This is a genomic window from Bradyrhizobium sp. Arg237L, from assembly GCF_029990105.1.
Taxonomy (GTDB): domain Bacteria; phylum Pseudomonadota; class Alphaproteobacteria; order Rhizobiales; family Xanthobacteraceae; genus Bradyrhizobium.
This window is the reverse complement of record NZ_JAQMIL010000012.1, coordinates 1-57,671: the sequence shown is the minus strand read 5'-3', so window position 1 is coordinate 57,671 and position 57,671 is coordinate 1. Positions and strand designations below refer to the sequence as shown.

The window sequence follows — 57,671 nt, the reverse complement described above, 5'->3', positions numbered from 1 at the left end:
TGCAGGTTGAGGGTCCAGTCGAGCGCTGAATCGCCGCCGCCGACGATCAGGATGTTCCGGTCGCGGAACTGCTCCATTTTGCGCACGGCGTAAAACACCGAGCTGCCTTCATAGGCCTCGATGCCCGGCACCGGCGGCCGCTTCGGCTGGAACGATCCGCCGCCGGCGGCGATCACCACCACCTTGCATTCGAACACCTTGCCCGCATCGGTCTTCACGCGGAAGGCGGGATCGCCGACCTTCTCGATCGTCTCCACCATCTCGTTCAGATGGAAGGTCGGGTGGAACGGCTTGATCTGCTCCAACAGCGACTCCGTCAGCCCCTGGCCGGTGACGAACGGGATGCCGGGAACGTCGTAGATCGGCTTCTCCGGATAGAGCTCGGCGCATTGGCCGCCGATCTTGTCGAGGATGTCGACCACATGGGTCTTCATGTCGAGGAGGCCCAGTTCGAACACGGCAAACAGTCCGCAAGGACCCGCGCCGATAATCAACACGTCGGTTTTGATCGCTTCGCTCATATCCGCTTCTTTGTCAGTTGAGTACGAAATGGGAAGGCTGCCGGCCGAGCCAGGACGACCTGATCGGGGACGACCTGATCGGGGACGGCCTGATCGGGAACGCCATAATAGGGGCGGCAAGCGCCGCGGCAACCCCTTGCCGCATCTCGACAACTAGGCTGTAACGGGCTGAACCACCTTGGAGATTGTGCAAGTGAATGCCCCGATCCGTTCCGACGCCACGCCGCGCCTGGAAGACTATCCCTATCGGCTGTCAGACAATGTGCGCTTCGCCGACCTCGATCCCAATGGGCACGTCAACAATGCGGTCTATGCGAGCTATTTCGAGACCGGCCGCGTCACGCTGATGAAGGATCCCAGCAAGGGATTGGTGCCGGACGGGCTCGCCTGGATCATGGTGCGGCTCGACACCCATTTCCGCGCTGAGCTGCACTGGCCCGGCACGATCGAGCTCGGACTCGGCGTCGTGAAGTTCGGACGAACCTCGGTGACGTTCGATCAGGTCGTGTTCTCGCAAGGTCGATGCGTGGCCTCGGCGCAGGCGGTGACGGTGCTGATCGACGAAACCACGCGAAAGCCGGTTCCGCTGACGGATGAAGTGAAGGCTAACCTAAAGCGCTGGATCCGCCGCGGCCTTGATATGGATCAATTGGATTAGGCCTGCCGTTCCGGCGTCGTCACCACGAGCCCGTCAAGGTCGTCGGTGACCTTGATCTGGCAGGACAGACGCGAATTCGGCCGCACGTCGAAACCGAAATCCAGCATGTCCTCTTCCATCGGCGTGGGCGCGCCGACCTTCTCGCGCCAGGCTTCGTCGATATAGACATGGCAGGTCGCACAAGCGCAGGCGCCGCCGCATTCGGCCTCGATGCCCGGAACGCCATTGCGGATTGCGCCTTCCATCACGGTCGCGCCGTTCTCCACCTCGATGGTGCGTCTTTCCCCGGAATGGTCGACATAAGTTATCTTGGCCATGATCGCTCGTGCTGCCGGAATACGGATCTGGATGAGGTCCCCGGCAGTCCCTATAACGGGTCGATCCCGCGAGCGCCAGCGGCCGGGCCCCCTCACGCAAAACCTTTTGACGCGAATTTGTTGCCGGTCAATTCGGGTTTTAAGGGTCGCCGAGGATGGCCTCGATCGCGTTCCGCGCCCGCGCGACCGCGTCAGTGAGCGCCGCCAGCGGCCCCTCCGGCTCGGCGCCACTCGTCAGGACGTGTTCCAGCCCGGCGGCGGCATCCGCGACAGCGAAAGCGCCGATCGCGCGTGCCGATCCCTTCAGCTTGTGCGCCAGTTCGCGCGCATCCTGTGGGAGGGTGGCCAGGGCCGCGATCAGCTTGGCCGATTGCGCCACGAATAACGAAAGCACCTCGCGCTCGAGAGCGGCGTCGCCGAGCGACATGCGCGCAAGATGTGCGAGATCGATCGGGCCGTCACCGGGGGCGAGCGGCGGCGAAGCTATCCATTGGGTCCGTTCGAGGTGACGCGGCATGGCCTGATCCAGGGACCGGCCACTACCTCCTTTTCGGTAGGGCCGTTTGGGCGTCACCCAATCACGGAAATAGTTAACGGATCGTTGGCCAAATTTGCCTCAACTTTGCCCTTTTTCAGACAAAGTAGAACCTCAATGGGCGTCAGCTCGGGGGATTTATGTGGAAGCATAAGGCCTTATGGCACAAACCTGTTAACGATGATTAAGAATGTCTTAATCGCGGCCATTTCATTCGCATCGCTCAACCAATAGGATGTTTCCGGATGTAGCGGACAAGCGGCCGACGGGCGTGCTTGCGTACCGTTTTACGGGGACGGGACGGCTTGAGCTTGCGGGGGACAATGTTCGCAAGATCGCCGACGCGTATTAGTTGAGAGGGCTCAGACTTAACATGGCGAACAATCCCAAGAAGGTGAAAGATCCCACCGAAGTCGCACTGTCTGCCATTCAGGAAGCTCTGAACATCGGTGAGAACAGTGCCGAGCCCAACCGCGATGTGATCAGTACCAGTAGCGGCGAAGCCGCGCCGCCGGCGATGCCTGCTGCGACCACGCCCTTCCCCGAAACTCCGTTCGAGCCGCGTCCGAGCGGCGAGCGATCGGTGTTCGAACCGATCGAGGAGCAGCGCGGCCCCCGGCGCGCCGCCAATGACGACCGCGAGGCGATCGGACAGCTCCTGCAGGCGCTGCAGAAGGGCAGCCCTACCCGTAACGTCTACACCTTTGCGTCGATCTTCACCGGCGTCTGGCTGGTCGGCTGCGGCCTGCTGACCGTGAGCTTCCTGTCCTCGCTGCAGGCCGCGATCGGCCAGAGCGGCGGCGTCCTGGTGCTGGCGGGCCTCGCCTGCCTGTTCCTCGCGCCCGTGCTGCTGTTCTACTTCCTCGCGAGCCTTGCCTGGCGCGGGCAGGAGATGCGGATGATCGCGCAATCGATGGCGCAGGTCGCGATCCGCTTCTCTGAGCCCGAAGGGGCGGCGAGCGATTCCATGGTCACGGTCGGACAGGCGATCCGCCGCGAGGTCGCGGCGATGGGTGACGGCATCGAGCGCGCGATCGCACGCGCCGGCGAACTCGAGACGCTGGTCGCCAACGAGGTCTCGGCGCTGGAGCGCGCCTATTCCGACAACGAGGTGCGCATCCGCGCGCTGTTGCAGGACATCGCCCACCAGCGCGACAATCTGGTCGGACAGGCCGAGCAGGTGCGCAGCGCCATTTCCGGCGTGCAGATCGACCTGCGCCACGACATCGCGCTGATCTCGGATGCGATCGCCTCACGCGTCGACGAAGTCGCAAAGAGCATCACCGGCGCGCTGGAAGAGCGCGGCCAGCACATCACCCAGGCGTTGAGCCACGCCGGCGACAACATGATCCTTGCGCTCGGCGAGCGCGGCGGCGACCTGCTCGACCGGCTCGAGGAAGCCAGCTCCGAGACCACGCGCGCGGTGCTCGATGCCTCCGAGCGGCTGACGAGCAGCCTCAACTTCAAGACCGGCCACGTCCACGACGAATTCGTCGACCTCGCCGACCGCGTCCATGAGATGCTGAACGAGCGCATCGACCGCATCACCGGCGAATTCGAGCAGCGCGCCGTGAGCGTTGTCGAGGGCATCTCCGAGCGCACCGAACTGGCGCACGATTCCCTGAAGAATTCCTCCGACTCGCTCCTGCTCGAGCTCGAGCTGCGCAGCGGCGACCTCGTCACCAAGATCGACGAGGCCGGCAATCGGCTGGCCAGCCACATCCTCACCTCCGGCGACAAGGCGGGCGAAGTGCTCGACGTCACCGTCAATTCGCTGGTTGCCAGGGTGGTGAGCCAGACCGAGACCGCGCACGACTCGCTCTCGCTGCAGATGAGCGCCTTCGACGAACTGGTGAAAAACCAGGGCTCGGACCTGGCGGAGAAGTTCGCCCGCGACTCCGGCACACTCGGCGCGCTGATCACCCGCCACATCGCGGAATTCGACCGCACCGTGAAGATGTTCGGCGGCGAGATCGTCGAGCGCATGGGCCAGCGCACCGAGGACATCGCTAACACGCTGAAGGACTATGTCGACAATTTCGACACCCGCCTCACCTCCAACAGCGGCGAGATCACGGCGACCCTCGACCAGCGCCTCTTGCAGTTCGAGACCACGCTCGGCGACCGCGTCACCAGCCTTGACTCGTCGCTCGACAGCAAGCTCGCCATGTTCGACAACGCGCTCAGCGGCCGCGTCAACACGCTCGACAGCTCGCTGGAGAACCGGCTCGGCACGCTCAACGCCTCGCTCGAGACCCGGCTTGGCTTCCTCGACAACTCGCTCGACGGCCGCCTCAAATGGCTCGACGAGTCGATCGATGGCCGCCTGAAGTCGCTGGAACAGACCTTCGACACTCGCACCAGCTCGGTCACCCAAACGATCGATGGCCGGCTCGGCATGCTCTCGACCTCGCTCACCGAAGGCGCGGCGCAGGCGATCCAGTCGATCGACTCCCGCCTCGGCCTGCTCACCTCCTCGCTCACCGACGGCGCCGCGCAGGCGATCGAGGCGCTCGATCGCCGCATCGCCAGCGTCACCGAAACCGTGGACGGCCGCAGCGCGCATCTGACCGACACCATCTCGGCCCGGTTCCTGGAAATCCACCAGGGCATCGAGACCCGCGTTGGCGCCATCGCCGGCGACATCGACACCCGCGTGGCGCAGTTCGAGGACCTCCTGGGCTCGCGCGTCGAGGCGGTCGCGGGCCGCATCGAAAGCAGCGGACGCCAGGCCAGCGACGAGCTGATGGCGCGCGCTGAACTGCTCTCCTCCGGCATCAAGTCGCATGTCGAGGACGCCGAGCGCTCGCTCACCAACCTGGTAGTCAACACCAGCGAGACCATCCAGACCGGCGCGCGCACCGCGCAGCAGTCGCTGCTGACGGTCTCCTCCGACGTCGGCGCGCAGCTCAAGCTCACTGCCGGCGAAGTGGAGGCCGCGCTGACCGCAGTCGGCGCCGGCGCCGCAAGCTCGATCCTGTCCAGCGCCCGCGATGCCCAGGCCTCGCTGATGGCGGCCACGGGCGAGGTCGCCTCCCAGGTCAAGGCGCTGTCGACCGATGTCGAGCGCACCCTGCAGACCGTCGGCAGCGCGACCGCTGCCTCGATCCTGTCGGGAGCACGCGAGGCCCAGACTGCGCTGGTCAGCGCCTCCACCGACGCGGCAAGCCAGGTCAAGTTGCTGGCCGTCGACGTCGAGCGCTCGCTGACGCTCGCCGGCACCGCCACCGCCGAAGCCGTCACGACCGGTGCGCGCGAAGCGCAGAACACGCTGATCGCGGCATCGACCGACATCACGAACCAGATCAAATCGCTGGCGGGCGATGTCGAACGCTCGCTCACGCTTGCGGGCGGCTCGACGGCGGAAGCAGTCGTTGCCAGCGCACGCGAGGCCCAGAGCACGCTGACGACAACCTCGACCGACATCACCACCCAGGTGAAGGCACTCTCGGTCGATGTGGAGCGCTCGCTGTCTGCCGCAGGCACATCGACGGCCGAGGCAGTCCTGAGCAGCGCCCGTGAGGCGCAGAACAGGCTCACGTCGGCCTCGACCGAGGCGGCAAACCTAGTCCGAACGCTAACCGCCGACGTGCAGAGCTCGCTGGTTGCGGCCTCAACCGACGCTGCAAACACGGTCACGACGCTGACTGCCGACATGCAGCGCTCGCTATCCATGGCCGGCACGGCCACCGCAGAGTCGATCACCTCAGGCGCACGCGAGGCGCAGACCACGCTGGTTTCCGCGTCAACCGAAGCCGCAAACACCGTCAAGGCGCTGGTCGCTGACGTGCAGCGCTCGCTGTCCATGGCCGGCGCGGCCACCGCGGAGTCAGTCACCTCAGGCGCGCGCGAGGCCCAGAACACGCTGGTTGCCGCATCGACCGAAGCTGCAAACAGCGTCACGACGCTGGTCGCTGACATGCAGCGCTCGCTGTCGATGGCTGGCGCGGCCACCGCGGAGTCGATCACCTCGGCTGCCCGCGACGTTCAGAGCACACTGATCACCGGATCGTCGGAGGCAGCCAACCACGCCAAGTCGCTGGCGATCGATATCGAGCGGACACTGACCGCAGTCGGCGCCGACACCGCCGCGGCCATCCTGAGCAGCGCGCGCGAGGCGCAGACCTCGTTCACGTCGACCTCCGCCGACGCGGCAAATCAGATCCAGGCCATCTCGGTCCAGATCGAGCGCTCGCTCGCTGTCGTCACGGCGAACACCACCGACACGATCCAGATCTCGGCGCAGAACGCGCACAGCTCGCTGGTCGCCGCCGCCAACGAGGTCTCCTCGAAGGTCAAGACGACGTCCGCCGACATCGAGCGTTCGGTGCTCGCCGCCTCCAGCCAGTTCGGCTCGACCATGACCAGCAAGACCGACGAGATCGTCACCTATGTGCAGCAGCAGGCCGAGCGGCTGGCACACATGGTCGATACCCGTCGCGGTACACTGGTGGAAGCGCTCACCAACAAGAGCGCGCAGCTCGCCACCGATATCGACCGCGCCACCGCGGACGCGCTGAAGTCGATCGAGATGCGCGGCCATACCTTCGCGCAGACGATGGCGAGTCACGGCACCGAAGTCGCGCGCAACATCACCTCCGCCGGCGACCTTGCGACCGGCGCGGTGGCGAAGTCGCTGAAGGACCTCGAGCACTCCTCGCGCGCGGCGATCGACCAGTCGCGCCAGGTCTCGATTGCCGCCGTCACCGAGATGCAGGAGACCAGCAAGATCCTGCGCACGGATACGGTGGCGCTGTTCGAGCGGCTGCGTGAGGGCAACATCCTCTTGCAGGAGGTGCTCACCGGCGCCCACGACAACCTCAACTCGCTCGAGCGCGCGCTCGTGACCCGCGTCGCCGACTTCGTCTCGGCGATGAACGACGTCACCTCGCGCAACGGCGTTGCGACCCAGACCCTGGAAGACCAGCTCACGGTGTTCAACAGCAAGACCCAGAAGGCGCTGGAGGACCTCGGCGAGCTCTCGACCCAGTTCGACACCCACGGCCGCGCATTGGTCGAAGCCGCCGCATTGGTGGAACAGAGCAACCGCAACACCACGGGCTCGATCGCCGAACGCAAGGCGACGCTGGAATCGCTGGTCACCACCATCGACCTGCGCACCACGGATCTCGACCAGCGACTATCGCGCTTCACCGGCCTGCTCGATGAATCGCTCGCCGCGGCCGAGGAGCGCGCCCGCGACATCGCCCGCGTGGTGGCGGAGACCGCCGGCGCCGGTTCGGCGGCGATCAGCCGCCAGTTCGAGGCCGTGCGCACTGCGGCGGAGAACGAGCGGCAGCAGACGCTCGACGCGATGAGCGACCTGTACCAGCAGAGCACCCAGGAAACGGATGCGATGTTCAAGGAATCGACGGAGAAGTTCTCCGCGATGGTGCAGTCGATGAAGCAGATGGCGGCCGAGATGCACAACGAGCTCGAGGCAACCCGCACCGAGCTGCGCCGCGGCGTGCTCGAGATGCCGCAGGAGGCCGCGGAGAACACCGCTCAGATGCGCAAGGTGATCGTCGACCAGATCGAGGCGCTGGCCGAACTCAACCGCATCGTGGCCCAGCACGGCCGCGGGCTCGACGTCGCGACCAATAGCCGGGCCAGCGCGCAGCGCCAGGACGAGACCGTGATGGTCGCTGCCGCCGGCGGTCGCACAAGCGATGTCCGCATGCGCGGCGACTATGGCAGCGCATCGACCCTGCCGCCGCCGGACCTCGGCGTGCCGGCGCCGGCCTCGCGCCGCACCGAGGCGCCGCCGGTCAGCCCGGCGACGCCCCCGGATAACGGCCGTGACGGCTGGCTGTCGGACCTGCTCAACCGCAGCGAGACCCCTGCCCCCGCGCCCCGCGAAGCGCCGCGTCCCCGTCCGCAGGCTGCCGCCGCCAATCCGCTGGAATCGCTGTCGCTCGACATCGGCCGGCTGATGGACCGCAACCTCGCGGCCGAGATGTGGGATCGCTACCAGCGCGGCGAGAACAAGGCGTTCAGCAAGCGGCTCTACACGCCGGCCGGCCAGAAGGCCTTCGACGAGGTCGCCCGCAAATACCGCTCCGATCGCGGCTTCAAGCAGACGGTCGACCGCTACATCGCCGAGTTCGAGCGGCTGCTCGACGAAGTCGCCCGCGACGACCGCGGCCCGCAGTCGCTGCGCAACCACCTCACCTCGGAGACGGGTCTGGTGTACACCCTGCTCGCGCATGCCGCGGGGCGGTTGGGGTGAGACGCGAATAGCGAGTGGCGAATAGCGAATAGCGAAACGGAGGCCTTCGGCCTCCGTTTTTTGTTTTCATTATCATCAAGGCGCCCAGCCGGTGCTCCGCCCCTTGATGAGGAAGGTTATCGTGATATATAGATAATCACGCTAACCTTAGCCGGATTGGAACCCATGGCCACGGCTGACAAAACCATTGAGCTGTCAGGCATCGGAACATTGAGCGGGACGCCGGAACAGGTCCGAACCAGACTTGGCCGCCTGCACGCGGAGCGCGTCATCGCATTGACGTTGGAGCACGGGAACGAGGCCGCCGTCAGAGCGCTTGCGGAGACGGTCGCCAATCTCGCGCCATTGGTCCGGACCATTCTTGAGCGCCGCCAGGATGAAGCGCTCCATTCGATCATAGAGGCGCTCGTCCCGGAGGTCCCCCTTCCTCGGCACAAGCTGGTCGAAGCCCGCATGACGGCTGAAGCGCGCAGGGCTGTGCTCGAGAGCGGCGATTGGTTAACCGCGGCACAGATCGCTGAGATCGCAGGATTTAGTGCCAGCAATCCCAGCGCCCAGCCGAATAAATGGAAGAGGGACGGACAGATCTTCGCCGTACGCCATCGCGGTGTGGACTATTTTCCAGGTTACGCCCTGCATCCTTCGACCGACTATCGCCCGGCCAAAGGCTTTGCGCAGGTGCTGGCCGTATTCGGCGAGCGGAAGGATGACTGGGGCCTCGCTTACTGGTTTGCCTCGGTCAATAGCTTCCTTGGCGGCAAGCGACCGCAGGACTTGCTGATAGACCAGCCCGCGCGCGTGATCGCCGCGGCGGAGGACGAGGTAGCCGGCGTACTGCATGGCTAAACGGAAATCCGGGGCCGGCCATGCGGCGGCTCGGCCATCGGTCGTGCCGGCACCGCCCGGCGATCTGGCCAAGTTGGTGAAGACAGTGACTTGGCCGAAAGGCCAGGTCATTCATCGAATCCATCTGAAAATCTACGGGAGCAGTGAGTTCAATCCGGGTCTGACAGGCAACGCGCGGTTCAGCCCGATCAAGGCTTCAGACGGCGCAAATATCCCCACGCTCTATGGCGGCACGACATTCGATTGTGCTGCCATGGAGACTGTCTTCCATGACGTCCCCTTCAGCGCGGGACTGAAGACATTCGACAAGTGGAAGCTGACCGATCAGGCCTATTCGCAACTGACTTCGAAACGAGACCTCAATCTGGCTGACCTGAGCGGAACGGCACTCCGGAAGCTCGACATCCAGCGCAACGAGTTCATTGATACCGAGAAGGACAAATACCCGGACACGCGGAAATGGGCCGAGGCCATCCACGCTGCGTGCCCTGGCGCCGAGGGACTCTTTTGGGTGTCGCGGCAGGATGATCGCGCGTTTGCAATCGTTCTCTTCGGGGATCGCCTCGCCGCGGCCGACCTCTTGCCAAGTCGAGATCCATGCAGCGTGTTGGCCGACGTCACCGTCTACACGGACTTGCTGGCCCTTGCCGAACGGATCGGAGTCGACATTGTGGGCGGAAGGTAGGAAACGGCCAGTAGATCAAGCGCCAGCGTATCAGCTTTCTCCGAGAATCCGACGCGTCCCTACCCGCCACCGATCACTATCGCCTGCGTTCCGGCCCTACCGACCTCGGCGGGGGCGGCGGTTCGGATGCATTGCTGTTGCTGCTGCCGGCGCCGAACAACAGCCGGGTCGGGTTGCGGTCGAGGTTGTTCACGGCGCGGCTGATGTCGCTGAGCGTCCTGCGGCCGTCGGCCATCAGCGCGCCGGAGCGCTTGTCAAAATCTTCGGCGAGCTCGCGGATCGATTTCACCATCTGAGCCAGTTCGCCGCCGCGATCACCGCCGGCGATGCTGTTGAGGCCGAGCATGAGGTTGTCGGCCTTGCCCATCACGCCGTCGACCCTCAACATCACGTTGTCGATCTTCTCGGAATTGCGCGCGAGCGCCGCGGTGAAGGTTTCGAGATTGCGCAGCGAGTTCTTCACCGACTCTTGATTGTCGGCAACGATGCGGTTGACGTTCTGCAGCGTCGCGCGGATCGCTTCGGTGACGTCCTGCAGCGCCCTGGGATCGGCGGTCAGCACGGGGATGCCGTCCTCATCGAGCGGCACCGGGGGCGCCGTCTCCTCGCCGCCCTTCAGCGAAATCGCGGCAACGCCCGTCAGCCCCTGGAATTCGAGGCCGACCAGGGTGTCCTTGCGGATCGGCGCGCTGTTCTCAACCATCGCGAATGCGACCACGCGACGTGGATTGTCGAGCCTTACCGAGATGACTTCCCCTATCCTGATACCATTAAAATTGACATTACCGCCGTTGCGCAGACCCGAGGCCGGGCCTTCAAAGATCACCCGCAAGGGGCTGCGCTGCTTGGTGGTATGCAAGCTCTGGAACCAGAGCACGAAGCCGAACGCAGCCGCAATCACCGCCAGCGTGAAGGCGCCGATCAGGACATAGTTCGCCCGGGTTTCCATCGATGACTCCAGCTACTCGTCCAAGCTCAGGCTCCGCCGTGGCGGAACCGTCACTGATCCTTTTCTCTCGCGCATGATCTTGTCCGAAAACCGGTTTCCACCTGTCGGGACCATGCGCTAGCCGATGACGGCGCGGGCGCGTTTGCCATGGAAATATTGCCGCAGCCAAGGGTGCTGCGATGCCTGCATGTCGGCGATCGATCCTGCGGCAATGATCTTACCGTTCCCTAAAACGGCGATGCGGTCGCACGCGGTATATAGGCTGTCGAGGTCGTGGGTTACCATGAAAACGGTCAACCCCAAAGTCCGCTGCAGGGTGCGCACCAGTTCGTCGAACTCGCCGGCGCCGATCGGGTCCAGGCCCGAAGTCGGCTCATCCAGGAACACGAGCTCGGGATCGAGCGCGAGCGCGCGTGCCAGCGCTACGCGCTTGATCATGCCGCCGGAGAGCTCGGAAGGATAGCGGTCGGCGACCTCGGGTTTCAGCCCGACCATCACGAGTTTCGCCACCATGATCTCGTCCAAGAGCCGCTGCGAGACCCTCAGATATTCGCGCACCGGAAACTGGATGTTCTGCCGCACGGTGAGCGAGGAGAACAGCGCGCCCTGCTGGAACAGGACGCCCCAGCGCCGTTCGACCCGGCGCCGTTCGCTGGAACTGGCGGCATCGAGGTCGATGCCGAATACTTCGATGCGTCCCGACACCTTCGGCACCAGCCCGATGATGGTGCGCGTCAGCACCGACTTGCCGGCGCCGGAGGGCCCGACAAAGCCCAGGATCTCGCCGCGCTTCACATCGAGGTCGAGACCGTCGAGCACGCGGGTCCTGCCGAACTGCACCGTGACGTCGCGGACACGGATGATGGCGTCGGAAATGGGCTGCACCACCATGGTCACATCCCGATCGACGCGAAGAAGATCGCGAACACGCCGTCCATCACGATGACGAAGAAGATGCCCTTCACCACCGATGACGTCGTGTGCTGGCCGAGCGATTCCGCGCTGCCCTGCACCGCCAGCCCCTCGACGCAGGCGACGATGCCGATCACGGCCGCCATCACCGGCGCCTTGACCATGCCGACGATGAAATGATTGATCGAGATGGCGTCGCGCAGCCGCAGCAGGAACGCTTCCGGATCGACGCCGCCATAGAGCCAGGCGACAAGGCCGCCGCCATAAAGCGCGGCCATTGCGCCGAGAAAGACAAGGATCGGCAGCGCCAACACCAGCGCCAGCATGCGCGGCAACACCAGCACCTCGATCGGATCGAACCCCATGGTGCGTAGCGCGTCGATTTCTTCGCGCATCTTCATCGAGCCGAGCTCGGCGGTGTAGGCGCTGCCCGAGCGTCCGGCAACCATGATAGCAACGAGCAACACGCCGATCTCGCGCAGCACCAGCACGCCGAGCATGTCGACCACGAAGATGTCGGCGCCGAACCTCCGGAAATGAAAGATGCCTTGCTGCGCGATGATGCAGCCAATCAGGAAGGTGATCAGCACCACGATCGGCACCGCACGCCAGCACACCTGCTCCAGATGGTGGATGGTCGAGGTCAGGCGGAACGAGCGCGGGCGGATCAAGACGTGCCCGCTCGCGACAAGCACGGCGCCGAGCATGTCGACCAATCCGATGATCGTGCCGCCGATGCCGACCACCACCCGGCCGATCTGGTCCAGCATGGCCGTGATCGAGACCGGGCCGGTCTCGGCCTCCGGCGTTTCCTTCACCCGCTGCACCTCGTCGACCAGGCTCGAATAGTTTTCCGAGAGCCCGGCGATGATCGCCTCGCCGCCACCATGGCTCAGGCTGCGCCTGAGCCGCTCGATCAACCAGGCGCCGAAGGTGTCGAGCTTGGAGACCTGGGAGACGTCGATGAAGATGTCAGGACGGGTGCCGCGGAGTTTTTCCGCATCGGCCACCATCCGCTCCAGCACGGGCGCAAAACGGGCCGTCCACGGCCCTGCGGCGCACAGGGCAAGGCCGTCGCTCTGTGCTATCCGTTCCAGTGTCGGGTCGCCGTTCAAAATGCCCACCCCAGGCTGGTTGGCTCGTTCGAAAGATAGGAATTCGAACGCCGCATTGCCTTGTAGAATCTGGCCCTAACCAGCCATAGTTGGTAGCGCCTCGCAAGCGCACGGTCCAGAAATTGCGGGATTTTGAAATGACTTCCAGCCGATCCGCGCGCCTAACGCGACAGCTTGCCGCCTTTATCGAACGCTGGCCGATCGCGGGCGCCTTCACCATCAGCCGGGGCGCCAAGACCGAGGCCGTTACCGTCGTGGCCGAGGTCAGCCTGGATGGGATGACCGGCCGCGGCGAATGCGTGCCCTACCCGCGCTATGGCGAGACGCCGGAGGCGACGCTTGCGGCGATCCAGGCGATGCAGGAACCCCTCGCGGCCGGCATGGACCGGGAAGCCCTGCAGACGCAAATGCCGCCAGGCGCCGCCCGTAACGCGCTGGATTGCGCCCTGTGGGACCTCGAGGCCAAGCGGGCCGGCAGCCGGATCTGGAACCTGCTCGGGCGCAGTGCGCCAGCCCTCTGCACCACGGCCTACACGATCTCGCTGGGGACGCCGGAAGCGATGGCGGAAGCGACCGCCAGGGCCGCGCACCGGCCGCTGCTCAAGATCAAGCTCGGCGGCGACGGCGATGGCGCGCGTATCAAAGCGGTACGCAGGGCGGCGCCGAACGCCGAACTGATCGTCGACGCCAATGAGGCCTGGACGGCGGACAACCTCGCCGACAACCTCGGCGCCTGCGCGGACGCCGGCGTCACGCTGGTGGAGCAGCCCCTGCCGGCCGGCAACGATGCGGCGCTGGCGCAGATCAAGCGGCCGCTTGCGGTCTGCGCCGACGAAAGCGTGCATGCACGCGCCTCGCTGGAGGGGCTCCGTGACCGCTACGACGCGGTCAACATCAAGCTCGACAAGACCGGCGGCCTGACCGAAGCGCTCGCGATGGCGGATGCCGCGCAGGCGCTCGGCTTTGACATCATGGTCGGCTGCATGGTCGCGACCTCGCTCGCTATGGCGCCGGCGATGCTGCTCACGCCACAGGCGCGCTTCGTCGATCTCGATGGCCCCTTGTTGCTCGCGCGCGACCGCGACCATAGGCTGCGTTACGACGGCAGCCTCGTCTATCCGGCGGAGGCCGCGCTCTGGGGCTGATGGAGCCCCTTTTTGACGCGTTTTCTTAACGCTAACCGGTACCCACTTCGCTTGAAAACGCTATCCGGTGCCGCCCCAGCCACATCACGAGTGCACCTGACGCTGCCATTGCCGCCATCAGGTAATAGACGCCCTGGCCGTAGCGGGCATAGACGACGCCGCACAGGATCGAGGTGCTGCTCGAGACGATGCCGCTGCAGGCGGCAAGGTAGCCCTGCCCGCGCGCCATGATGTGCCCCGGCACCTGGCGCACCAAAAGCCCCATGATGCCGACCTGCGTCAGGCCGAAGGTCAGCCCATGCGTGAGTTGCACGACGGCCAGGATCGGAAGCGGCGGATCCTGTGCGGTGATCACCCAGCGCGCGACCCCGGCCAGTGCGCCGATCACGACTAGCATCGCCGGGGCCAGCGTGAGGCGCGGCGATACCGCAAACAGCACGATTTCCGCGAGCACGCCGAGCGACCACAGCGCTGCAATCGTGAGCCCGCCGAGACCAGCCTGCTTCCAGACGATGGAGGCAAAGATATAGTAGGCGACATGGCTGCCCTGGATCAGCGCGGAAGCTGCGATGATCGCAAGAAAGCCGCGATCGCGCAGCAGCGCGACGCCGCCGCGCTGTGCGGTCTCGGCCCTCTTTGCGACCTCGAGCGGCCGCAGGCCTAAGCTCGTGAGCGCGCTAACTCCCGCTACGGCAGCGATGATCCAGATCAGGTGCTCCGCCGCGACTTCATCGACCAGCAACCCGCACAAGAGCGCGCCGACCACGAAGGCGGCCGAACCCCACAGCCGCAGCGGGCCATAGTTCAGTCCGTAATGCGTCACGCCGCGGAGCGCATAGGCATCGGTGAGCGGCCCCGTCGGCGTCCACAGGCAGCAGGTGACGACGAAGACCAGGAATACCGGCAGCGCCTGGTGCTGGGTGCCGATGAGGGCAAATCCGAGCGCGGTCGCGGCCGCCGTGATCATGATGGCGCCGCGCAGCATCCGCCGCCGCTCGGCGAGGGACGTGATCAGCGGCAGCACGGTGAAGCGGGTCACCGCGGGCACCGCCGTGATGATGCCGATCCAGGACGCCTCGATCCCCACCGCCTTCAGCCAGAGCGGGAAGAACGGCAGATAGGTGCCGAGCATCCCGAACATGGTCCCGTAAAAGGTTCCGAGGCGAGCCGCGAATCGCTTAGCATCCGCTTGCGGCGCTGCAGGAATTTGTGATTCGGAAGCCATCAATCCAATTGCGATTCGCCTGATATCGTGGTGTTCGTTATCGCAGCGCGCCGCAATTTGCGCGACGAGATTTGCATGGCCAACGAAGCATTCGCCCTTTCGCCGATCACAGCCCGCCCGGTGCAGCCGGGCGAGGATGATTACCACGCGATCAGCGAAGCCTTCATGGAGACGGCGCGCGGCCGCTGGTTCCTCTCCGAATATGCCAAGCGCAACCGCAACGCCGACACCCGCCTGGTGCTGGATGCGGTGGCCCGGCTCGAGGAAAGCCTCGCCACGCAGAGGCAGGCGGTCGAGCCGCCCGATTCGGGGCCGGCGATAGCCGAGGCCATCGCCGCGATCCGCGACGCGGTGGAGGCCGCGCAGGCATCTGCGGCCGAAGCGCTCGATAGCCTGGAGCTGGAGCAGAAGCTTGCCCCGGTGCGCAAGGGCGCGCGGGTGATCCGCGAGATCGCGTGGCGGCTGCGCGAGATCGGCAATGACGGACGCATCTGCGACCTCATCGATTCCCAGGTCGTCGCGATCGAGAACGGCGCCGCGCAGATTTCATCCGAGGACGCGAAGGCCGCGCTGGATGCCGCCTTCGCACCGATTGTGCAACGCCTCGCCCAGTTCTCCGAGGCCGATGAGACGCCCGCGCCGAGCGCCGAAGCGCCGGTGGCTCCCTCACCCGCACCTGCACCGAAGAGCCCCGCGGAGGAGCGCTCCTTTCACGTGGTAGAGGTCGAGGCTCTACCGGAGGCGCCGGCCGTCGCAGAGACGGTCGCCGCACCCCCCGCGCCGGAAGCCGCGGAAGAGACCATCACCGTCGCGGACGCGGAAGCCGCGCTCGCCGTCGCCGAGGCCGCGCTGGCGGAGGCTGAAGCCATCGAGCTTGCTCGCGCCACCGACGAAGCTGCCGCCGACGCTCATGACGAGGCCGTGCTCGACATGATCGCGATGGAGATGGGCGCGCCCGACCCGTTCGACGTTGAGGACGCCACGGCAGCGATCGCCGAAGAGCCACCTGTTGAACTCGAAGCACCGCCCGCGCCGGAAATCGTGCCGCAGGCGCCTGAGCTTGCCGCCGCGCTGCCGGAACCGCGGTTCGAGCTTCCGCCGCAGCCCACCTTCGTCGCGCCGCCCGAGCCTCCGGTCGAAATCTCGCTCGGCTCCACCATCATTGCCAACGGCATCGTCAAGAAGCCGAGCGCTGCCGCCAACGATCCGCTCGCACCTATCCGCCGCATGAGCCAGGCCGAGAAGATAGCGTTCTTCTCGTAGGCGCGAAAGCCGCTGTTGCGCGAGGAGACTCGCGTAGGGCGGCCAATGTCTCGTTACAAGAGTTGTGATAAAGTGGGCCGCACAGACATGCGCGGCTGCTAGCGTCCACGCACTCTGTGCCAACTGCGAGTGAAGCAACGCACGCGAAGGCCATCCTGACGACAGGTGCAAACGACGGACTCATATCATGAGGCGGTCGACATCGGCGGACGAACCTTCGAGCATTCAGCGCCGCGTGCTGCTTGATCCGCGCGACGGCGACGTCGAGGACGATGCCGCCAGCCCCGGACAGCGTTCGCTGCTTGCTATTGCCGGCAGCCTGCTCGTCGAGATCAGCCTGCCGAAGCTCTTGTTCGCGTGGACCGCGTTGCTCCTGCTGCCGGCCGTGCTGCTTGGCCTTGCGCCGCTCTTGGCTTCCGCCTGGCTTTCAATCTTGTCCGAAAAAATCCTGGTCCTGACGGAAATCGGCGCGGCATTGATGCTCATCGCGATCGTCGCGCTGGGATGGTTCGGCTGGCGGCCGCTGCTGCGGATCGTCGAGATCAGTTTCTGGTCGCTCAACGCGCTCGCCGTGCAGCCGAGCTATGCGTTCTGCCGCGAGGCACTGCGCCACCTAACGGAACGGATCTGGCGGAACAGCCTGACCCCCACGTTGCGCATGCGAGTGCGGCGTGCGTGCTCGCTCGGCGCCGGCATCCTGCTCAGCGCAGGTGCGGCATTGATCGCGATCCTGGTTTGGCCGGCCTCGCGATGGACTGCCGGCCTGATCGATCTGGCCCAAGGCCATCATCTCGTGATGACGACGTTGGCCAACGCCATCGTGCTCGTGTGCTGCTATCTCGCCGCCGCATCATTAGCTTGGGGTTTTGCGGATGCCAGCATGGATCAGCCGGCCGATCTTGCCGCGTTTGACGTCCCTCGATCCGATGCACGCATCTGGCGCGTTGCACATCTGTCGGATGTCCATGTCGTCGGCGAGCGATATGGCTTCCGCATCGAGAGCGGACGCGCCGGCCCGTGCGGCAATGAGCGCTTCGCCGCCGTGTTCGCGCGTCTCGCCGCCATTCATGCCGCCGATCCGCTCGATCACGTGCTGATCAGCGGCGATATGACGGACGCAGGACGCGCAAGCGAATGGGCCGAATTCCTCGAGGCATTGTCAGAGCACCCTGATCTTGCAACACGGACGATCGTGCTGCCGGGCAATCATGACGTGAACATCGTCGATCGGGCCAACCCTGCCCGGCTCGACTTGCCGTTCAGCCCCGGCAAGCGGCTGAGGCAAATGCGAACCCTGTCGGCGATATCGGCCATTCAGGGCGATCGGGTGCGCCTCGTCGACAAGTCAGGCAAAGTCGCGGCCACGCTGGACGATCTCCTCACGCCGCATCGCGAACAGATTGTTGCGTTCGCCGAACGCGGCGGCGTGCGTCGGGGCGCCGGGCTTCGCCGGCTGTTCGAGGACCAATTCCCGATGATCCTTCCCCCAGAGCAGGAAGAGGGTCTCGGAATAGCCATCCTCGACTCCAATGCCGAAACCCACTTCTCCTTTACCAACGCGCTCGGGCTGGTCTCTCTCGAACAGGTGCAGCGGCTGGAGGCCGCCATCAGCTATTTTCCGAAGGCACGCTGGATCGTCGCGCTGCACCACCACCTTGCGGAATATCCCATGCCGACGACGAAGTTCTCGGAGCGCATTGGGACGGCATTGATCAATGGGAGTTGGTTCGTTCGTAGACTGCAAGCCTTTGCCGATCGCGTCGTGGTGATGCACGGTCACCGCCACATCGATTGGATCGGTGCATGTGGCGCATTGAAAATCATCTCCGCCCCCTCGCCGGTGATGAACGCTGCCGATGATGCGCCAAGCTATTTCTACATTCACCGGCTAACTAGCGGTCAGGGCGGAACGCTTTGCCTTGCCGAACCCGAAAAGGTGGAGGTTATACGCAGCTAAGTCTTTGCCCGCTTCGCATCCGCCGGTCCTCCGAGCAGATCGGCGAGCCAGCGCGTCGACGGGTGCTCGGCAGAGAAGGTGAGAAGCGCAAGCGTGATTGGCACGCCGATGAAGGTGCCGAACAGGCCCCACAGGAAGGTCCACAGGAAGATCGCAAACAGCACGATGAACGGCGATATCGACAGCGTGTTGCCGGCGACGCGTGGCTCGACATAGCTGCCGACCACGAACTGGATGATGTTGAGGCAGGCAAAGACACCGAACACCGCCGGCCAGCTCTCGAATTGCGTCATGGCAAGCAGCGTGGGAAACAGCGTGGCGATGAAAGGGCCGATGAAGGGGATGTAGTTCAGCACGAAGGCGATCACGCCCCACTCGAACGCAAATGGCAATCCGGTAACGCCGGCGAAAAGACCGACCAGAAGTCCGGTGACCGCGCTCATCTGCGTGCGCACCAGTAAGTATTTCCGAAATTTGGCCGCGGTCGCCGCACTGCCATTGAGCAAGACGCGCGCCGCCGTGGTGTTTTCCAATCTGTCGATTCTTCGCTTGACGTCCTCGACCTCGAGCAACCCCAGCACGACATAGACGAGCGCGATCAGCCAGAAGCTCAGCGTGGTGTTGACGCGGCCGGTGACGTATTGCGTGGCGCGCAGCAGCCAGCCGACGTTGAAATGCTCGGCCCAGAGGCTGGCAACCTCGATGCCATGGCCATCGAGCCACACCACGGCCCGTTCATAGAATGTCTGATACCGCGCCGCATCGGCAACCAGGAAGTGGCCGACGCGGCCAAAGCCCCATGCTGCCAGCGAAGCGAAGGCAAGGCAGACCGCCACCGTGACCAGCATGGTGATCGCGAGCGCTGCGAGTTTTGGCATCCATGACTGCAGCCACTTCTGCGCCGGCCAGACGATCGCGATGATGAAGAGAGCTGCAGCCAGCGGCGCCAGCACTGTCCTCGCCTGGGATGCAGCCGCGCCGACGAGCACCACGGCGATGATGACGGTTGCAACCCTCTGCCCGGAGCCGTCCCCCATCCTGGATTCCTCCGACCTTGCGCCAATCAAACATTGTCAGGTGCTTCAATCCGCCGCAAGGGTGGTCAGCCAATCGATCGGTTAGGGCCAGGGATTTGGACGCCGCGCCTTCATGCGCTGATTGCGCAGGCGCCGAAACGATGTTCAGCGCCGTAGCCCGGGTGGAGCGCAGCGTAACCCGGGAGCTCTGCATCGACGTCTACAGGAGGCCCCGGGTTGCGCTACGCTTCACCCGGGCTACCGAATCTCGGCCTTGTTCAGGCCACCAGCTTGGCGAACAGGTCGGCGTCGACATTGCCGCCGGAGAGAACGATGACGACGTTCTTGCCCTTGGCGTCGATGCGGCCGGCGAGCAAGGCGGCAAGGCCGACGGCGCCGCCGGGCTCGACCACCAGCTTCAGTTCGCGATAGGCGAACGCCACCGCTGCGGCGACTTCCTCATCCGAAGCCGAGACGCCGCGCGCCAGCAGCTTGCTGTTGATCGCAAACGTGAGCTCGCCCGGCATCGCCGCCATCAGCGCGTCGCAGATGGTGCGGGCTGCGGCGGGATGCGGCTCACGATGTCCCGCCTGCAGCGATAGCGCGTGGTCGTCATAGCCCTTCGGCTCGGCGACGATCACCTGGGCTTGTGGGAACTGAGCTTTCACCGCGGTCGCGACGCCCGCGATCAGTCCGCCGCCGGATGCCGGCGCCACCACGATGTCGGGGTCAAGCCCAAGCGCGGCCATGTCCTCGGCGATCTCGCGGCCTGCGGTGCCCTGCCCTGCGATCACGAAGGGATCGTCGTAGGGACGCACCAATGTCGCGCCACGCTTGCTCGCAATGCCATTGGCGATCGCCTCGCGGTCCTCGCGGTCGCGGTCATAGAGCACGACCTCGGCGCCATAGGACTTGGTGCGCTCGCGCTTGGTGATGGGCGAGTCCGCCGGCATCACGATGGTCGCCTGCATGTTGAGGATCTTCGCCGCTGCGGCCACACCTTGGGCGTGGTTACCAGAGGAGAATGCGACGACCCCGCCGCCGCGCTGGGCCTGCGGGATCGACGACAGCTTGTTGAAGGCGCCGCGGAACTTGAACGAGCCGGTCCGCTGCAGCATTTCCGGCTTCAGGAACACCTTGGTCCCGGCGCGCTCGTTGAGGACGGGAAAGGACAGCAGCGGCGTGCGCACCGCGAACGGCGCGACCACCTTTGCGGCGGCTTCGATATCAGCCGCGTCGACGGGTGGATTTGCGATGATTTCGGTCATACGCAATTTGTAACGCGGCCGCCGACAGGCCGGCAAGACGCTTCTGTGTGATGCACAGAAGGAGGTTCGTAGCCCGGGTGGAGCGGAACGCGTAACCCGGGACCGCTGGTCAACGCCGATACAGAAGTCCCGGGTTGCGCGGAGCCTGTCATCGGGCGCGCGTTCGCGCGACCCGTTGGCTCCACCCGGGCTACGGGTCAGGCTAGGCCGCGAAATGCGGGTCCTCGGCCACGAATTCGGCCGGATCGTTCTCGGGCGCGGCTTCGGGCTCGACCGGCCGGAGATTGAGGGCGTGGTCGATAAAGACGCGCGCCGAGGCTTGCCAGGTGTGGCGCGCCGCAAAGTCGACGCAGACCCGCGCCGGGATGCTGAGCGCCTCCAGGCAGGCCTCGCGGAGGTCTTCCTTCAGCGCGCCGACCGGCGCAGTACCGATCACGTCACGCGGACCGACCACTGGGAAAGCGGCGACCGGCAGGCCGCTCGCAAGCGCCTCCAGCAGCACCAAACCGAAGGTGTCGGTCCTGCTCGGGAACACGAACACATCGGCAGCGGCATAAATGCGCGCCAATTCCTCGCCGTGCCGTGCGCCCAGGAACACGGCGTCGCGGTATTTCCGCTCCAGTGCCGGACGCGCCGGCCCGTCGCCCACAACGACTCTGGTGCCCGGCAGATCGAGGTCGAGGAAGGCTTCCAGGTTCTTCTCGACCGCCACCCGGCCGACGCTCAGGAAAACCGGTGCCGGAAGACAGAGGTCGACATGGCGCGGATGGAACAGCGCGGTATCGACGCCGCGCGACCACAGCACCACGTTGCGAAAACCGCGCGAGCGCAGTTCGGCGGCGAGCGCCGGGGTTGCCGCCATCACCGCCTGGCTCGGCCGATGGAACCAGCGCAACAGCCGCCAGACCCAGCTTTCCGGGATCGGCGAGCGCGCCGAGACATAGTCGGGAAAGCGGGTGTGAAAGCTCGTGGTGAACGGCAGGCCGCGCTTGCGGCAATAACGGCGCACCAACAGGCCGATCGGACCTTCGGTGGCGATGTGGATGCTGTCAGGCTTGTCCTGCTCGATCAGCGCGGCAATCGCGGCCGGATGCGGCAAGGCCAGCCTGAGGTCGCGATAGCTCGGCATCGCGAAGGTGCGGAACGATTGCGGTGTGAGAAATGCGATCTCAACGCCGAGGCCCTTTGCCGCCTCGGCCATCATGGTCAGCGTCCGAACCACCCCATTGACCTGGGGATGCCATGCGTCGGTCGCGACCAGGATTTTTGTCATGCGGCGCGCGCCGTGACCCGTGGAACTGGTGCGATGCGCCGGACCGGATCGGTCCAGGTGATGATCTCGAAGCGGCCGTCCTCATGCTCGGCCAGCGCCGTGCAGCTCTCGACCCAGTCGCCGCAATTCATGTAGCGGATGCCGTGCTCGTCGCGGATGGTCGCATAGTGGATGTGGCCGCAGATCACGCCGTCGCAGCCATGGCGACGCGCTTCGCTGGCTAGCGTGGTTTCGAACGCGCCGATATAGTTCACCGCCTTCTTGACCTTCAGCTTCGCCCATTGCGACAGCGACCAATAGGGCACGCCGAACATGCGGCGGAAGAAGTTGACGAAGCGGTTCATCTGGATCGCGAAGTCGTACGCCTTGTCGCCGAGATGGGCGAGCCAGCGCGCGTTCTGCACCACGAGGTCGAAGATATCGCCGTGGATCACAAGGTAGCGCTTGCCGTCGACGCCGGTGTGGATGGTGTTCTCCATCACGTCGATGCCGCCGAAATGCGTGCCGTAGTATTTACGCAGGAACTCGTCGTGATTGCCGGGGATGTAGATGACCTTGGCGCCCTTGCGTGCCTTGCGCAGCATCTTCTGCACGAAGTCGTTGTGGGTCTGGGGCCAGTGCCAGCTCGACTTCAGCGCCCAACCGTCGACGATGTCGCCAACCAGGTAGATCGTGTCGGCATCGTGAGAGCGCAGGAAATCCAGCAATCGGTCGGCTTGCGACCCGCGGGCTCCGAGATGGACATCGGAGATAAACAACGTGCGAAAGCGCCGCTCGGGGCTCTCTTCACTGAAAGAGTCGCTTCCCATACCTGTGCACCTAACAAATCCCTGTGACAGGGCGATGACGATTCGTCGCAGCCAACGGTCCCACCAGAATCAGCTATGCGCCCCTTTGAAATGCGGATAACAGCGCCATGCGACAATCTGGCGACACGAGGGGCAGTGGATGTACGGAACGAGGCCTGTAGCCCGGATGAAGCGAAGCGCAATCCGGGATAAGCGCCTCCAGGCGCGCAAAGGCCCCGGATTACGCTGCGCTCCATCCGGGCTACGGCGTTGCGGGTCGTCTAATAAAATCTGTGAAAATGATGCACCGGCCCGTGGCCGTGGCCGACGGTGAAACGATCGGCGGCTTCGATCGCGGCGCTGATCCAGCGCTTGGCATTGCGCACGGCTGACGTCACGTCTTCGCCCTTGGCAAGCTCGGCTGCGATCGCCGACGATAATGAGCAGCCGGTGCCATGGGTGTTTGCGGTGTTGATGCGCGGCGCCGCGAGCACGATCGCGCTGTCGGCATCGACGAGATAGTCGATGCTCTCGCTGCCCTGCCCGTGCCCGCCCTTGATCAGCACCGCCTGACAGCCGAGCGCAAGCAGCCGCCTGCCCTGGCTCTCGATGGCGGCCTCGTCTGCGGCCATCGGTTCATCGAGCAGTGCTGCGGCTTCCGGCAGGTTCGGGGTGATCAACGACGCAAGCGGGATCAATCTCGTGCGCAGCGCATCGACCGCCTCCGCGGCAAGCAGGCGATCGCCCGAGGTTGCAACCATCACCGGATCGAACACGACATGCTTCGGCGACCAGCGCTCGAGCCCGGCCGCGATCGCATCGATGATCGAGAGCTCCGCAACCATGCCGATCTTGACCGCGCCGACCGCAAGATCGGAGAACACCGCATCGATCTGCGCGGTCACGAACTCGGCCGGCACCTGGTGGATGCCGCGCACGCCCATCGTGTTCTGCGCGGTCAGCGCGGTGATGACGGAGGCGCCGTAGACGCCGAGCGCGGCAAAGGTCTTCAAATCCGCCTGGATCCCGGCGCCGCCGGAGGAATCCGAACCGGCAATGGTAAGTGCGATCGGCGTCGTCATCGGAAAGCTGCCGCGCAGTAGACGATCATGGGTTGTCCTGGGTTTGATCATCCCTTGTCGAATCGAGCGGGGACCTGGACTTCACCTCGCCCCGCTTGCGGGGAGAGGTCGAAATTCAAGCGCAGCTTGAATTTCGGGTGAGGGGGAGCCTCCACGAGGGTATCTGCCACCGTGTTCGTGGAGAGAGCCCTCACCCCAACCCTCTCCCCGTAAGAACGGGGAGAGGGAGGTGCCGCCGTCAATCCGTACTAACTAAAATCAGTTCGCTTTAGCGCCAAGGACCAAGGCCGGCAAGCTGGCTTGCCATCGCACCCCGAATTTGGCTCTATGCGCCGGCTACCCTGCCCCGGAGATGACAGCGATGGTTCCCTTTTTCATCCAGATCAAGTGCAAGCTCGGCCAGTCCTATGCCGTCGCCAATGCGCTGGCGGAGGCCGAGATCGCCTCCGAGATCTACTCCACAGCGGGCGATTACGACCTCCTGGTGAAGTTCTACGTCGACAAGGACACCGACATCGGCCATTTCGTCAACGAGAAGGTCCAGGTCATCCCGGGCATCCAGGACACCCACACCATCATCACTTTCAAGGCGTTCGGGACGACCTAGAGCTTCGGTGCTAAGGACCTGTCAATGAAGGGCCCGCCGAACGAACGGAATCCGCGCGCCGACTCGGCTTTTCGAGCCATTCAAGCGATCGACTATACGGTCATTTTCGCCCGTGACATGGGAGCTATGCGTGACTTCTACGAACGCGTCCTCGGCTTTCCGCTGCTACGAGAGCTTTCTCCACGTTGGATCGAGTATCGGATAGGCAACAATACCCTGGCCTTGGCTAAGCCGAGCCGGACGGCGGCAGATGCTCCAACGCCGAATGGCAGCGCGTCGCTTCAACTGGCCTTCAAGGTTTCCGCCGCGGAGGTTGATCAGTGCGCCGACGAACTCGTGCGGCAGGGCGTCACGCTGCTCTCCCCGCCGACGGACCAGGTCTTTGGACACCGCACGCTGTTCTTCCGTGATCCAGACGGAAATCTGCTCGAGGTGTTTGCGGACATTTAGAGCATGATCCGGAAAAGTGGACCGGTTTTCCCTCGCGACAAACGCGAAGCGTTTCCGCGGAGATCGCTTCCGTCTAATCGGATCATGATCTAATTGACGTGGCCGACCGCCCAGACATAGGCGGCTACTGCGGCAGTGTCGGCGTCCGACAGCTCAGCACCTCCCTTCGGCGGCATGACGCCGGTATAGTTGCGCGGGTGCGATACACCGTCGGTCACCGTCTTGGTGATCGCCGCGAGGCTGCCGTCGCTCCACACCCAGTTGCCGGAAGTCAGGTCCGGACCGACTGACGTCCCACGGGCATCGGACCCGTGACATCCGCTGCAGGTGCCGTTGCTGGCCTCGCCATGGAAGATGCGGTCGCCGAGCGCAACCTGATCCTTGGTGGCGCCGGGCGGCACCGACAGATCCGCCGTGGCGCGCCCAGCGTCGGCGTGCGTCCCTTCCGGCGGCACGGCCGCGCCGCTCGAACCCGATGCCGGGGCCATTGCCGGCGCCGCAGCCAACCGCGCGGTGGTCGCATCGCCGCCATAAGTTATTCGCCAGATGCGGCCATGCACGTCATCGCCGATATAGAGAGCCCCGTCCGGCCCCATCGCGAGGCCGCTCGGCCGAAAGGCGGCGCGACCGGGATCCTTGTGCGCGCCTGCGAAGCCGTCCGCGAACACCACATAGTTGCCCGCCGCCTTGCCGTCGGCCATCGGCTGGAAAACGACATTGTAGCCCGCCTGCTCCCGCGGCGCGCGATTCCACGAACCGTGGAATGCGATGAAGCCGCCGTCACGATAGGGCTCAGGGAACTGCGTGCCGGTATAGATCAGCATGGCGTTGGGCGCCCAATGGCTGGGAAAGGCGGCGACCGGCGCTAGCTTAGCGGCGCAGGCCCCGACCGCCTTGCCGCCGTCGCCGCCATATTCCGGCGCCAGGACGAGCTTTTTCTGATCTTGGTCGTAGTAGCATTCCGGCCATCCGTAATCGCCACCCTCCAACTGTTGGCATAGACAACGTTGTCGCTGCTGACCGCAAGATGGCGCACATGGCCGAGATTGTCGGCAAAGACCGTAGCACAAAATCCGGGCGACAGGGTGATGCCGCTATCCTGATTTTGGCATCCTGCGGCGGCGGCGGCGCCATGGGGAGCGGCCGCCGTAGCCATGGCCAACACCAAGATAGCTGAAGGGAGATTTATCTTCGCGCGCTCGTGTGACGGCATTGTCTCTGGTCCCTCACGCGGCCCAACGGAACTGAACCACGGGCTCAGTTCGCTTCACACCGCTATCTCCGAACGTTTATAACGATAGCGCTTATTGAAACGCAGGCATTTCGGATTTGCACGAGGACCGGGGACTCAAAGCTTTGTGATCGGATCGGGAACAAACTCAAAAGATGCTGCGCCGGCTCCAGACGGTTCTCTCTTCGCCGTTCGGATGTGCCGTTCATCAAGCACTTACGAGTACACGCCCTAGCTCTTGCCATCGGTCCGCTTCGGCGGCGGCGTCGGTCCTTCGACCGGTGGCAGCGATTTGAGATAATCGGCCATCGCGGCGCGGTCGTCATCGGACAATTGCGAGGTGTTCTTGATCACGCGCGCCATCAAACCGCTGGCACTGTCGCCCTCCGGCAGTTCGCCGGTTTTCAGGAAATAGGCGAAGTCCTTCACGCTCCAATCTTCGAGCTTCTTTTGCGTGATGTTGGGGACCCAGCCCTCGCCCTCCGGATTCGGTCCGCCGCCAAAACGCTGCGCGCGGATGATGCCGCCCAGGACATTGCGCGGGCTGTGGCACTCCGCGCAATGGCCAAAACTGTTCACGAGATAGGCCCCGCGATTCCATTGCGCGGAGCGTGTCGGATCCGGCGTGAACGGCTTGCCATCCATGAACAGGACTTTCCAGACGCCGATGTTGCGGCGGATGTTGAAGGGAAACGGCACGTCGTGATCGCGCACCGTGCCGGCGACCGGCGGCAGCGTCTTGATGAAGGCGAAGAGGTCGCGGACGTCCTCGATCTTCGCATGCTGGTAGGACGTGTAGGGAAACGCCGGGAAAAAGTGGGTACCTTCCGGCGAGGTGCCCTTCATGACCGCGGTGACGAAATCAGCCTCGCTCCATCGGCCGATGCCGTCATTGGGATCGGGCGAGATGTTCGGCGCATAGAAGGTGCCGAACGGAGAAGGAATCGCGAGCCCGCCGCCGAGCCGGGTGCGATCGGGCTGGTCGGGCACGGCGTGGCAGGACGAGCATCCGCCCGCGTTGAAGATGGTGGAGCCGTTGTTGATGTCAGGCTCATAGGCCGGCAACGCGCTGGCCGCGATCGTCGAAGGTATGGTCAGCCACCAATAGACGCCGACGGCGACAATGCCGGCGAGGATGACCGCGGGATATGTTCGTCGCAACATGGTCCGACCCGTCATTGGAGCGCTTTCGAGCGAAGCGGGACACCGCTTCGCGCTGCATCGATCTAGCCGCTAATATGGCGACAGTTTCGGCCATGCGCTTGCTCGAAATTTTCCGCGCTCGCGGGCGATTTTGGGAATAAAGCGGATAAGCTATTGTTTTGAGGTCGACACTCATCCGAGGCCAACAGGGAGAAAACCATGCCGAACAAGACCATGCTTGCCACGCTCGCGCTCGGAGCCGCCGTCGTGTTTGCCGGTCCTGCTCTCGCCGACAAGTACAAAGTGCCGTTGGACAGCAAATCGGAAGTGCCGCCGAACAGCAGCAGCGGAACCGGCACCGCCGATATCGACTATGATCCGGCGACCAAGAAACTGAGCTGGAAGGTGACCTATTCCGGCCTCACCGGTCCCGCCACCGCGGCACATTTCCACGGTCCTGCCGAAGCCGGCAAGAACGGCGGTGTCGCGGTCCCGATCCCGAATATCGCCTCGAGCCCCGCCGAAGGCAGCGCCACGCTGACGGACACGCAGGCCGCCGATTTCCTCGCCGGCAAGTACTACGTGAACGTCCACACCGCAGCCAATCCGGGCGGCGAAATCCGCGGCCAGGTCGCGAAATAGGCGAGCCACGAGCGTTCATTCCTGAAGGCGGATGCTGCGGCATCCGCCTTTTTCGTTTTGTACCTAATGAGGTAGATCGGCGGTGACCACGATGAAGCTGCGCCCCCTCTCCCGCCTGCGGGAGAGGGCTGGGGTGAGGGTATCTCCGCGATAAAGACTCTTCGTGTGGAGAGAGCCCTCACCCGGCGCTTACGCGCCGACCTCTCCCGCAAGCGGGAGAGGTGAAACCTCCCGTCACTTCAATTTGACACGATAGGTGTCGTGACACCCGCCGCAGCGATCGTTGATGGCGGTGTAGGCCACCTTCAACTGATCGAGATTCTTGACCTTGCCCTTGAAGTCGGCGATCGCCTTCGTGACCGGCGGGATCTTGGAATCAAAATCGGCCTTGTTCTGCCAGATCTTGGGCGACGACGTGTAGTGGGCATCCTTCACGTCTTCCTTTGGGTTGGTGGCAAAGACGGTCGCGATCTTCGCGACGTTCGTTTCGAGATCGGAGAGCGCCGTATCGACCGCCTTCTGGTCGTACGGGATATCGCCCTTCACCATTTTCCCGATCACGGTGTACATGCTCTTCGCCTGCGCCCGCATCAGGTTATCCTGCTGAACGGCGATCTCCTGCTGAGCCATGACAGCGCTTGCACCGAGCAGCACGCCGCACACCACCATAACCATCCGCTTCATCGGCGAATTCTCCTTTTCGTGAAGCTTTTGCCGGACGTGCCCCTACCGCCGCTTCTCCAGTAGAACCCGTGCGCGGGGATTTATTCCCGCGCTACGAGATCGTCATCAGAGATTATGGCGTCGCTGCGCCTCGCGGATCGCGATCCAGACCCGCTCGGGGGTGGCGGGCATATCGATGTGGTCGATCTTGTATTCGCGCCACAGGCCTTCGACGATCGCGTTGACGATTGCCGGACACGAGCCGATCGCGCCGGCTTCGCCCGCGCCCTTGACGCCAAGCGGATTGGTCGCACAGGGCACGTTGTGGGTCTCGAACACGAAGGACGGACCGTCGGAGGCGCGCGGCACCGCATAGTCCATGAAGGTGCCGGTGACGAGTTGGCCGTCGGTTGCGCTATAGACCGCCTGCTCCATCAGCGCCTGCCCGATACCCTGCATCGCGCCGCCGTGAACCTGACCCGCGAGCAGCAGCGGGTTCAGTGTCACGCCGAAGTCATCGACGATGACGTAGTTCACGATCTTGATGATGCCGGTCGCCGGATCGATCTCGACTTCGGCCAGATGCGTGCCGTTCGGATAGGTGCCGTCGGCACTGGCGAAGGTCGCGCTGGCGTTCAGCTTCGACGGATCGACGCCGGGACGCTTGGCGAGATCGGCAAAGCTGATCGAGCGGTCGGTGCCGGCGATGCGGATCACACCGTCTGATATCTCGAGGTCGCCGGCGCTTGCTTCCAACGCCTGCGCCGCGATCTCCTTCAGTCTGTCGCCGAGCGCGGCGGTGGCGCGCTGCACGCTGACGCCGCCCGACGGGATCGAAGCCGAGCCGCCGGTGCCAAGACCCGTTGCGATCTTGTCGGTGTCGCCCTGCAGGATGTGGACGCGCTCGGGCGGCAGGCCGAACTGTTCGGCAACGAGCTGCGCATAGGCGGTCTGGTGGCCCTGCCCGCTCGATTGCGTGCCGATCAGGATCGAGACGTCACCATTGGGGTCGAGCGCGACATTCGCGGTCTCCTCGCCCATTGTGCCGCAGATCTCGACATAGGTTGCAAGCCCGATGCCGCGCACCAGACCGTTCTTCTTCGCCACCTTGGCGCGCTTGGGAAATTCCTTCCACTCCGCGATCTCCATCGCGCGCTTCATATGCGCGGCGAAGTCGCCGGAGTCATAGACCTTCCCGGTCGCGGTCTTGTAGGGCAGCGCCTTCGGCGGAATGAAGTTCTTGCGGCGGATCGCATCCGGCGTCATGTCGAGTTTTCGCGCGGTCGCATCAACCAGGCGTTCGACGACGTAAGCCGCCTCCGGCCGTCCGGCGCCGCGATAGGCATCGACCGGCACGGTGTTGGTGAACACGGTGCGGACGCGGCAATGGAAAGCCTGGATGTCATAGAGGCCCGGCAGCATGCCGGCGCCGCCATGCGGAATATACGGGCCGAAGGTCGAGAGATAGCCGCCCATGTCGCCCATCAGGTCGACGTCCATGCCTAGGAACTTGCCGTCCTCGGCGAGCGCCATTCGCGCGGTCGTGACGTTGTCGCGCCCCTGCGAGTCGCCCATGAAGTGGTCGGCACGGTCAGCCGTCCATTTGACGGTCTTCTTCAACTGCCGCGCGGCGACCGCGATCAGCGCATATTCGCGGTAGGGAAACAGCTTGGTGCCGAAGCCGCCGCCGACATCGGGGCAGATCACCCGCATGTTCTCGACCGGGATCTTCAGGATATTCTGGCAGAGGATGTCGCGCAGGCGATGGCTGCCCTGGCTGCCGATCGTCAGCGTCAGATGATCCTTCTTGGCGTCATACTCGGCGACCGCCGCACGCGTCTCCATGAAGTTGGTGACGATGCGCGGATTGACGATCGAGATTTCCGCGACCGCATGCGCCTTGGCAAAGGCTTCCTCAGTCGCCTTCTTGTCGCCGATCGAGACGTCGAACAGCACGTTGCCCGGCTTGTCGGGCCACACCTGCGGTGCGCCCGGCTTCACGGCGTTGACGACGCCGATCACGGCCGGCAGCGGCGTCCACTGCACGTCGATCGCCTCGATCGCGTCGCGCGCCTGGTCGATCGTCTCGGCGACGACGAAGGCGACGGCGTCGCCGACATGACGCACTTCGTCCTTGGCCAGGATCGGATAGGGCGGACCGGTGAACGGGTCGGTCTCAAGGTTGAACAGGCATGGCAGGTCGCCGAGATCGGCGACCTCGGCCGCAGTCAGGATCAGGCTGACGCCCGGCAGGCCGCGCGCCTTGGTGACGTCGATGGTGAACTTCGCATGCGCATGCGGCGAGCGCAGCACCAGCGAATGCAACGCCGGCTGCGGCGCGACGTCGTCGGTGTAGCGGCCCATGCCGCGAATGAGCGCGTCGTCTTCCTTGCGGCGTACACTCTGGCCGACGCCGAATTTGATGGGGGCTGCCATCGTCACTCCAATTGTCGTTGTTGTCCACGCCATCTTGGCGTGTTTCCCGCCATATTGGCGCGGTTGGGAAAGAAGCGCAAACCGCGAATTGCGGAGCTTGGAAGCACCGCAACAAAAAGCTGATTTGACTTGAAAACTATCCGCGCCGCAGGGCGAAGAGCCATCCGCGCCCGAACAGCACCAGGATGGAAAAGCCATAGACGAAGGCGCCGACTGCAATCAGGAGCGCAAGGATGGTTTCATCGCGCAGCACATGCATCTGCGCGAAATAGACGGCCGCGAATCGCTCGGTCCACCAAAGCGCCCCCGCGAGCACGAGGCCGGAGACGGCGAATTTCGCAAAGGTCAGCATCATCAGGCGATCAAGCTCAAGATAGCCGGCGCGCACCGCAAAGCCGAGCACCAGCAACAGGTTGATCCAGGCACCTACGGCGGTGGCGAGCGCAAGCCCGATCTGGGCGAGCGGGGCCATCAGGCCGATCTTCAGCAGCAGATTGGCCCCCAACCCGGTCAGCGACGCCTTCACCGGCGTTGCCGTATCCTTGCGTGCATAGAACGTCGCAACCGCACTGCGGATCATCACGAACGGGATCAGGCCGATCGAATAGGCCGCCAATGTCGCGGCGGCCGCCGCCGCGTCGGCTTTGGTGAAGGCGCCGCGCGCAAACGCCGCGCGCACGATGATATCGGGCACGGTGAGGAAAGCCGCGACAAAGGGCACGGTCGCAAGCAGGGTGAAATCAAATGCGCGGCGCTGCGCACCCGCAGCCCCCGCAACATCCTGTGCGGTGATCCGCCGCGACATTTCCGGCAACAGCACGGTGCCGACGGCAATCCCGATCACGCCGATCGGCAGTTGATAAAGCCGCTCGGCGTAATAGAGCGCCGACAGCGCGCCGGCCGCGAGGAACGTCGCGATGATGGTGTCGGCGAACACGGCGACCTGCGTGCCCATCGAGCCCAGCGTCGCCGGCCCGATCGCGCGGAAAAAGGCGCGGACGTCCTCGTCGAGCCGCGGCATGGCAAAGCGCGGCAGCGTGCCGTGCCTTGCCAGATCGCCCGCGAGCAGGGAATATTGCAGGAAGCCGGAGATCAGCACGCCCCAGGCTGCAGCGTGACCTGCACTCGGGAAGAAGGCCGCGAGCGCCAGCGTCGCCATCATCGACAGATTGAGGAGGATCGACGCCCCGGCGGCGCTGGCAAAGCGCTGCATCACGTTGAGCATGCCGCCATAGAGCGTCACCATCGTGATCAGGAGCAGATACGGAAAGGTGATGCGCGTCAGCTCGATCGCAAGCTGTCGCTGCTCGGCGTCATCGGTGAAGCCGGGCGCCAGGACGCGCAGCGCCTGCGGCATGAAGGCCCAGGCCAGCGCCAGCAGGATGAGCTGCGACAGGAACAGCAGCGTAAAGATGCGGTCGGCGAACAGGCGCGCGGACGTGTCGCCGCCCTTGCCGTGGACATGGGCGTAAGCCGGGACGAACGCGGTGTTGAACGCGCCCTCGGCGAAGATCGCACGAAAATTGTTCGGCAGGCGCCAGGCCACCAGGAAGGCGTCGGCAATCGGTCCCGCGCCGAGAATCGCGGCGAGCATGATGTCGCGCGCGAGGCCCGTCAGCCGCGAAAGCAGGGTGTAGCCGCCGACCGTGAAGATGCGTCCAAGCATGCGCCGGTTCTAGCCCAAGGACCGGCGCCGCAAAACGGCGAAATCAGGACGAAAGCGCGCCGCGCACAGCCTCGATGATTCGCGCCTGCGTCGCCTCGTCGAGATAGGCGTGAATCGGCAGGCTGACGACGTCGTTCGAAAGCCGTTCGCTGACCGGCAGGCCGCCCTCCGCCACCGGGAAGTCGCGGTAGGCGGTCTGCTGATGCATCGATTTCGTATAATAGATCGCGGTCGGAACGCCCTGCGCCTTCAGCGCCGCGGCAAAGCCGTCACGGTCGGTGCCCTCGGGCAGGCGGATGGTGTAGCACGCCCAGATCGAGCTGCAGCCGGCGGCAAGACGCGGCACGGTCACGACATTGCCGAGCCCGCGCGCATAGCGCTCCGCGACCTCATTGCGCGCTGTGATCTCGTCCTCGAAGATCTTGAGCTTCTCGAGCAGCACGGCCGCCTGCATGGTGTCGAGCCGCCCGGTCAGGCCGAGGCGCACATTGTCGTATTTGTCGGAGCCTTGGCCGTGCACGCGGATGCTGCGCAGCGTTTGCGCAAGCTCCTCATCGTCTGTGAAGATCGCGCCGCCATCGCCGAAGCAGCCGAGGGGCTTTGCCGGGAAGAAGCTGGTCGTCGTCGCCAGGCCAAAGGTGCCGATCCGCCGCCCCTTGTAGCTGGCGCCAAATCCCTGGGCCGCGTCATCGAGCACGAACAGGCCCTCGGCCTTGGCGACCGCGGCGATCGCATCATGATCGGCGCTCTGCCCGAACAGGTCGACCGGAATGACGCCGACGGGCTTGAGGCCTCGCGCCTTCGCGGTCGCAATGCCTCGCTTCAGCGAGGCGGCATCCATGTTGAACGTCGCCTCATCGACGTCGACGAAAACCGGCGTAGCACCAGTCAGCGCCACCGATTCGCCGGTCGCGCAGAACGTGAAGGACGGGCACAGCACCGCATCGCCCGGGCCGACCTTCTTGGCCATCAGCACCATCAGGAGCGCGTCGGTGCCGCTGGCGCAGGCCACCACATGTTTTGCGCCCGAGAACTTTGCGAGTTCGGCCTCCAGCGCCGACACTTCCGGCCCGCCGATGAACTGGCAATGGGAGAGCACGCGGGAGACCGCCTCATCGACGGAGGTGCCAAGCCGGCGGCGCTGCGCGGCAAGGTCGATGAAGGGAATGGGTTCTGGGCGCATATGCTGGTTCATGGGACCTTGCGGGACGCGTGAGTAAGACTGTCAGCCGGCGACGCGGCGCGGGGCCTTGCGAGCGATGGTCGCGGCGGGCGTGGCCGGCGCTTCCAGACATTTGATCGCGATCTCGAGGCTCGCGACGCCTTCGTTGCCTGATACCGCCGGCTCCTTGCCGCTCCTCACCGCGTCGAGGAACGCAATCAATTCGGCGCGCAACGGTTCGTCGTGACCAACCGGCAAATGCCGCATCGAATAGCTGCCGTCGGGCTTGAAGCCGAAGCACTCGGTGACCTGCCGGGTCAGGAGATCGCCCATCACATATTTGCCGCGCGTTGCGACCGTGACGCTGCGCGCCTTGAACGGCGTCAGCCAGTTGGTGTTGATATGCGCGAGCACGCCCGAGGCGGTACGGAATTGCAACAGCGCGATGTCCTCGCGCTCGGCCACGGCGCTCGAGAGCTGCGGCTGCACGTCGACGATTTCAGACTCGGTGAACCAGCGGATCAGATCGATGTCGTGCACGGCCAGATCGATGACGACGCCGACATTGGACATGCGCGGAGGAAACGGACCGACGCGGGTGATGCCGATCGAGAGGATGTCTTCGCCCGATATCGCCTGCTTGATCGCGGCCACCGCCGGGTTGAAGCGTTCGACGTGGCCGACCATCAGCGTCACGCCGGCCTCCCGCGCGGCGGTGACGATGTCGTTGCCCTCCTCGACCGTGGAGGCGACGGGCTTCTCGACCAAGATATGGACGTTCTGCGCGATACAGGTGAGCGCGATCTCGTGATGCAGATGGGTCGGCGCCGCGATCGTCACGGCATCGACGCCTTCGGCGAGCAGTTCATCGAGCGTCGCAAACGCCCGGCAGCCGACCAGCGCAACGGCGCGTGCGCGATGTTCAGCCAGGGGATCGACGATCCCAACCAGCGTGACCTCGGGCAATCCCGCCAGCACGCGTGCATGGTTGCTGCCCATGACCCCCGCACCGATCACCCCGACGCGCAAGGCACGCCTGATCCCGGCTTTTGCGGCCAACCCCGACCCTTTGGAACTCATGTGGTTACCCCAACAGACTTTTGGTGGCGCCCATCGGCTGCGCGTTCTTCCCCGGACCAGCCTGATTCACCGAATCAGGCCGCAGCCCTATCCCCTTGTCCTGACGTGCTTTCTTTCCCCGAAGCATCGTCACGCACACGCTATAGCATGCCGTCACAAATGTGGCGAATGCCAACGCGCAAATCCGGACACGTTTTGATTCAAAAGATTACACGGTCTCGCCGGCCAGCTGGGACGAAATCGATGCACGGCGCAACCATCAGGTGCGCTGATAATCGTCCTCGATACGGATGATGTCGTCCTCGCCGAGATAGCTGCCGGTCTGCACTTCGATCAATTCCAGCAGGATCTTGCCGGGGTTCTCCAGCCGGTGGACCGCGCCGATCGGGATGTAGATCGACTCGTTCTCGTGCACGATCTTCACCGTTTCGTTGACGGTGACGCGCGCAGCGCCACGGACCACGATCCAGTGCTCGGAACGGTGATGGTGCTTCTGCAGCGACAGCCGCTCGCCCGGCTTGACGATGATGCGCTTGACCTGGTGGCGTTCGCCATTGTCGACTGACTGGTACGAGCCCCAGGGCCGATGCACCTTGATGTGGTTCTCGGTGACCTCCGGCGCCACCGTCTTCAGTTTCGCCACCAGGCGCTTCAGGCCGTTGGCGTCCTTCTGCCGCGACACCAGGATGGCGTCCTGCGTCGCGACCACCACGAGGTCGTCGACGCCCTCGAGCGCGACCAGCGCGCGGTCGGTCCAGACGTTGCTGTTGCGGGAGTCCTCGAAGACCGCAGCGCCGCGCGCGGCATTGCCTTGCCCGTCTTTATCAGACAATTCCCACACCGCGTGCCAGGAGCCGACATCCGACCAGCCACAGGACACCGGCACCACCGCCGCGCGCGCGGTCTTTTCCATCACCGCATAATCGATCGAGATCGCTTTCGCCGATCCGAACGCATCCGCATCGAGCTTGACGAAGCCGAGATCGCGCTCGGTCTTCGTCACCGCCTCGGTCACCGCCTCCACGCTCGCGGCATCGAAATTGCGGTACTCGTCGAGCAGGACGTCGGCGCGGAACATGAAGTTGCCGCTGTTCCAGAGATAGCCCGACGTGATGTAGTCGGCCGCGGTTGCCGCATCCGGCTTCTCGACGAATTTTGCGACCGCGCGCACCTGCCCCGAAATGCCATCGCCGGGGCTGATATAGCCGTATTCGGTGGCCGGGCGCTCGGGATTGACGCCAAAGGTGACGATGCGGCCTGCTTTCGCGGCAATCAGCCCCTCGCGACAGGCGGCGACGAAGGCCTCGGTGTCTTCAACCACGTGATCGGCGGCGAGCGCCAGCACGGTCGCGTCCCTGTCGCGCGCTTGTGCAAAGGCGGCGCCGGCCGCGATCGCCGGCCCCGAGTCGCGCCGCGCCGGCTCCAGCAGCACGTCCGCCTCGCGCCCGATGCCGGCCAGTTGCTCTAGTACCATGAACCGATAGGCGTTGTTGGTGATCACGATCGGCCGCTCGAACAGCGCCGGATCCGACACCCTGAGCAGCGTCTCCTGGAAGGTCGAGCGCGTCCCGAACAACGGCAGGAACTGCTTCGGATGGACCTCGCGCGACGCCGGCCACAGCCTCGTGCCCGCCCCGCCGCACATGATCAGTGGAATAATTCGGTCCATCCTAACCTCGAATTCTGTAATGATCGCGTTGCCCGATGATAGTTAACGTCCTCATCGTTCCTCCGGAACCGATGTCCCTATCCCCTTCACATTGTCGACATCGGCGAAATGCCCCGGGGTCACGGACGCGACTAGCAGTAGATGACAGCCCTTGCCGGGCGGGTTTTCCACCCGCAAGCGCTACCACACCGGTTGGTCCCTTCAGGTGAATTTTTGTGGGCAGCGTAAACCTTTATGAGCATGCAAGCCAAATACCCGGGCAACCCGGCAGTCCCCGTTCAGGCCCTCTTTACCCGCCGGTTAGAGGATGCCGCAAGAGCGATCGAACGGCTATTGCAAGATCGGCCCTAAACCCATACCAAGGCCACCGAATTCGGCGCACGGCGCCGATTTGCGCCGTTTTTGACGTCTTTCTCGAACCTGGCAAGCGCTGACGAGATGCGCCGGATACTGCTTTCGACCATCAAGATATTGATCTCGGCTGCGTTGCTTTACCTCTCGCTCCGCAAGGTCAACCTGTATGACCTCGCTGCGCGCATCCGCGTCGAAAGCCTGGGCTGGATCGCTCTCGCGGTCGCGGTGACCTTCCTGCAGATCTTCCTCGGCGTATTACGGTGGCGCGAGATCAGCGCCGAATGCGGCGCGCCACTCGAAACCCGGCAGGCGATGCGCTTCAACGTGATCGGGACCTTCTTCAATCAGACCTTGCCATCGTCGATCGGCGGCGATGCGGTGCGGCTGTGGCTGGTCGCACGCTCCGGCGCCGGCTGGCGCGCGGCGACCTATTCGATCTTCGTCGACCGCGCCATCGGCCTGATCGCGCTGGCCGTGCTGATCGTTGCGAGCCTGCCGTGGAGCTATCGGTTGATCAACGATCCACAGGGACGGTCGGCGCTGCTCGTGATCGATTTTGCGGCGCTTGCGGCCGGCGGCGGCTTTCTGCTGCTCGGCGCATTGAAGTGGCCGTGGCTGAAGCGGTGGTGGGCGACGCACCACATCCACGCCTGCGCCGTCATCGCAAACAAGGTGCTGTTCAGTTGGGATCGCGGGCCGAAGGTCGCGGTGCTCTCTTTGCTCGTCCACGTCCTGACCGTCGTCATCGCCTGGTGCGTGGTGCAGTCCATTTCCGCGCCGCTGCTGTTCAGCCAGATATTTCAACTGGTGCCGCCGGTGATGTTGATCACCATGCTGCCGATTTCGATTGCCGGCTGGGGCGTGCGCGAGGCGAGCATGGGTCTCGCCTTCGGCTACGCCGGGCTGGCGGCCAACGAGGGCGTCAACGTTTCGCTGCTGTTCGGCGCCGTGTCCTTCATCGTCGGCGCATTTGGCGGACTGGTGTGGATTCTCAGCGCGGAAAAGAAAGCACAAGGGGACAAGCCGATCGCGGTCCCCGAGCAATCGCTCTCGCCAATCGAATGACCAACGCTGATATCGCGCTTTCGCTCGTCGCCGCGGCGCTTGCTGCGTTATTGTCGGCGCTCCTCATTCGGCTGCTGCGGCCGATGCTGTTGCGCGTGGCGCTCGCCAAGCCGAATGCGCGCTCATCCCATCGGATCCCGACGCCGCAGGGCGCGGGGATCGCCGTGATCGCGGCGACGCTGGTCGCGGCGGGTACGCTCGTCGCATTGAGCGGCAACGGCACGCTGCAAATCCCCCTCACGGTCTTCGGTGCGACCTTGTTCATCGCCGCTGTCGGCTTTGCCGATGACATCAAGCCCGTGCCCGTGCTGCCGCGCCTGTTGCTGCAGGGATTGGCGGTGGCTGTGATCGTGTTCGCCGCGCCCGGCGATCTCAGGATCGTACCGGCCGTCCCGTTCTGGATCGAGCGCGGCTTGCTGCTAATCGCGGGCCTATGGTTCGTGAACCTCGTCAACTTCATGGACGGGCTCGACCTGATGACGGCGGCCGAAGCAGTGCCGATCACGGCGGCAGTCGCACTGCTCGGCTTTTGGGCGCAGATTCCGCCTTCGACCGCGCTGGTGGCAGCGGCGCTGTGCGGCGCGCTGCTCGGCTTCTCTCCCTTCAATCGTCCGGTGGCAAAGATCTTCCTCGGTGACGTCGGCAGCCTGCCGATCGGACTCCTGCTCGGCTGGTGCCTGCTGCAGCTCGCCTATCACCAGCAGGTCACCGCGGCGTTGCTGCTGCCGCTTTATTACCTGGCTGATGCCACGATCACGCTGCTGCGCCGGCTGATCAACAGAGAGCCATTCTGGGCGGCGCACCGCTCGCACTTTTACCAACGCGCGACGGACAACGGATTTTCCGTGTCGCGCATCGTCGGCGAAGTCTTCGCGCTCAATGTCGCGCTCGCGCTGCTCGCGATGTTGTCGATCCAATTGGATTCGGCCGCGGCGAGCCTCGTTCTGCTGCTCGCAGGCGCGAGCGCGGTGGCGTGGCAGCTCTATAGATTTTCGCGCAGAAACGCCGGTTAATCGATCAGGTGGTCGAAACCGCGCAAGGCGCGCTTCAAGCCCTCATTGAGGCCGATGAGCGGCCGCCAGCCGGTGGACGCGACCTTGGACAGGTCGAGTTCGAGCGAGCCGAACAGGCTCTCATTGGCCTCGTTGCGGCCGGTAATGCTGAACAATGAACTCAACACCGGCCGCGGCATGGAAAACAGGCGCGCCGGTTTGCCTGCTGCGGCGGCGAGGAGCTCGATGAATTCGGGCGTCGACACCTGCTCGTCATCCGCGACAAGGAAAATGTTGAACTGGCCATCCGGATGAGAAAGCCGATGCAGCACGAATGATGTCAGATTCTCCACCGAGACGAACGCACGACGGTTGCGCACGTTCGCAAACGGGAGCGGGACGCCGAGACCGATCGCCTTTTCGAGCAACGCGAGATTACCTTTGGCGCCGAACCCGTAGATCAATGGCGGCCGAATGATCGTGACCGTCATCTGGCTCCCCTGCGCCAAATGTCTCAATCCTGCTTCGGCCGCCGCTTTCGACATTCCATAGAGGCCGCGCGGGGTCAGGACGTCGTTCTCGCTGAATGGCGCGCGACCGTCAGTGCTTCGGCCGTGCACCAGCACGGTGCTGACGAAGATAAAGTGGCGGACACCGGCCTCGGCCGCGCAACGGGCCAGATGCAACGTGCCTTCAAGATTGACGATGCGATAAAGCTCGACGGTGTGTTCCTCCCGCCTGTGATGCACGCGCGCCGCCAGATGCACGACCGCATCGACGCCCTCGAGCGCAGCCCGCCAGTCGGTGACGGGGCCGATCGAATCGATCGTCACCTCGTCGGCGCTGCCTGTCGGGCTGCGGACGGCGCGTCGCACCACCCAACCGTTGCGCCCCAGCACCGGCGACATATGCCGGCCGACGAACCCGCTCGCTCCCGTCACCAACACCACGGGCTGGTCTTTAGTCACGACCGTAACTCCCGATACCGCTCTTCCGATCCAATCAGTCTCTGAATGAGGGCTGCATATCCTGTCAAGGCACGTTCGGGACTATAGCTCCTCGCCACCGCGACAGCCCGCTCCGGCAGCGTCGGATCGGGAGTTCGCGATGCTGCGCGAATCGCCTCGGCCAGTTGCGCCGGAATGCCCGGCGTCACAACCCACCCGAGATCGTGCTCCGCTACCGTCAGCGCGGCTTCGGCATCCGGCTCGGATATGAGGATGACCGGCCGGCCCACCGCAAGCAGATTGTAGAACCGGCTCGGCACCGAGACGCCGGCGACATCCTTTCGATAAGGAATGAGCCAGAGGTCCGCCGCCGACAGGAAATCCTGCAGCTCTTCATCCGCAACGCGGTCCACCAGCGTGATATTGGCAAGCTTCGCCTCGGACTGCATCGATCTCAGTTCGTCGAAGCCCATCCCCCAGCCCGAGAGCAGGAAATGAATGCCGGGATCATCCTTCAGCCGGCGCGCCGCCTCGAACACGATCACAGGATCGTGGGTGAAGCCGAGATTGCCGGAAAGGCCGACGATAAAACGGCCGCTAAGCCCGCGACGGAAGGCATTGTCGGCCGCAACCGGGCGAACCGCGGGGTCGATGGTGGTCCAGTTCGGAATGAATTCGATCTTGTCCCGCGTCATGCCGCGATAGCTCAACAGCAACTTCTCGCTGTCGCGGCCGATGATGACAACGGTGGTCAACGCGCGGAACATCAGCCCATTCATGGCGCGCATCGCTCTGGTGACGATCGAGCCCGGCTTCAACAGGCCGCTCAGGACGAGCACCTCCGGAAACAGATCGTGCATGATCAGGATCGACCGGGCGCGCTTCAATCTGGCCGCGGCGGCGACGGCGTAAGGCAGCACAAAAGGGGCCGTCACCGTCAGCGCGACGTCGCCGGGCTCAAGCCGCCTGAGAAGGGCGAAGAAGGTGCGCGCGGTGAACAGCAGCTCGGCGGTGGCGCGCTTGAGGAGCGCGGCCTTGTCCGGCATCCGGTTCTTGATCTCCTCGACCGCCGGCCGATCGGCTGCCGATTTCGACGCAGAGCCCGGCCATCCCGACAGCACCAGCACGTCCACCTCCTTCGCAAGGCGGTTCGCTATCGCAGCCATGATCGCGGCGGTCGTGCTCTGGTCCGGCGGATAGTGCTGACTGACGACGATGACTTTTCCGGGCTTCTGCATCGGTGGTCTCGCGGATCAGGGGCGGATCACGCGGCGTTCGATCCGAATTCAGGCACGGCATCCTTCAGCACGCCGCGGATCGTGGTGCGATCGTCTCTGGCGATCGCCTCTTCCAGCGCAGCGAGCCATTTGCGCAGGGTCGCCATCGGCGGCTCGTTCGGCCTGGCTGCCATGATTCCGGCAATCCCGATCTCGACCGTCGGCTCCTCACTCGCGAACAGGATCTCGTTCAGCCTCTCCCCCGGCCGTATCCCACTGAAGACGATATCGACGTCGATGCCGGGCTGCAGGCCCGACAGACGTATCATCCGCTCGGCAAGCTCGACGATCTTGACCGGCTGGCCCATTTCGAGAACGTAGACGGAGACGTCGGGTCGCGCCAGCGCCAGCGCATGCGTGGCCGCAGTCAGCACGAGATCGCAGGCTTCGCGGATGGTCATGAAATAACGCACCATGTCGGGATGCGTGACGGTAACCGGGCCGCCGGCCTCGATCTGCGCCTTGAATTTGGGCACCACCGACCCGTTCGACGCCAGCACATTGCCGAACCGGACCGAGATCAGGCGCATATGCGGCTTGTCGCCGAACTGCGCGGCAAGATCGTGATCGAGCGCCTGGCAATACATTTCGGCAAAGCGCTTGGTCAGGCCCAGCATCGAGACCGGCTCGATTGCCTTGTCGGTGGAGATCATCACCATCGCCGTGGCGCCGGCTTCGCGTGCGGCGTCCGCAACGTTCACCGATCCGAAGATGTTGGTCTTGACGCCCTCGCTCCAGTCGCGCTCGAGAATCGGCACGTGTTTCAGCGCCGCGGCATGGAACACGATGTCGGGCTTGAATTCACGCATCAGCCGCAGGATGCGCTCGCGATCGCGAATGTCGGCGATGCGGCCTTCCACCGCCGCCTCGGCCCCGCGCGCCGCGAGCGCCTCGGTGACCGCATACAGGGCCGGCTCCGAATGCTCGATGACCAGCAGGCGGGCGGCACCGAACGTCGCCACGCGATCGCAGATTTCGGCGCCGATCGAGCCGCCGCCGCCGGTGACGATGACGCTCTTGCCTTTCACCAACCCTTCCAGGCGGGCATAGTCGATCGTCGCGGTCGGACGCAGCAGCAGGTCTTCGACCGCGACATTGGTCAGCCGCGGCGCATCGCCGCCCTCGAGCGATGGCAGGCGGCTGACCATCAGGCCCATCCGCTTTGCCCGCATCAGCACCGATTCCGGATGCGCGTCGGGCTCGAACGCCGACGGCGTCATCACCACCCGCTTGATCGGCTTCTCGCGGCTTTGGAACTCGCGGATCACGGTTTCGACATCGTCGACACCGCCAAGCACCGGGATGTTGCGGATCTGCTGGCCGAGGTCGGAATTCGAGGGCGACAGCACGCCGACCGGCCAGATCCGCTTGATGGCGCCGTTCTCGATCCCGCGCAGCACGATCTCGGCATCTGCCGCACGCCCGACCAGGAGCGTCGGCGCGGCGTCCTCGGTGCGGGCATGGTGGCGCGTGCGCGAGTAGCGGAAATAGCGGTAGCCGAAGCGGAGCGCGCCCAGCGAGAACACCTGGAGGAAGAAATAGAGGATGATGGTGATGCGGCCGAAAAACACGGTTCCGTGGAAGCTCGGCGCGATGAAGAAGAAGACGTAGTCGAGAACGACCAGTGCCAGCGTCAGGACTGCCGAGGCCCGCAGGATGTTGAGGGCGTCCGGCAGCGAGATGAAACGCCATTTCGAGGTGGTGAGATTGAAGACGTAACAGATGATCACGCTGAAGACGACAAACCAGGGCAGGATGCGCAGCAGCAACGGCAGACGATCCGTGAGCAGATCGCCCTCGAAGCGCAGATAGAATGCGGCCAGGAGCGCGAATGCGGTCGCGACCGCGTCATGCATCACGATCAGGAAGTTGCGTGCCGTGAGTTGAGAGAAGCGCGTCATGTGACGGATGGGCCAAGGACCAAGAGGTTTGCAACAGCGTTCGGGGCTGCTGATAGCCCATATGCAGCGCGCAGGCCAGAGATCATGGCGTGACCGAACTCAGCGGTTTTACGGCCGCGCCGTCCGATTTCGCCTTCAGCACAATGCCGCCGGCGACGCCGACGCCGAGTACGTACATCCAGCCCTCGTGGAAATCGAAGATGTGCGAGTTGAACAACGAGGTAAAGATATTCTGCACGACCACCAAGAGCCCGATCCAATTGACCAGTCCCTCGCCCCGAAACAGTCTTAAATGCCAGAACCAGATGGCATAGAGGATGACGACGCCAACAATGCCCCATTGCACGGCGACATTCAATGTCTGGTTGTGCGGATTGCCAACCACGTCGCTGGTCGCCTTGAGCTCCTCGGCGGACACCTCGGTCGCGACCTGCGCGAACAGCCCGCGGATGGAGCCGGTGCCGTGGCCGATCAAAGGCGCATCGGCGATGAAGCCCAGCGATTTGCGCCAGTATTCGAGCCGGAGCCCGATCGAGGTCGCTCGGTTCTGCTCCTTGTATTCCCGATAGTCCTTGCTGAAGCTCTCCGCTGTCGAGTGCAGTTGCGGCGAGGTCTGCCAGGCGACCGCCGCCAGCACAGCCACCGCTGCAGCAATGATCAGGATGCTGCGCCAGCTCAGATGCAGGAAGGCGAACACCGCAAGCATCACGGGCACCGTGACCAGCGCCGTCCGCGAGACGATCACAAAGGCCATGTTGACGAAAAAGCTCAGGGCGATCGCGACCAGCAGGCCGGCCAGCGCGAATCTCTTCGCGCGCAGGAGGGTGATAATGGGATAGGCCAGCGCCACCGCACACAGCGTGAACTCCTGGCTCTGGTCGATATAGTTCTTCACGAAGATGCCGCGCTCGGCGTCAATAGGCGGTTTCAGCGACAGGCTGGGCTGCAGGAACACCAGCCAGGACATCACCACCAAGAGCGTGCAGGAGATCAGGAACGCGGTGAACACCCACATCCCGCGGGTCGAGCGCTCGAAATGGTAGAGCAGGAACGGCAGCACCAGGAGCTTGGCCGTCGGGCTCAGGGCATAGGTGCGCGCGCCCCAGGGCGCGTCCGACCACAGCATGCCGACGACCGCAAGCAGGAACAGTGCGATCGGCAGCGCGACGATCGGCCGCTTCAGCGATTGCAGGAAAGACTTCAGATCGAGCGTCGGCGCGACCACGATCACGAACACTGCGCCGAAGATGCCGACCAGCGAGGTCGACCAGGGCAGCGACAGCGCGAGCAGCACGGCGACGATGTCGGCCGCTTTGGTCCAGGCGGCTGGGTTGCGCCAGGCCGGCAGCGCGGCGGCTGCGGGAGAAAAGCCCGCCGCCGTGCTCACGCCTTGCCTCCGCGGGCGCGGGCGACCAGCGAGGTCGTGCTGAAGCCGGGCAGGATGTCGACCAGCAGCACCTCGCCGCCATGGGCTTCGACGATCTCATGGCCGACCACCTGCGCGCGGGTATAGTCGCCGCCCTTGACCAGCACGCTCGGCTTGATCGCCGTGATCAGGTTGATCGGCGTGTCCTCCTCGAAAATGGCGACGAGATCGACCGCCTCCAGCGCCGCAAGCACTTCGGCACGTGCGCGCTCGTCCTGCACCGGGCGTCCCTGCCCTTTCAGCCGCCTGACGGAGGCGTCGCTGTTGAGGCCGACGATCAGCCGGTCGCAGGCGCCGCGCGCCGCCGTCAACACCTTGACGTGGCCGGGATGCAGGATGTCGAAGCAGCCATTGGTGAAGCCAACGCGCAGGCCCTGCCGGCGCCACTCGCTGAGCTGGGCGCCAAGATCGCCGCCGGCCGCGACGATCTTCTCTTCCGCCGCAAGCGAGGCATGCGGCAGGATCTTGCGCCTGAGCTCGGCCGGCGTCACCGTCGCGGTGCCGGTCTTGCCAACGGCGACCGCGGCCGCCGCGCTGGCCACCCGCAACGCGGTCTCCCAATCGGCGTTGGCAGCGAGCGACAGCGCGAGCGCAGCCGCAACCGTGTCGCCGGCGCCGGAGACATCGCGGACCTTCACCGGCAATGCCGGCACGTGCACGGTTTCGCCGTCACGCACCACCAGCGTCATGCCGTGCTCGCCCTGCGTCACCAGCATCGCCTCGCAATCAGCGAGCCGCATCGCGTCCTCCGCTGCTTCGGCGATCGCATCGGGCGTATCGGCACGGCTCCGCGTCGCCTCGGCGAATTCCTTGCGGTTGGGGGTCAGCAGCGTCGCGCCGCGATAGATCGCGAGATTGAGGCTCTTGGGGTCGACGATCACGCGCTTGCCAAGCGTGCGCGCAGCGTCGATGGTGTTGCGGATCACGCGCGCGGTCAGCACGCCCTTGGCATAGTCCGACAGCAGCACGATGTCGGCGCGGGCAAGTTCCGGAATGATCGTGTCGATCAGTTGCTGCTCGGTCTCGCCTGCCGCCGGCTGCGCCTGCTCCCAGTCCGCACGCAGCATGTGGGTGGAAAAATGCTCAGAGACGAAGCGTACCTTCCGCGTCGTCGGTCGCGCGCTGTCGCATACCAGCCGGCTTTCGATGCCCCTCTCCGCCGCCAGCGCCGCCCTCAGTCTCGCGCCCGTTTCATCCTCGCCGACGAGGCCGACAAAAATGCAGCGGCCGCCGAGCGAAGCGATATTGCGCGCGACATTACCGGCGCCGCCGACATTGGTCTCGCTGCGCTGGACCGCGATCACCGGCGCCGGCGCCTCCGGCGAAATTCGCGACACCTCGCCATAGACGAATTCGTCCAGCATCAGGTCACCGATGCAAAGCACGGTCTGACGGGAAAGCGCCTGCGACAGGGTTTCGAAATCGAACATCTGTTTCCTTGGCCCGTTCCTTGGCCCGTCAGCGATAGCGGTCGGGACGATCGAGGAAGCCGTTCACGTAAGCATCGACGGCGTCCTCGAGCCGCGTGAAACCGCCGTTATAGCCCGCGCGCTGCAGGCGATCGACATCGGCTTGCGTGAAATATTGATAGCTGCCCCGGATCGCCTGGGGCATATCGACATACTCGATGTTCGGCGGCCGCCCGAGCGCGGCATAGGCCGACAGCATCAGGTCCTTAAAACTGCGCGCGGTGCCGGTTCCGACATTGAACAGTCCGCTGACCGAAGGCGTGGCGAGCAGCCACATCATCACCCGCACGGTATCGTCGACATAGATGAAGTCGCGCCGCTGGTCGCCATCGACGATGCCATCGCGATGCGACTTGAACAATTGCATCACCCGGCCTGCCTTGATGTCGTCGAAGCGCCGCGCCAGCACGCTCATCATGGTGCCCTTGTGATATTCGTTCGGCCCGAACACGTTGAAGAATTTCAGGCCCGCCCATTGCGGCGGCAGCTTTTCGCCGCGCGCGGCGCGCTCGGCCACAGTGAGATCGAACAGATGCTTGCTCCAGCCGTAGAGATTCATCGGCCGCAGCTTCTTCAGCGCTTCGACCGTCTGCTCGTCGCGAAATCCTGCTTCGCCGTCACCATAGGTCGCAGCCGAGGACGCATAGATCAGCGGCGTCGCATTCGCCGTGCACCAGTCGAGCAGCCGGAGCGACAGGCGGAAATTGGTCTCGATCACGAGATCGCCGTCGGTCGCCGTGGTCTCGGAGATCGCGCCGAGATGGATCACCGCATCGAGCTGCCGGCCCGACAGCCACGCCGAAAGCTCCGTGGGCGGCACGAAATCGGCAAGCTGGCGTTTTGCCAGGTTGCGCCACTTGCCGTCATGGCCGAGCACGTCGCACACGACAACGTCCGTGCGGCCGGCGTCATTCAACGCGGCCACGACATTCGACCCGATAAAACCGGCCCCGCCGGTCACCAGCAACATGCCGATCCCTGCCCTGATTTGTGCGGCGCCAGCTTTGCCCCAGTCCGGTGGTGCAGGCAACTTGCCCGGTGGAAGAATTCCATCTCACTTTACCTCCGGAGGGAGAGGGGCTACCGACGAGGCCGCAAAAGCGCCCGGTTCCCGCATAGAAGATATGAACATTGATTCAATAGAAGGCATTGAGGTCGAGGACGCCGGCGATACCCGCCCGATCCTGATCATCCCCTATATGTGGATCGGCGATTTCGTGCGCGGCCATACCGTGGTGCGGGTACTGAAACAGCGCTGGCCGAATCGCCCCGTCGACATGCTCACGACCTCGCTCTGCGCGCCGCTGGTCGACTACATGCCTGATGTCCGCGGCAAGATCGTCTGGGATTTGCCGCGCGGCCGCCTGGCGGTGGCAAAACAGTTCGGCTTGGCAAGGGAATTTCGCGCCCGCGGCTACCAAACCGCCCTCGTCATGCTCCGCACCTGGAAATCGGCGATCGCGCCGACACTGGCCGGTATCCCGGAGCGGGTCGGCTTTTTCGGCGAGGCGCGGTTCGGCCTCATCAATCGGATGCGCTGGGGCGAGAAGAAGCTGGATCGCATGGTCGACCAGATGTCGGCGCTCGCTTTGCCCGTGGGTGCGAAATTCCCGTCCGAATGGCCGGTGCCGCAACTCAGGGTTCCCGCCGAGGAAACCGAGCGCTGGCGGCAAGCCAACGGTCTGGGGCGCGGTCCCGCGATCGCGCTGGCGCCCGGCTCGGTCGGCTCGGGTAAACGCTGGACCTATTACGGCGAGGCCGCACGGCTGCTCGCGGCGCACGGTTTCGACGTCTGGGTGGTCGGCGGCCGCGGCGAGAAGGCGCTGGCCACGGAGATCGTCGCGGCCGGCGGCGCTGGTGTCCGCGACCTGACCGGCACCGATCTGCGCAACGGTATCCTGGCGATGGCCGCAGCGAGCGTCGCGATCTCCAACGATTCCGGCTTGATGCATGTCGCAGCCGCGCTCGGCACGCCAACCATGGGCATTTTCGGCCCCACCAGCCCTTACCACTGGGCCCCGCTCAACGGTCTGGCGGCCACCGTGGTGACCAAGACACACGTGCCGTGTCAGCCCTGCCATCGCCCGGTCTGCACCATGAACGACCACCGCTGCATGCGCGATATCCCAGCCTCCGACGTGGCCGACATCGCCGAACGCGTTCTGGCTCAGGCGAGCGCGCGATAGACCGCGGCGATCCCATTCGCCTCCGCGTCGAGACTGAATTTCTCCACCACGCGCGCCTGCGCCCGCTCCCCCATCGCAGCCGCAGCCGCCGGATCGCGCATCAACGGCTCGAGCGCCGCACAGAGCGCATCGACGTCTCCCGGCGGCACCAGCACGCCGGTGACGCCATCCTCCACCACGAATTCGGCCGCGCCCGCGCGCGCCGCCACCAGCGCCGCGCCTGATGACATCGCCTCGATCAGCGTCAACCCAAAGCCCTCGTTGCGCGAAGTGAAGGCATAGATGGTGAGCCGCTGATACCAGCGCTCGACCTCCTCGATCTGGACTTCACCGGTGATCCTGATCCGCGAAGTCAGCCCCGCCGCTTCGATCCGCTGCTTCAGCCCGTTCGCAAATCCCTGCTGCTCCGGCACCACGGCGCCGACAAGCACCGCGGAAAAATCCGGATAGCGCGGCAACAGCCGGCACATCGCCTCGACAAAGACGTCGCTGCCCTTCTGCGCGCGCACGCGGCCGAAGCAGCCGATCGCGTAGCGCCCGGGCAGGCCGCTCTCGGAGAACGCCGCCGCGCGGTCGACCGGCGGCGCGTAGCGTTCGGTGTCGACGCCATGCATCACCACCGTCGCCTCGCGCTTGAGGAAGGACGCGGACAACGCGCTCGTCGCGATCACCGCATCCATCTGTCGGATCAGCCAGCGCGTCAGCCAGGTGTGGTGACGTTGCGCGGCGGACGTGAACACGAGCTTCAACGGCCAGCCGAGCGCGCGCAACAGAACGCCTGCAATCATCTCGTCATTGCGCCGCGCGTGCCAGATCAGCGGCACAGGGCGGCGCCATAGTTTCAGGAGATCGACGAAGCCCATGCGCGCGATGCCCTCGGGCGCATGCGAGCCGAGCCAGGCGGCGCGGAACATCTTCGCAAGCTTTGGTGCGACCATGCGGTTGGTCGCGGTCACGCCCGAATAGCGCCTGTGCAGATTCGGCACGATCAACTGCAGATCAGCGGCCGGATTGTTCTCGATCGGCGCATTGGCTCCCATTGGGTCCCCCTTTGCAGGAGTTCGTATACGCAACATTAAGCATAGGGGCCAGTTCTCAGGCCACGAAACCCCCTCTTCATCGCGGCCCCGCTAACATCCCGTGAAAATAACCGGGGAGAGGTAGTCATGACCGTGCTCGTCACCGGCGGCGCCGGCTATATCGGAAGTCACATGGTGCGCGCGCTGGTCGATGCCGGCGAAAGCGTCGTGGTGGTCGACAACCTCTCCACCGGTTTCTCCGCCCTTCTGCCCGAAGGCGTGCCGCTGTTCATCGGCGATGCCGGCGACGAAAATCTCGTCGAGGGCGTGATCGCCCAGCATGGCGTCGAGAGCATCGTCCATTTCGCCGGCTCCGTGGTGGTCCCGGAATCGATGCGCGATCCGCTCGGCTACTACCGCAACAACACCATGACCACGCAGAGCCTGTTGAACGCGGCGGTCAGGTCCGGCGTCAGCCGCTTCATCTTCTCGTCCACCGCCGCAGTCTACGGCAACCCCGAAGAGGTGCCGGTGCCGGAGACCGCGCCGACGCGGCCGCTGTCGCCCTACGGCATGTCGAAGCTGATGACGGAGATCATGCTGCACGATGTCGCCACCGCCCATGGCATGAGCTATGTCGTGCTGCGCTATTTCAACGTGGCCGGCGCCGACCCGCTGGGCCGCATCGGGCTTTCCACCATCGGCGCGACCCATCTGCTCAAGATCGCCGTCGAAGCCGCCACCGGCCAGCGCGCCAAGGTCGACGTGTTCGGCAGCGACTATCCGACGCCGGACGGCAGTTGCATCCGCGACTTCATCCATGTCACCGATCTCGTCGAGGCGCATCGTTCCGCGCTGTCTTATTTGCGTGCCGGCGGAGGTTCGGTCACGCTGAATTGCGGCTATGGCCGCGGCTATTCGGTGCTGGAGACGATCGAGGCGGTGCGCCGCGTCTCCATGCGCAATTTCGCCGTGTCCCATGCGCCGCGCCGCCCCGGCGACATCATGACCATGGTCGCCGACACCGGCCGCATCCGCACGCTGCTGGACTGGACGCCGAAATACGACGATCTCGAAACCATCGCGGCGCATGCGCTGGCCTGGGAGCAAAAGCTGTTCCTGGAGCGCGGCGGCCCGCTCCAGCAGGCGGAATCGGCCTGAAAATCAAGCCGTTATTTGACTTGAAATTGGCTTGAAAAAACGCGCTTTCGCAGGCAAGGAGTCCCTCAAGCCTGACGCTGGCGCGCGCCCGCTTCCTAACAACGCGGCGTCAAGGGAACGCGGATGACCGAGCCTCCAAAAAAGATAACCGACGACCCCTATGGGGCGGCGATCCTGATTCGCCGTCTGATCGCCGAGCAAGGGCTCACCTATTGGCGGCGCTATCTGCAAGCGTTCGTCCTGATGGCGATATCGGCCGGCGCCACCGCCGGCGCCGCCTATATCCTGGGTCAGGTGATCAACCAGGCCTATATCGACAAGGACATTGCCGGCATCGCTCGTCTCTCCGGCGTCACGGTCATCCTGCTGTTCATCAAGGGCGTGGCGACCTACGGCCACACGGTGACCCTGTCGAAGATCAGCAATGCCATTCTCGCCAACAACCAGCGGCAGCTCTTCGCCAAGCTGATGAGCGAAAGCATCGGCTTCTTCTCCGAACGGCATTCGTCGGAATTCCTGGCACGGCTGACTGCCGGCGCCAAGTCCATCACCGACGTCCTCAACATGCTGATCAACGCCATCGGGCGCGATCTCTTGACGCTGATCGCCATGATCTGCGTGATGGTGTTCCAGGATCCGGTGCTGTCGTTCATTGGGCTCGTGGTGGTGCCGCCGGCGATGCTGATCCTGCGCAAGCTGGTGAAGCGCATCAAGGGCCTCGCCTACAACCAGTTCACCGGCACCGCCGACATCCTGGAGACCATGCAGGAATCGCTGCAGGGCATCCGCACCGTGAAGGCGTTCACGCTGGAAGAAACGATGAAGCGGCGCATCGACGCGAACATCACGGCCGTCGAGCGCAACGCCAACAAGATGGCGCGGGTCGCCAACCGCTCGAATCCGCTGATGGAGATGCTCGGCGGCTTCGCGGTGGCCGGCTGCCTGCTCTACGGCGGCTACAGCGTCGTTGCGCTCAACGCGACCCCCGGTGCGTTCTTCTCCTTCATGACCGCCTTCCTGATGGCGACCGAGCCGGCAAAACGCCTGTCGCGGCTCAACATCGACCTCAACAGCCAGTTGGTCGGCGCGCGGATGCTGCTCGAAGTCGTCGACAGCCCCGCAAGCGAACGTTCCGACGACGACAAGCCGGCGCTGAAATTGACCGAAGCGCGGATCGAACTCCGCGACGTCGGCTTTGCCTATCGCGCCGACGCGCCGGTGCTGAGCCACATGAGCTTCGTCGCCGAGCCCGGCAAGGTCACCGCGCTGGTCGGCCCCTCCGGCGGCGGCAAGTCCACGGTGCTGGCGCTGCTGCTTCGCTTCTATGAGGCGAGCGAGGGCGACATCCTGATCGACGGCCAATCGATCGCCTCGGTATCCCGGCGCTCGCTGCGCCAGCAGACCGCCTATGTCGGCCAGGACGTCTATCTGTTCCGCGACACCATCCGCAACAACATCGCCTTCGGCAAGCCCGGCGCCACGGAAGAGGAAATCATCGACGCGGCCAAAGCGGCCTGCGCGCACGACTTCATCACGGGCTTCCCGCTCGGCTATGACACCCCGGTCGGCGAGCTCGGCACGCAGCTTTCCGGCGGGCAGCGCCAGCGCATCGCGGTGGCGCGCGCGCTGATCAAGAACGCGCCGATCATCCTGCTTGATGAAGCGACCGCCGCGCTCGATTCCGAATCCGAAAAGCAGGTGCAGGAGGCGATCGAGCATCTCTGCCAGAACCGCACCACGATCGTGATCGCGCATCGGCTGCACACCATCATGCATGCGGATGCGATCCTGGTGGTCGAGGGCGGCCAGATCGTCGAGCGTGGACGCCATGACGAGCTGCTTCGCCGCGGCGGCCGCTACGCCTCCTTCTTCCGCCTGCAGCACCACGACACCCGCCCGCTCACGCTGGCCCCGATCAGCGCCACCGGCTAGAGCATGATGACAACAGCAACCAACACGACGCTGCGCCCCCTCTCCCGCTTGCGGGAGAGGGTTGGGGTGAGGGTGCCTCCACGATGGGACTTTCCGTGGGGAGAGAACCCTCACCCGGCGCTACGCGCCGACCTCCCCCGCAAGCGGGGGAGGTGTTCAACCAAATCATAAACCACTCAACAACGAGAGCGCTTCATGACCGCCACAGACTACGTCATCCCCGCCCCGCCGCAGGCTTCGCTCCCCGTCATCGGCGAGACGAAATCCTTCCCCGTCCGCCGCATCTGGTGCGTCGGGCGCAACTACCTCGAACACATCAGGGAGATGGGCAATGACGAGCGCGCGCCGCCCTTCTTCTTCGCCAAGCATGCCGACATGCTGGTGCCGGATGGTGCCACGATCCCCTACCCGCCGCTGACCAAGGACCTGCACCACGAGGTCGAACTGGTGGTCGCCATGAAGAGCGGCGGCCTCAACATTCCCGCCGACAAGGCGCTCGACCATGTCTATGGCTATGCCGTCGGTATCGACCTCACCCGCCGCGATCTGCAGATCGCCTCGCGCAAGAAGGAGCGTCCCTGGGAGATCGGAAAGTCCTTCGACTACTCTGCGCCCTGCTCCGCGCTGCAGCCGGCCTCCAAGATCGGCCATCCATCAAAGGGCAAGATCTGGCTCACCGTCAACGGCAAGGAAACCCAGAAGGGCGATCTCACCGAACTGATCTGGAACGTGCCCGAAATCATCTGGCAGCTCTCCCAGCAGGTGAAGCTCGCCGCCGGCGACCTCATCATGACGGGAACGCCGGCCGGCGTCTCCCAGCTCCAGCCCGGCGACAGGATCGAATGCGGCGTCGACGGCGTCGGCACGCTGAAGGTCTCGATCGGCCAGCCGGAGTAGTTCACTCCGGCGCTAACCACGCCCACCGCCGTCATTCCGGGGCGCGCGCAACGCGAGCCCCGGAATGACAGCCCCGTAGTTGCTAAGCTTCGTAGCCCGGGTGGAGCGCAGCGTAACCCGGGGGCCGCACTCGACGTTGGCTCAGAGGTCCCGGGTTGCGCTGCGCTCCACCCGGGCTACGGCACTGGATTCTTGGTTTGACGCGTTTTCTTTACGCCAACCGATGTCCACTTCGAACGCGCTCTACTGCCTCTCCAACCCCTGCGATGCGCTCGGGCCGAGATGCGTCTTCTCGTACTCCAGCCACAGCTCAAGCAGGGACATGAACATCACCACGGCGCCCGCGATGATGCTGAAATGCATTGCGCGGGTGTGCGCGAAGCCGAGCAGCCAGGGTGACACGATCAGCCAGCCCCCAACGAGCAGGTTGACCCATTCTTCCCAAACGGAAAATGCAATGATCGCCGCCAGCGACAGGATCGCAATCGCCGCGCCGCTCGCCTGCAGATCGATCGCCGCCGTGGGGTTGGCACGGACAAACATCCACGGCGCCGCAAGCAGGAAGATCGCTGCCGCCAGATTGTAGAGATCGAGCGCCGATTCATTCCGCCATTTCAACATGCCCTTTCCTCCATCGCTGCCTTATGCCCGCCGGTCATGCGCGTCGGCCGCATTGATGTCCTTTCCGGTATAGTCGGTCATCAGCGCAGTCGCGACCAGCGTGATGACGGCGCAGATCGCGATATAGATCGCGATTGCGGTCGCCGACTGGTACATGCCGAACAGCCAGGCCGCGATCAGCGGCGCCGGACCGCCGGCGATCACCGACGCGAGCTGATAGCCGAGCGATGAGCCGCTGTAGCGCAGGCGTCCGGTAAAGCTCTCCGCAATCAGCGCGGCCTGCGGCCCGTACATCATGTCATGCGGGATCAGCGACAGGATGATCGCAAGGAAGATGATCGTCGGCGATCCCGTGTCGAGCATCGCGAAGTAGATGAAGCCGAAGATGCCGGTCACGACGGCACCGATCATATACATGTTCTTGCGGCCGATCTGGTCGGACAGATGCCCGAACAGCGGGATCGAGACGAACGACAGCACCGAAGCCGAGAGCACCGCGGTCAGGAGGAAGTCGCGCGAGACGTGCAGCGTGGCAATGCCGTAGGAAAAGACGAAGGCGGTGAAGATGTAGAACGGCGCCTGCTCGGCCATGCGCGCGAATGCCGACAGCAGGATTTCCTTCGGATACTCCCTGATCACCGTCAGCATCGGCGTGCGGTCGACTTTTTGCTCGGCCTGCAGTTTGCTGAACACCGGCGTTTCCAGAATGCCGAGCCGGATGTAGAGGCCGACGCCGACCAGGATGAGACTGAGCGCGAACGGAATGCGCCAGCCCCAGGCGAGGAACTGGTCCCCCGCCATCTGGCTGAACGCCAGTACCGCAAGATTGGCGAGGAACAGGCCGCAGGGCACGCCGAATTGCGGCCATGACGCGATAAAGCCGCGGGAGTGGTTGTCGCGCGCCCACTCCATCGACATCAGCACCGAGCCGCCCCATTCGCCGCCGACACCGACGCCCTGGATGAATCGCAGCGCCGTCAGGATCACCGCACCCCAGATGCCGATGCTCGCATAGGTCGGCACCACGGCCACCGCCGCGGTCGCCAGACCCATCAGGAGCAGCGTCGCGATCAGGGTCGATTTACGGCCGATACGGTCGCCATAATGCCCGAAGATCGCAGCACCGATCGGCCGCGCGATGAAGCCGACAGCATAAATGGCAAATGCCTCCAGCGTGCCGACCCAGGGGTCGGAGTGCGGGAAGAACAATTTTGCGAAAACCAAACCGGTGACGGTGCTGTAAAGGAAGAAATCATACCATTCGATCGCGGTCCCAATCGTGGAGGCGATGACGGCGCGCCGAAGCTGGCGCTGATGCTCGGATGGAGTTAGTTGGGTGGCGTCGAGGCCGAGCGTTGCCATAGGAGCATCTCCCTCGGACAAGCCCCCGGCAAATTTCACTTTGTGTGCCTTGTTGGATCATAAACGATACGACGCGACAAAGGTTCCATCCGACAAGAACGTCAAGGCTTGAACTTTAGTCGACGGGGGCGAGCATCGTAGGGCGGATCGGTTGGACCGAAGGCGAACACAAACCGCTTGTGTCCTCGCGAGCATCGCGCCGCTTCATTCCTGCGCGGGGCGCAGCGATGCCCCGGGCACGGCAAGAAACTGACAGAAATTTAATGTGGCCGCGGGACGTAGAGCCTTTTCCGTCACGCACTCAGCGAGTTAATACCAAAGAAAAAAGAACGACGGGATGGAAGCAATGAAGCGAGGAATTGTCGTTTTCGCCTGTCTCTGCGCCCTTTCCGGCGCCGCCTACTTTGCCGTGAGCAAGTGGGGAATTCGGCACGAGAGCTTGAGTCTCTATGATCAGACCCGACAACGGCTGGTGCCGGTCGATCTTGCCGTGCGTGCGGACTACGAGATGAAGGCCAATGCCGGATTCTGGAAACTTCCGGTCGCGATCATCAGCAACGGCAACACGGTCAAGAACACCGAATATTCGTTCCTGGAAAACGTGCTGGCTGCGGATGGATATCTGGTCGCCAGCATCCAGCAGGATATTCCATCCGACCCTCCGCTGGTGACGAGGGTGGGACTACCCTACGTGGGCAGGATTGGCGTCTACGAGAAGGGCGAAGCCAACATCGGCTTTGTGCTCGCGAAGCTGAAGGCGCTTGAGCCCAATGCCGTCTACGATCATCTGACCCTCGTCGGCCATTCGAACGGCGGCGATATCGCCATGTACTACGCCAAGCAACATCCCGAACTGGTGTCAAAGGTGATCACGCTGGACAATTTGCGCGTTCCCTTCGTGCTTGACCACAGACTTAAGATCCTGTCGTTCCGCTCGAAAGACCCCAACTTCAAGACCGATCCCGGCGTGTTGCCGGCCCCTGAACAGGCCAAGAAGCAAGTTATCGATGTCATCAATACGCAATTCCGGCACACTGACATGTGCGACCGAGGACCTTATTCCGTCAAGCACAGGATCCAGGCTACGCTCAACGAGTTTCTCACCAAGGGCGGCAGCAGCGAACTTGCGCCTGCGCCGATCGACAGTCCGCTCGTTGTCAACGCCGCTGCAGCGCTTCCCTAGATCATGATCCGGAAAAGGACCGTAGGGCGGATTAGCGAAGCGTAATCCGCCCTACACGCTCCGGATCCATCACCGCAATGCGGACACCACGACCAGGCCGAGGATCAGCACCGTCAGCGAATATTTCAGCGTGTAGTACACGTTGCGGTTCCACTCCTTGACCTTGCGGCTGGCGAGATGGACCTCGTAGAGCTTGCCGAACACTTTGTTGAGCACGCCGACATGCTCGCCGTCCACGTTCTGCGTGGCGGAGGCCTTGACGATGTGATGGCTGACCCAGCGGTTGATCGCGGTCATGAAGCCATACTTCATTGGGCGCTCGACGTCGCAGAACAGGATGATGCGGTTGACGTCGGTCGCGTTCTCGGCGTGATGGATGAAGGTCTCGTCGAACATGAAGGCCTGGCCGTCGCGCCAGACGCATTCCACGCCGTCGACGATGATCCGGCACTTGTTCGAGTTGGGGGTGACCAGCCCGAGGTGATACCGCAGCGAGCCGGCAAAGGGATCGCGGTGCGCGCCGAGCTTGCCGCCGGGCGGCAGCATTGCAAACATCGCGCCGTGCACGGACGGAATCGAATTCAGCAATTCCACGGTCTTCGGGCACAGCGTGCGCGCCGACGGCAGGAAGTCGTCATACCACTTCAGGTAAAAGCGCTTCCAGCCGCTCTTGAAGAACGAATAGAAGCCCCAATCGTTGTTCTTCGCGGCCGCGCGGATAAAGCCCTCGTCGAACAGTCGCACCGCCTCTTCGCGGATCGTCTCCCAGTTCTCGCTCAGCTTGGCGAGTTCGGGAAATTTCTCGACCGGGATCACCGGCGTGTTCGGGATAGCCGAGCCCGCATACATCAGCACATTGTAGGGGGCGAGATAGGTCGAGTGATCGCCGAGCTGACGGGCAAAGCGCAACCGCTCGCGGCCGCGGAAATGCACATAGATCGTTGATGCCGCCAGGATGTAGAGAATAACAAGCTGCGGCGCGAATACCGTTTTCAGCATATCAGTCCCTGCCGTGGCCCCCAACCACGTCCTGCGTCTATATAGCGCAAGCGGGTCCCGCAAGCCAATCCTGGAGGGGGCTTCCGGATCGCGCCGGCCTGCGCACAGAGATAAATTTTCCGTGCAATTTCAAAGCGAATCGGGCGGTCCAGTCCCTTTCACCAAAATTTTCCCCTTAACCCGTCGGGCAAATCACCTCTATAACCCCGCGCCATCTCACCCGATGAGAGGGGCGGATCGCGATCGTCACGAACGCGCGGTGAGATGCGGTGGACACTGACGTTGCGACTGACGAGCGTGACATCAGCGGACGGCGAAGTCGTGTGGTCCTGGCGCCCCGACGCTGG

The 57,671-nt window shown here is 64.3% G+C and carries 47 protein-coding genes (1 of these 47 running past the window's edge); 17 read left to right on the top strand and 30 right to left on the bottom strand.

Annotation, left to right across the window (positions count from 1 at the left end; translation table 11 throughout):
• Window positions 1-521: the 5' portion of an NAD(P)/FAD-dependent oxidoreductase gene (locus OZ411_RS09795; RefSeq protein ID WP_282527773.1), read on the bottom strand. Its footprint begins 508 nt before the window's first position; the window shows 521 of its 1,029 coding nt (coding positions 1-521); its start codon is at window positions 519-521; its stop codon lies off the left edge, out of view.
• A gap of 193 nt (window positions 522-714) precedes the next feature.
• Between OZ411_RS09795 and OZ411_RS09790 the strand changes: the two genes are divergently transcribed.
• Window positions 715-1,179, top strand: coding sequence for a thioesterase family protein (locus tag OZ411_RS09790; protein ID WP_130582206.1), 465 nt, complete (start codon window positions 715-717; stop codon window positions 1,177-1,179).
• Here OZ411_RS09790 and OZ411_RS09785 read toward each other — a convergent pair.
• Together OZ411_RS09785 and OZ411_RS09780 are read right to left on the bottom strand one after the other, a co-directional pair.
• Window positions 1,176-1,496, bottom strand: coding sequence for a 2Fe-2S iron-sulfur cluster-binding protein (locus OZ411_RS09785; RefSeq protein WP_130582205.1), 321 nt, complete (start codon window positions 1,494-1,496; stop codon window positions 1,176-1,178). The genes OZ411_RS09790 and OZ411_RS09785 overlap by 4 nt on opposite strands.
• A gap of 139 nt (window positions 1,497-1,635) precedes the next feature.
• Complete coding sequence (locus OZ411_RS09780; RefSeq protein ID WP_130582204.1) at window positions 1,636-2,013, bottom strand: Hpt domain-containing protein; 378 nt, start codon at window positions 2,011-2,013, stop codon at window positions 1,636-1,638.
• Between the two features lie 391 nt (window positions 2,014-2,404).
• Between OZ411_RS09780 and OZ411_RS09775 the strand changes: the two genes are divergently transcribed.
• From OZ411_RS09775 to OZ411_RS09765, 3 genes are all read left to right on the top strand, one after another.
• Window positions 2,405-8,260, top strand: coding sequence for a negative regulator of septation ring formation (locus tag OZ411_RS09775; RefSeq protein WP_282527772.1), 5,856 nt, complete (start codon window positions 2,405-2,407; stop codon window positions 8,258-8,260).
• Between the two features lie 165 nt (window positions 8,261-8,425).
• Entirely contained in the window at window positions 8,426-9,106 is a 681-nt protein-coding gene (locus tag OZ411_RS09770) for a hypothetical protein (protein ID WP_282527771.1), read from the top strand.
• A 43-nt stretch (window positions 9,107-9,149) separates the two neighbouring features.
• A complete protein-coding gene (locus tag OZ411_RS09765) occupies window positions 9,150-9,791 on the top strand; it encodes an RES family NAD+ phosphorylase (protein WP_282527770.1) in 642 nt (213 codons plus the stop codon).
• Between the two features lie 76 nt (window positions 9,792-9,867).
• Here OZ411_RS09765 and OZ411_RS09760 read toward each other — a convergent pair whose 3' ends face one another.
• The 3 genes from OZ411_RS09760 to OZ411_RS09750 form a co-directional block, all read right to left on the bottom strand.
• On the bottom strand, window positions 9,868-10,740 hold the full coding sequence (locus tag OZ411_RS09760; protein ID WP_282527769.1) for an MlaD family protein: 873 nt from the start codon (window positions 10,738-10,740) through the stop codon (window positions 9,868-9,870).
• Between the two features lie 117 nt (window positions 10,741-10,857).
• Entirely contained in the window at window positions 10,858-11,631 is a 774-nt protein-coding gene (locus OZ411_RS09755; protein WP_130583978.1) for an ABC transporter ATP-binding protein, read from the bottom strand.
• Between the two features lie 2 nt (window positions 11,632-11,633).
• Window positions 11,634-12,767 carry an ABC transporter permease gene (locus OZ411_RS09750; protein WP_130583981.1) on the bottom strand — a complete coding sequence of 378 codons (1,134 nt, stop codon included), beginning with the start codon at window positions 12,765-12,767 and terminating at the stop codon, window positions 11,634-11,636.
• Between the two features lie 137 nt (window positions 12,768-12,904).
• On the opposite strand from OZ411_RS09750, the gene dgcA reads away from it, so the two are divergent.
• Window positions 12,905-13,912, top strand: a complete 1,008-nt coding sequence (dgcA, locus tag OZ411_RS09745) for an N-acetyl-D-Glu racemase DgcA (protein WP_282527768.1) — start codon at window positions 12,905-12,907, stop codon at window positions 13,910-13,912.
• A gap of 31 nt (window positions 13,913-13,943) precedes the next feature.
• On the opposite strand, the gene OZ411_RS09740 is transcribed toward dgcA, so the two are convergent.
• Entirely contained in the window at window positions 13,944-15,137 is a 1,194-nt protein-coding gene (locus tag OZ411_RS09740) for an MFS transporter (RefSeq protein ID WP_282527767.1), read from the bottom strand.
• A gap of 120 nt (window positions 15,138-15,257) precedes the next feature.
• Between OZ411_RS09740 and OZ411_RS09735 the strand changes: the two genes are divergently transcribed.
• Both OZ411_RS09735 and OZ411_RS09730 read left to right on the top strand, forming a co-directional pair.
• Window positions 15,258-16,400 carry a hypothetical protein gene (locus tag OZ411_RS09735; protein WP_349016995.1) on the top strand — a complete coding sequence of 381 codons (1,143 nt, stop codon included), beginning with the start codon at window positions 15,258-15,260 and terminating at the stop codon, window positions 16,398-16,400.
• Between the two features lie 187 nt (window positions 16,401-16,587).
• The gene (locus OZ411_RS09730) at window positions 16,588-18,357 is read left to right on the top strand and encodes a metallophosphoesterase (protein WP_282527765.1); all 1,770 of its coding nucleotides are present in this window, start codon (window positions 16,588-16,590) and stop codon (window positions 18,355-18,357) included.
• On the opposite strand, the gene OZ411_RS09725 is transcribed toward OZ411_RS09730, so the two are convergent.
• The 5 genes from OZ411_RS09725 to thiD form a co-directional block, all read right to left on the bottom strand.
• Window positions 18,354-19,394: an AI-2E family transporter gene (locus OZ411_RS09725; protein ID WP_282527764.1), complete on the bottom strand. Its 1,041-nt coding sequence runs from the start codon at window positions 19,392-19,394 to the stop codon at window positions 18,354-18,356. The two genes, OZ411_RS09730 and OZ411_RS09725, sit on opposite strands and share 4 nt — an antisense overlap.
• A gap of 257 nt (window positions 19,395-19,651) precedes the next feature.
• Window positions 19,652-20,641, bottom strand: a complete 990-nt coding sequence (locus OZ411_RS09720; RefSeq protein WP_282527763.1) for a threonine/serine dehydratase — start codon at window positions 20,639-20,641, stop codon at window positions 19,652-19,654.
• Between the two features lie 202 nt (window positions 20,642-20,843).
• Window positions 20,844-21,914, bottom strand: a complete 1,071-nt coding sequence (locus OZ411_RS09715; protein ID WP_282527762.1) for a glycosyltransferase family 1 protein — start codon at window positions 21,912-21,914, stop codon at window positions 20,844-20,846.
• Window positions 21,911-22,723 (bottom strand): UDP-2,3-diacylglucosamine diphosphatase, encoded by an 813-nt coding sequence (locus tag OZ411_RS09710; protein ID WP_028163613.1) that lies wholly within the window; start codon window positions 22,721-22,723, stop codon window positions 21,911-21,913. Before OZ411_RS09710 ends, OZ411_RS09715 begins: the two co-directional genes overlap by 4 nt.
• Before the next feature lie 260 nt (window positions 22,724-22,983).
• A complete protein-coding gene (gene thiD / locus OZ411_RS09705; protein ID WP_130582818.1) occupies window positions 22,984-23,784 on the bottom strand; it encodes a bifunctional hydroxymethylpyrimidine kinase/phosphomethylpyrimidine kinase in 801 nt (266 codons plus the stop codon).
• Between the two features lie 361 nt (window positions 23,785-24,145).
• Between thiD and OZ411_RS09700 the strand changes: the two genes are divergently transcribed.
• Both OZ411_RS09700 and OZ411_RS09695 read left to right on the top strand, forming a co-directional pair.
• Window positions 24,146-24,391, top strand: coding sequence for an Lrp/AsnC ligand binding domain-containing protein (locus tag OZ411_RS09700; protein ID WP_027579940.1), 246 nt, complete (start codon window positions 24,146-24,148; stop codon window positions 24,389-24,391).
• A gap of 24 nt (window positions 24,392-24,415) precedes the next feature.
• Window positions 24,416-24,841 carry a VOC family protein gene (locus tag OZ411_RS09695; RefSeq protein WP_282527761.1) on the top strand — a complete coding sequence of 142 codons (426 nt, stop codon included), beginning with the start codon at window positions 24,416-24,418 and terminating at the stop codon, window positions 24,839-24,841.
• An 89-nt stretch (window positions 24,842-24,930) separates the two neighbouring features.
• Here OZ411_RS09695 and OZ411_RS09690 read toward each other — a convergent pair whose 3' ends face one another.
• On the bottom strand, window positions 24,931-25,830 hold the full coding sequence (locus OZ411_RS09690; protein ID WP_349016994.1) for a c-type cytochrome: 900 nt from the start codon (window positions 25,828-25,830) through the stop codon (window positions 24,931-24,933).
• Between the two features lie 473 nt (window positions 25,831-26,303).
• Window positions 26,304-27,236 carry a cytochrome c gene (locus OZ411_RS09685; protein WP_282527760.1) on the bottom strand — a complete coding sequence of 311 codons (933 nt, stop codon included), beginning with the start codon at window positions 27,234-27,236 and terminating at the stop codon, window positions 26,304-26,306.
• 198 nt (window positions 27,237-27,434) lie between these two features.
• Between OZ411_RS09685 and OZ411_RS09680 the strand changes: the two genes are divergently transcribed.
• Window positions 27,435-27,857, top strand: coding sequence for a CHRD domain-containing protein (locus tag OZ411_RS09680; protein ID WP_282527759.1), 423 nt, complete (start codon window positions 27,435-27,437; stop codon window positions 27,855-27,857).
• 234 nt (window positions 27,858-28,091) lie between these two features.
• On the opposite strand, the gene OZ411_RS09675 is transcribed toward OZ411_RS09680, so the two are convergent.
• The 6 genes from OZ411_RS09675 to OZ411_RS09650 all read right to left on the bottom strand — a co-directional run bounded on the left by OZ411_RS09675 (window position 28,092) and on the right by OZ411_RS09650 (window position 36,533).
• Window positions 28,092-28,541, bottom strand: a complete 450-nt coding sequence (locus tag OZ411_RS09675; protein WP_282527758.1) for a cytochrome c — start codon at window positions 28,539-28,541, stop codon at window positions 28,092-28,094.
• 105 nt (window positions 28,542-28,646) lie between these two features.
• On the bottom strand, window positions 28,647-30,956 hold the full coding sequence (locus OZ411_RS09670) for a xanthine dehydrogenase family protein molybdopterin-binding subunit (protein WP_282527757.1): 2,310 nt from the start codon (window positions 30,954-30,956) through the stop codon (window positions 28,647-28,649).
• Between the two features lie 136 nt (window positions 30,957-31,092).
• The gene (gene murJ, locus OZ411_RS09665) at window positions 31,093-32,622 is read right to left on the bottom strand and encodes a murein biosynthesis integral membrane protein MurJ (RefSeq protein ID WP_282527756.1); all 1,530 of its coding nucleotides are present in this window, start codon (window positions 32,620-32,622) and stop codon (window positions 31,093-31,095) included.
• Window positions 32,623-32,665: 43 nt separating this feature from the next.
• Window positions 32,666-33,817, bottom strand: coding sequence for a DegT/DnrJ/EryC1/StrS family aminotransferase (locus tag OZ411_RS09660; RefSeq protein WP_282527755.1), 1,152 nt, complete (start codon window positions 33,815-33,817; stop codon window positions 32,666-32,668).
• A gap of 30 nt (window positions 33,818-33,847) precedes the next feature.
• Window positions 33,848-34,864: a Gfo/Idh/MocA family oxidoreductase gene (locus OZ411_RS09655; protein WP_282527754.1), complete on the bottom strand. Its 1,017-nt coding sequence runs from the start codon at window positions 34,862-34,864 to the stop codon at window positions 33,848-33,850.
• A 259-nt stretch (window positions 34,865-35,123) separates the two neighbouring features.
• A complete protein-coding gene (locus OZ411_RS09650; protein ID WP_282527753.1) occupies window positions 35,124-36,533 on the bottom strand; it encodes a mannose-1-phosphate guanylyltransferase/mannose-6-phosphate isomerase in 1,410 nt (469 codons plus the stop codon).
• 438 nt (window positions 36,534-36,971) lie between these two features.
• Between OZ411_RS09650 and OZ411_RS09645 the strand changes: the two genes are divergently transcribed.
• Window positions 36,972-37,952 carry a lysylphosphatidylglycerol synthase transmembrane domain-containing protein gene (locus OZ411_RS09645; RefSeq protein WP_282527752.1) on the top strand — a complete coding sequence of 327 codons (981 nt, stop codon included), beginning with the start codon at window positions 36,972-36,974 and terminating at the stop codon, window positions 37,950-37,952.
• Complete coding sequence (locus OZ411_RS09640; protein ID WP_282527751.1) at window positions 37,949-38,965, top strand: glycosyltransferase family 4 protein; 1,017 nt, start codon at window positions 37,949-37,951, stop codon at window positions 38,963-38,965. The genes OZ411_RS09645 and OZ411_RS09640 overlap by 4 nt, the downstream gene beginning before the upstream one ends.
• Here the strand turns inward: OZ411_RS09640 and OZ411_RS09635 are convergent.
• The 6 genes from OZ411_RS09635 to rfaD form a co-directional block, all read right to left on the bottom strand.
• Window positions 38,962-39,912: an NAD-dependent epimerase/dehydratase family protein gene (locus OZ411_RS09635; protein WP_130582527.1), complete on the bottom strand. Its 951-nt coding sequence runs from the start codon at window positions 39,910-39,912 to the stop codon at window positions 38,962-38,964. The genes OZ411_RS09640 and OZ411_RS09635 overlap by 4 nt on opposite strands.
• Complete coding sequence (locus OZ411_RS09630; RefSeq protein ID WP_282527750.1) at window positions 39,909-41,129, bottom strand: glycosyltransferase family 4 protein; 1,221 nt, start codon at window positions 41,127-41,129, stop codon at window positions 39,909-39,911. The genes OZ411_RS09635 and OZ411_RS09630 overlap by 4 nt, the downstream gene beginning before the upstream one ends.
• A gap of 26 nt (window positions 41,130-41,155) precedes the next feature.
• A complete protein-coding gene (locus tag OZ411_RS09625; RefSeq protein ID WP_282527749.1) occupies window positions 41,156-43,069 on the bottom strand; it encodes a nucleoside-diphosphate sugar epimerase/dehydratase in 1,914 nt (637 codons plus the stop codon).
• 82 nt (window positions 43,070-43,151) lie between these two features.
• Window positions 43,152-44,456, bottom strand: coding sequence for an O-antigen ligase family protein (locus OZ411_RS09620; protein ID WP_282527748.1), 1,305 nt, complete (start codon window positions 44,454-44,456; stop codon window positions 43,152-43,154).
• Window positions 44,453-45,925 (bottom strand): D-glycero-beta-D-manno-heptose-7-phosphate kinase, encoded by a 1,473-nt coding sequence (gene rfaE1, locus OZ411_RS09615; protein WP_282527747.1) that lies wholly within the window; start codon window positions 45,923-45,925, stop codon window positions 44,453-44,455. Before rfaE1 ends, OZ411_RS09620 begins: the two co-directional genes overlap by 4 nt.
• Window positions 45,926-45,953: 28 nt before the next feature.
• Window positions 45,954-46,934 (bottom strand): ADP-glyceromanno-heptose 6-epimerase, encoded by a 981-nt coding sequence (gene rfaD / locus OZ411_RS09610; RefSeq protein ID WP_282527746.1) that lies wholly within the window; start codon window positions 46,932-46,934, stop codon window positions 45,954-45,956.
• A 154-nt stretch (window positions 46,935-47,088) separates the two neighbouring features.
• Between rfaD and waaF the strand changes: the two genes are divergently transcribed.
• Window positions 47,089-48,150, top strand: a complete 1,062-nt coding sequence (waaF, locus tag OZ411_RS09605) for a lipopolysaccharide heptosyltransferase II (protein WP_282527745.1) — start codon at window positions 47,089-47,091, stop codon at window positions 48,148-48,150.
• On the opposite strand, the gene OZ411_RS09600 is transcribed toward waaF, so the two are convergent.
• On the bottom strand, window positions 48,132-49,190 hold the full coding sequence (locus tag OZ411_RS09600) for a glycosyltransferase family 4 protein (RefSeq protein ID WP_282527744.1): 1,059 nt from the start codon (window positions 49,188-49,190) through the stop codon (window positions 48,132-48,134). The two genes, waaF and OZ411_RS09600, sit on opposite strands and share 19 nt — an antisense overlap.
• 126 nt (window positions 49,191-49,316) lie before the next feature.
• On the opposite strand from OZ411_RS09600, the gene galE reads away from it, so the two are divergent.
• The 3 genes from galE (at window position 49,317) to OZ411_RS09585 (ending at window position 53,159) form a co-directional block, all read left to right on the top strand.
• Window positions 49,317-50,330, top strand: coding sequence for a UDP-glucose 4-epimerase GalE (galE, locus tag OZ411_RS09595; protein ID WP_282527743.1), 1,014 nt, complete (start codon window positions 49,317-49,319; stop codon window positions 50,328-50,330).
• A 123-nt stretch (window positions 50,331-50,453) separates the two neighbouring features.
• On the top strand, window positions 50,454-52,262 hold the full coding sequence (locus OZ411_RS09590) for an ABC transporter ATP-binding protein (protein WP_282527742.1): 1,809 nt from the start codon (window positions 50,454-50,456) through the stop codon (window positions 52,260-52,262).
• A gap of 195 nt (window positions 52,263-52,457) precedes the next feature.
• Window positions 52,458-53,159: a fumarylacetoacetate hydrolase family protein gene (locus OZ411_RS09585; RefSeq protein ID WP_130584404.1), complete on the top strand. Its 702-nt coding sequence runs from the start codon at window positions 52,458-52,460 to the stop codon at window positions 53,157-53,159.
• A 243-nt stretch (window positions 53,160-53,402) separates the two neighbouring features.
• Here OZ411_RS09585 and OZ411_RS09580 read toward each other — a convergent pair whose 3' ends face one another.
• Both OZ411_RS09580 and OZ411_RS09575 read right to left on the bottom strand, forming a co-directional pair.
• The gene (locus tag OZ411_RS09580; protein ID WP_282527741.1) at window positions 53,403-53,780 is read right to left on the bottom strand and encodes an SPW repeat protein; all 378 of its coding nucleotides are present in this window, start codon (window positions 53,778-53,780) and stop codon (window positions 53,403-53,405) included.
• A 21-nt stretch (window positions 53,781-53,801) separates the two neighbouring features.
• The gene (locus OZ411_RS09575) at window positions 53,802-55,142 is read right to left on the bottom strand and encodes an MFS transporter (RefSeq protein ID WP_282527740.1); all 1,341 of its coding nucleotides are present in this window, start codon (window positions 55,140-55,142) and stop codon (window positions 53,802-53,804) included.
• Window positions 55,143-55,488: 346 nt separating this feature from the next.
• Between OZ411_RS09575 and OZ411_RS09570 the strand changes: the two genes are divergently transcribed.
• Window positions 55,489-56,325, top strand: a complete 837-nt coding sequence (locus OZ411_RS09570; RefSeq protein ID WP_282527739.1) for an alpha/beta fold hydrolase — start codon at window positions 55,489-55,491, stop codon at window positions 56,323-56,325.
• Window positions 56,326-56,394: 69 nt separating this feature from the next.
• Here the strand turns inward: OZ411_RS09570 and OZ411_RS09565 are convergent, their stop codons facing one another.
• Complete coding sequence (locus OZ411_RS09565) at window positions 56,395-57,324, bottom strand: aspartyl/asparaginyl beta-hydroxylase domain-containing protein (RefSeq protein WP_282527738.1); 930 nt, start codon at window positions 57,322-57,324, stop codon at window positions 56,395-56,397.
• Between the last annotated feature and the right edge of the window lie 347 nt (window positions 57,325-57,671).

Coding starts and splice junctions, on each gene's coding strand:
- OZ411_RS09675 (WP_282527758.1), bottom strand. CDS start 28,541: ATGAAGCGGATGGTTATGGTGGTGTGCGGCGTGCTGCTCGGTGCAAGC.
- OZ411_RS09710 (WP_028163613.1), bottom strand. CDS start 22,723: ATGGGAAGCGACTCTTTCAGTGAAGAGAGCCCCGAGCGGCGCTTTCGC.
- OZ411_RS09740 (WP_282527767.1), bottom strand. CDS start 15,137: ATGGCTTCCGAATCACAAATTCCTGCAGCGCCGCAAGCGGATGCTAAG.
- OZ411_RS09640 (WP_282527751.1), top strand. CDS start 37,949: ATGACCAACGCTGATATCGCGCTTTCGCTCGTCGCCGCGGCGCTTGCT.
- rfaE1 (WP_282527747.1), bottom strand. CDS start 45,925: ATGTTCGATTTCGAAACCCTGTCGCAGGCGCTTTCCCGTCAGACCGTG.
- OZ411_RS09725 (WP_282527764.1), bottom strand. CDS start 19,394: ATGGGGGACGGCTCCGGGCAGAGGGTTGCAACCGTCATCATCGCCGTG.
- OZ411_RS09580 (WP_282527741.1), bottom strand. CDS start 53,780: ATGTTGAAATGGCGGAATGAATCGGCGCTCGATCTCTACAATCTGGCG.
- OZ411_RS09730 (WP_282527765.1), top strand. CDS start 16,588: ATGAGGCGGTCGACATCGGCGGACGAACCTTCGAGCATTCAGCGCCGC.
- OZ411_RS09685 (WP_282527760.1), bottom strand. CDS start 27,236: ATGTTGCGACGAACATATCCCGCGGTCATCCTCGCCGGCATTGTCGCC.
- OZ411_RS09650 (WP_282527753.1), bottom strand. CDS start 36,533: ATGGACCGAATTATTCCACTGATCATGTGCGGCGGGGCGGGCACGAGG.
- OZ411_RS09565 (WP_282527738.1), bottom strand. CDS start 57,324: ATGCTGAAAACGGTATTCGCGCCGCAGCTTGTTATTCTCTACATCCTG.
- OZ411_RS09695 (WP_282527761.1), top strand. CDS start 24,416: ATGAAGGGCCCGCCGAACGAACGGAATCCGCGCGCCGACTCGGCTTTT.
- OZ411_RS09760 (WP_282527769.1), bottom strand. CDS start 10,740: ATGGAAACCCGGGCGAACTATGTCCTGATCGGCGCCTTCACGCTGGCG.
- dgcA (WP_282527768.1), top strand. CDS start 12,905: ATGACTTCCAGCCGATCCGCGCGCCTAACGCGACAGCTTGCCGCCTTT.
- OZ411_RS09720 (WP_282527763.1), bottom strand. CDS start 20,641: ATGACCGAAATCATCGCAAATCCACCCGTCGACGCGGCTGATATCGAA.
- OZ411_RS09655 (WP_282527754.1), bottom strand. CDS start 34,864: ATGAGTTCCAAAGGGTCGGGGTTGGCCGCAAAAGCCGGGATCAGGCGT.
- OZ411_RS09755 (WP_130583978.1), bottom strand. CDS start 11,631: ATGGTGGTGCAGCCCATTTCCGACGCCATCATCCGTGTCCGCGACGTC.
- OZ411_RS09680 (WP_282527759.1), top strand. CDS start 27,435: ATGCCGAACAAGACCATGCTTGCCACGCTCGCGCTCGGAGCCGCCGTC.
- thiD (WP_130582818.1), bottom strand. CDS start 23,784: ATGACGACGCCGATCGCACTTACCATTGCCGGTTCGGATTCCTCCGGC.
- OZ411_RS09770 (WP_282527771.1), top strand. CDS start 8,426: ATGGCCACGGCTGACAAAACCATTGAGCTGTCAGGCATCGGAACATTG.
- waaF (WP_282527745.1), top strand. CDS start 47,089: ATGAACATTGATTCAATAGAAGGCATTGAGGTCGAGGACGCCGGCGAT.
- OZ411_RS09785 (WP_130582205.1), bottom strand. CDS start 1,496: ATGGCCAAGATAACTTATGTCGACCATTCCGGGGAAAGACGCACCATC.
- OZ411_RS09630 (WP_282527750.1), bottom strand. CDS start 41,129: ATGCAGAAGCCCGGAAAAGTCATCGTCGTCAGTCAGCACTATCCGCCG.
- OZ411_RS09645 (WP_282527752.1), top strand. CDS start 36,972: ATGCGCCGGATACTGCTTTCGACCATCAAGATATTGATCTCGGCTGCG.
- OZ411_RS09700 (WP_027579940.1), top strand. CDS start 24,146: ATGGTTCCCTTTTTCATCCAGATCAAGTGCAAGCTCGGCCAGTCCTAT.
- OZ411_RS09670 (WP_282527757.1), bottom strand. CDS start 30,956: ATGGCAGCCCCCATCAAATTCGGCGTCGGCCAGAGTGTACGCCGCAAG.
- rfaD (WP_282527746.1), bottom strand. CDS start 46,934: ATGTTGCTGGTGACCGGCGGGGCCGGTTTTATCGGGTCGAATGTCGTG.
- OZ411_RS09625 (WP_282527749.1), bottom strand. CDS start 43,069: ATGACGCGCTTCTCTCAACTCACGGCACGCAACTTCCTGATCGTGATG.
- OZ411_RS09570 (WP_282527739.1), top strand. CDS start 55,489: ATGAAGCGAGGAATTGTCGTTTTCGCCTGTCTCTGCGCCCTTTCCGGC.
- OZ411_RS09715 (WP_282527762.1), bottom strand. CDS start 21,914: ATGACAAAAATCCTGGTCGCGACCGACGCATGGCATCCCCAGGTCAAT.
- OZ411_RS09780 (WP_130582204.1), bottom strand. CDS start 2,013: ATGCCGCGTCACCTCGAACGGACCCAATGGATAGCTTCGCCGCCGCTC.
- OZ411_RS09775 (WP_282527772.1), top strand. CDS start 2,405: ATGGCGAACAATCCCAAGAAGGTGAAAGATCCCACCGAAGTCGCACTG.
- murJ (WP_282527756.1), bottom strand. CDS start 32,622: ATGCTTGGACGCATCTTCACGGTCGGCGGCTACACCCTGCTTTCGCGG.
- OZ411_RS09660 (WP_282527755.1), bottom strand. CDS start 33,817: ATGAACCAGCATATGCGCCCAGAACCCATTCCCTTCATCGACCTTGCC.
- OZ411_RS09590 (WP_282527742.1), top strand. CDS start 50,454: ATGACCGAGCCTCCAAAAAAGATAACCGACGACCCCTATGGGGCGGCG.
- OZ411_RS09575 (WP_282527740.1), bottom strand. CDS start 55,142: ATGGCAACGCTCGGCCTCGACGCCACCCAACTAACTCCATCCGAGCAT.
- OZ411_RS09600 (WP_282527744.1), bottom strand. CDS start 49,190: ATGGGAGCCAATGCGCCGATCGAGAACAATCCGGCCGCTGATCTGCAG.
- OZ411_RS09585 (WP_130584404.1), top strand. CDS start 52,458: ATGACCGCCACAGACTACGTCATCCCCGCCCCGCCGCAGGCTTCGCTC.
- galE (WP_282527743.1), top strand. CDS start 49,317: ATGACCGTGCTCGTCACCGGCGGCGCCGGCTATATCGGAAGTCACATG.